Below are 55,505 nucleotides of genomic sequence, written 5' to 3'. Positions count from 1 at the left end.
GGGCGCGATGCCAGTGACATTCTGGGTGGGATTGACGCAAAGAAACTGCGGTCCTCGATGACGTTGTTTGCATCCGTGCCCGGAGCTCCGTCAGAGTTTCAGACTGTTCTTGATGCCTTTTATGATGGGCAACCCTGTGAGCGGACCCGGCAAATCCTGCAAATGTCGTGACTGCAGGGTCCAGTTGGGTCACCCTTGCACAAGAACGCCCATTCTCTTTACGCATAGGCAAATTGTGAAGGGGACAAAGATGCTGCAGGACATCGCCAACGGCATTCAGCAAGGCTTGGATGGCAAAAGCTTTGAGGGCTCGCTGAAATTCGATTGTGGCGAGGATGGGGTCATCGTTCTGGCCGATAATCGGGCCAGCACACAGGATCGCGACACCGATTGCACCATCCGCATTTCGCAGGACAACCTGACCAAATTACTGACGGGCAAGCTGAACCCGATGACCGGCGTAGCATTAGGCAAGCTCAAGATTTCGGGCAATATGGGTGTAGCGATGAAGTTGGGACAACTGCTAGGTTAAGACGATAAACTCGTCTCACCACCCCGTGACAAACCATGTCAGCGGATTGCACCAACGCATAAGTCAGGGCAGCCTTATCCCGAAAAGGAGACCTGCCATGACCCGCATCGCCTATCTCGATTTTTTCAAACCTACGCTTCAGTTCACGCTGATCGCTCTTGTCGCCCTGCTGCGTGCCGCCCCGGCACCCGCCGCCGGGTTCGAAACCCTGACGGTTGCAGGGGGCTGTTTCTGGTGCGTCGAATCCGATTTCGAATCCGTTCCGGGCGTGACTGGCGCCGTGTCGGGTTTCACCGGTGGCAGTACCGCCAATCCAACCTATGATCAGGTCACCAAAGGCGGAACCGGCCATTACGAGGCGGTTCAGATCACCTTTGACCCGGCCCGCGTTTCCCGTGAAACCCTGCTGAGTATGTTCTTCCGTTCGGTCGACCCAACGGATGCGGGCGGTCAGTTCTGTGACCGGGGTGACAGCTACCGCACGGCCATTTTCGTCTCTAACGCTGGGGAAAAAGCCCTAGCTCAGCAAGCCAAGACAAGTGCCCAGAACGCTCTGGGGCAACAGATCGTGACGCCAATCCTGCAGCAAGGGGCATTCTACCCGGCTGAGGCCTATCATCAGGATTACTATAAGGGGAACAAGCTGGTCCTGACCCGCTTTGGCCCCAAACGCCAGCACAGCGCGTACAAAGCCTATCGCAAAGCCTGCGGCCGTGATGACCGGGTCAAGCAGCTTTGGGGCAGTGACGCACCGTTCGCGGGGTCTTAATCGAGCCGCGCTTCGCGCACCTCTTTGAGATCGGGAATAACATCAGCTGTGCCGTGCCGCGTGACCATCAAGGCCGCGGCACGGTTTGCTTGTGAAATCACCTGTGCCATTGGCATCCCGCGATCCATTCCTGCCAGAACATAGCCGGTGAAAGTATCCCCTGCGCCAGTGGTATCCACGGCCTTTACCTTGTGCGCCGGAAAATCCGTAGCGGCGCCGCGATGGTAATACCGCGCTCCTTTTGACCCCAAAGTGACGATCACATGCTCGACCTCAAGGTCGGTAACGGATTGCCCGGTTGCCTGCTGTAGTTGTTCAGCCTCGATCTCATTCAGGATCAGAAAATCCAGATACGGCAACACGGCCTGAACCGCGTCAGCCTGGAACGGTGCGGCGGCATAGCAGACAGTCAGCCCCAGATCGCGCCCCATCTTTGCGGCTTCGACCTGTAGGTTGGTTTCGTTCTGCATCACCAGCACATCACCTTGCAGGGCCGAGGACAGCGCTTGCCCCAACTGACCCTGAGTGATCGCGTGGTTTGAACCGGGGAACAGAATGATGTTGTTCTCACCCTGTGCGTCCACCGCAATGATGGCATGACCGGTCGGAACCTCGACTCCAGTGATATGGCGCGTGTCCACGCCATATTCGGTCAGACGATCCAGCGCCCAGCGCCCATCCGGCCCCACGGCCCCGATATGCGCCACTTGCGCCCCGGCCCGTGCGGCCGCCACAGACATATTTGCCCCTTTGCCACCCAGATACCGATCCAGCCGATTGGCTGAAAGCGTCTCTCCCGGTCCGGGCAGGTGCGGCACGTCATAAATCATGTCCGCGTTGATCGAGCCGAGGTTCCAGATCGTCATGGCTTAAGCAATATCGCACGAGGCCAGGATGGCCATGTTCAGAATATCATTCGCCGTCGACCCGGTCGAACAGATCTGGATCGGCTTGTCGACACCAGACAGAATCGGGCCAATCACCGTGGACCCGCCCATTTCCTGCATCAGCTTGGTCGAGATCGACGCCGAATGCCGAGCGGGAACGATCAGGATATTCGCCGGGCCGGTCAGGCGCTGGAACGGATAGCCTGCCTGCTGATCCTCGTTCAGGGCAACGTCCACGGTCATCTCGCCCTCGTATTCGAAATCCACTTTGCGCTTATCCAGCACGACAGGCGCGCGGTGCATCTTTTCGGCCCGTTCCGACACCGGATACCCAAAGGTCGAGAAACTGACGAAGGCCACGCGCGGCTCAAGCCCCATATGACGGGCCACTGCGGCCGAGCGTTCGGCGATATTGGCCAGGTCATTCTCGTCCGGCCATTCATGCACCAGCGTATCACCGATCAGCACGATCCGCCCCTTGTGCAGCAGCGCGGTCACACCTACCGCACCATGCGCTTTGTCCGCGTCGAACACGTGATTGATCCGGTCCAGCACATGCGCCGATTTGCGCGTGGCCCCGGTTACCAGGCCATCACCGTGCCCATGCGCCAGCATCAGGGATGAGAACACATGCCGGTCACGTGCCGCCAGGCGGTAAATATCCTTGCTATCAAAACCTTTGCGCTGCAGGCGCTTGTACAGGAAATCGGTATAGGTCTCGAGATGCGTGGTGTTGGCGGCATTCACCACCTCCAACTCGCGCACGGCATCGCCCAGCCCGGCCTCTTCCAGCTTTTGTTTTACGTCATCGGGGCGACCGACAACCAGGGCCTTGCCGAATCCAGACCGCTGATAGGTCACAGCAGCGCGCAGTACACGTGGATCGTCACCTTCGGCGAAGATCATGCGGCTTTGCGCTTGGCGCGCACGGGCGTTCAGACCGCGCAGGATGCTGGCGGTCGGGTCCATGCGGGATTTGAGGCTCAGCTCATAGGCGTCCATGTCGATAATCGGACGCCGCGCTGCGCCGGTATCCATGCCCGCCTTGGCCACGGCAGGTGGGATACGATGGATCAGTCGGGGATCAAACGGTGTCGGGATGATATAATCGCGACCGAAGGTCAGCGATTTGCCATAAGCCATCGCAACCTCATCCGGCACATCCTCGCGCGCCAGACGGGCCAGCGCATGGGCGCAGGCAATCTTCATCTCGTCATTGATGGCACGGGCGTGAATGTCCAGCGCACCCCGGAACAGATAGGGGAAGCCCAGCACGTTGTTGACCTGGTTCGGATAATCGCTGCGTCCGGTGGCGACGATGGCATCCACACGCACCTCATGCGCTTCTTCCGGCGTGATTTCAGGGTCGGGGTTGGCCATGGCGAAAATCACCGGGTTGTCGGCCATGCTGGCGACCATGTCCTGCGTGACCGCACCTTTGACCGACACGCCCAAGAACACATCCGCGCCGTTCATGGCATCTTCCAACGAGCGCAGTTCAGTGGTGACCGCATGGGCCGATTTCCACTGGTTCATACCCTCGGTCCGGCCTTGGTAGATCACGCCTTTGGTGTCACAGACGATGCAGTTTTCATGCCGCGCGCCCATCGCCTTGAGCAGTTCGATGCAGGCGATCCCAGCGGCACCCGCACCGTTCAGAACAATCCTCACATCCTCGATCTTCTTGCCCGAGATATGCAGCGCGTTCAGCAGACCTGCCGCGCAGATCACCGCTGTGCCGTGTTGATCATCGTGAAAGACGGGAATGTCCATCTCTTCCTTCAGGCGCTGTTCGATGATGAAACACTCGGGCGCCTTGATGTCTTCCAAATTGATGCCGCCAAAGGTCGGCCCCATCAGCTTCACCGCGCGGCAGAATTCATCTGGGTCTTCAGTGTCCAACTCGATATCGATCGAGTTCACATCGGCAAACCGTTTGAACAGGACCGATTTCCCCTCCATCACCGGTTTTGAGCCCAACGCGCCCAGATTTCCAAGACCCAGAACCGCCGTGCCGTTCGAGATTACCGCGACCAGATTGCCCTTGTTGGTATAGTCATAGGCCGTTTCGGGGTTTTCCGCGATTGCTTCACATGGAACAGCGACACCGGGACTGTAGGCCAGCGACAGATCACGCTGGGTTGTCATGGGAACGGTCGCTTGCACCTCCCATTTGCCGGGGGTGGGGTCCAGGTGAAAGGCCAGGGCTTCTTCGTCGGTAATTTTCGCTTTGGGCATCTGATATGTCGTTTCTTTGCATCTGTTGGGCTGTCGCCTCATAGCGCAGGAAAACGCGCGCCTCAACGAGAATGAGTTTTCGGCTTTTACAGAAGATGCGGGATTTGTAAGGTCGCGTCCGGAACACGCCAAAAGGGGTCAGCCTTGTCCACAGTCACGCCGATGATGGCACAATATCTCGAAATCAAAGAGGCCCATGCCGATGCCCTGCTGTTCTACCGTATGGGCGATTTCTACGAGATGTTCTTCGAGGATGCCGTCAACGCAGCCGAGGCGTTGGATATCGCCCTGACCAAACGCGGCAAACATAACGGCACCGACATCCCGATGTGCGGTGTTCCTGTTCATTCCGCCGAAGGCTATTTGCTGACCCTGATCCGCAAAGGCTTTCGCGTGGCCGTCTGTGAGCAGATGGAAAGCCCGGCCGAGGCGAAGAAAAGAGGCTCTAAATCGGTGGTAAAGCGCGATGTCGTGCGTCTGGTGACACCCGGCACATTGACCGAAGATGCCCTTTTGGAAGCCCGCCGCCACAACTTTCTGGCCGCCTATACCGAAGTGCGGGATGAGGCCGCCTTGGCCTGGGCTGATATCTCTACCGGGGCGTTTCACGTAATGCCTTTGACAACCGTGCGGCTGAGCCCCGAACTGGCACGGCTTGCCCCGTCCGAGCTGATCGTTGCCGACGGATCGGAACAGGCTTTGCAGGAACCAGTCCGTGATTTGGGAATTTCGCTAACCCCCATCGGCCGCGCCAGTTTTGACAGCACGGCCGCCGAAAAACGTATTTGCGGATTGTTCCACGTGGGCGCTTTGGATGCGTTTGGAAATTTCGGTCGGGCCGAGGTTTCGGCAATGGGTGCCTTGATCGACTATCTTGAGATCACGCAAAAGGGCAAACTGCCCCTGCTGCAGACCCCCTTGAAGGAATCAGAGGATCGCGTTGTCCAGATCGACGCCGCCACACGCCGCAATCTGGAGCTGACCCGTTCCTTGTCGGGTGGTCGCGCCGGATCCCTATTGTCGGTGGTCGATCGCACCGTCACTCCGGGCGGGGCAAGGTTGCTGGAACAGCGCCTGTCCAGCCCCTCGCGCAATCTGGACGTGATCCATGCCCGGTTGGATGCTGTGAGTTTTGCAGCTGAGGACAGCTTGACCGCCTCAGACCTGCGCGATGCCCTGCGTAAAACCCCTGATCTGGACCGCGCCCTGTCGCGCCTGTCGCTAGAACGGGGTGGCCCGCGTGATCTGGCCGCCATCCGCAACGGAATGACGCAGGCAGCTGCTATTGCAGGTATCTGTGACACACAGGATTTGCCGGTTCTGCTGGCCACCGCAGTGCAGAACTTGATCGGGTTTGACGATCTTTTGACCTTGTTGGATGAGGCCCTTGTGGCAGAACCGCCCCTGCTGGCCCGAGACGGCGGTTTCATCGCTCCGGGTTTTGACACGGAACTGGATGAGGCCCGTAAGCTGCGCGACGAAGGCCGATCCGTCATTGCGGGATTTCAACAGAAATACGCAGAACACACCGGCATTGCTTCGCTGAAGATCAAGCATAACAACGTGCTGGGTTATTTTATCGAAACCACGGCCACCCATGCCGAAAAAATGCTGAACCCGCCGTTTTCTGAGACCTATATCCACCGCCAGACCACTGCCAATCAGGTGCGCTTTACGACCGTCGAACTGTCCGAGATCGAAACCCGCATCCTGAACGCCGGTAATTTGGCATTGGAAATAGAAAAGAGGCTCTATCAAAGGCTTTCTGACGAGATTCTGGACCGCGCCGCGCGTCTCAACCAAGCCGCCCGGGGGCTCGCCGAGCTGGATTTGACCACCGCATTGGCCGATCTGGCGCGCGGAGAAAATTGGTGCCGTCCCCAGGTCGACACATCGCGCGCCTTCCACGTGCAGGGTGGACGTCATCCGGTTGTGGAACACGCGCTGCACCAACAAAGCGGCGATGCCTTCATTGCCAATGATTGCGATCTCAGCGCGGATCAGGGCGCGGCTATCTGGCTGCTGACCGGTCCCAACATGGCAGGTAAATCGACCTTCCTGCGTCAGAACGCCTTGATTGCCCTGCTGGCCCAGATGGGCAGTTATGTTCCCGCTGAACAGGCGCATATCGGTGTGGTCAGCCAATTGTTCAGCCGCGTCGGCGCATCCGACGATCTGGCCCGAGGCCGTTCGACCTTTATGGTGGAAATGGTCGAGACGGCCGCCATCCTGAATCAGGCCGACGACCGCGCCCTGGTGATTCTCGATGAAATTGGCCGTGGCACGGCCACCTATGACGGCCTGTCCATCGCCTGGGCCACGCTGGAACATCTGCACGCCGCCAACCAATGCCGCGCGCTGTTCGCCACCCACTACCACGAACTCACCGCCCTGGCCGGCAAGTTGGAGGGTGTCGACAACGCTACCGTGGCAGTCAAAGAATGGGAAGGTGAGGTTATTTTCCTGCACGAAGTCCACAAGGGGGCTGCCGACCGCTCCTATGGGGTGCAAGTCGCGCAGCTTGCCGGTCTGCCCGCATCGGTGGTGGATCGAGCCCGCGTCGTACTGGACCAGTTGGAAAAAACCGAACGCGAAGGCGGCAAGCAAAAGGCGCTGATCGACGATCTGCCGCTATTTTCCGCCGCTCCGCCACCCCCACCACCTGCACCCAAGGCATCGCCGGTCACGGATATGCTGGACGACGTGCTGCCTGATGAGCTGACCCCGCGCGAGGCGCTGGACCTGATTTATAAACTGAAAGAGGCGGACAGATCCTGACCGCCTCAAAAAAAATTCGGTTTTAAAGCCGCTTAGCTTGCAGGTGTCGACGACACACCCACCTGCGCCGGTCGCAGCAGACGATCATGCAGCATGAAGCCTTCGGCCGAGACCTGAATGATATCACCTGCCTTGGTTCCGGGAACCGGTGCTTCAAACATCGCCTCGTGTACGTTTGGATCAAATCGATCACCAACTTCGGGCGTGATCACTTCGATCCCGTGCTTTTGGAACACATCCTTCAGCGCCCGCATGGTCAGCTCGATCCCTTCCAGCAGACCGGCGGCCACTTCTTTTTGCTCATCGGTCGCAGCTTCGAGTGCGCGCTTCATGTTGTCGTAGACCGGCAGCATATCACGCGCCAGTTTCGAGCCACCGTATTGCTCGGCATCGCGCCGCGCTTTGTCGCCACGCTTACGGGCGTTTTCGGCATCTGCCAGCGCACGCATGAACTTATCTTTGTAATCGTCGCGCTCTGCGCGCAACTCATCCAGCTCTAGCGCTTCGTCGCTGAACTCGGCGATTTCTTCGGCCAGCTCTTCAGCTTCAGCCATTGCGATATTGTCCAGAAAATCTTCGTCCTTGGGCTCTGCCATCTCTTACCCTCTAGCTCCGGTCGGATATCAGCTTGCCGACCAGTTGCGCCGTATAATCCACGATCGGTACGATCCGTCCATAATTCAAACGCGTGGGCCCGATGACCCCGACCGCGCCGATTATCTTTCGATCAGCGTTCATATATGGAGACACCACCAAAGAGGAACCCGAAAGTGAGAAAAGTTTGTTCTCAGAGCCGATAAAAATGCGCACACCCTCGCCTTCTTCGGTCAATTCAAGGAATTCCGCGATGTCTCGTTTGCGTTCCAGATCATCAAACAGGGAGCGGATTCGGTCCAGCTCCTCAACTTCACCCGGTTCACCCAGCAGATTCGCCCGCCCGCGCACAATCAGACGGGCCGAGTCGCCTCCATCCCCGTCCCAAGCCGCCATGCCGCTTTCGACCATTTCCCGTGCCAGCACGTCAATCTCTTGTTTACGCGCGTCAATCTGCGCCTGCATCTGACGGCGCACTTCGCCAAGCGTGCGGCCTTCGATCAGTGCGTTTAGAAAATTCGCCGCTTCGCGCATCGAACTGGGTGTCTGCCCCGGTGGCGGTGTAAACAGGCGGTTTTCAACGTGCCCGTCAGCAAAAACCAACACCACTAATGCACGGTCATGAGCTAACGAAACAAATTCGATATGCTTGATCTCGGATTCTTGCTTGGGAGTCAAAACTAAGGAGGCACCATGTGTCACGTGTGACAAGGCCGAACCCACGCGATCCAGCATCCCGCCCACATCGCCTGCGTTAGACCCTAATGTTTCGTCCAGCTTCTGCCGATCAGCGGCGCCCAGATCGCCAACCTCAAGCAAACCATCGACAAACATACGCAAGCCTTGCTGCGTCGGAATGCGCCCCGCACTGACATGGGGGCTGTCGAGCAAGCCCAGAAACTCCAGATCCTGCATGACGTTGCGCACGGTGGCGGCGCTGACTTTTTCCGACAATGTGCGGGTCAGAGTGCGGCTGCCAACAGGCTCACCGCTGTCCAAATAGCTTTCGACGATCAGCCGGAACACCTCACGTGACCGGTCGTTCATCTCGTTCAGAATTTTGCTCGCTTCGCTCATCAGCGGTCCCCTGCTGGGCCGTCATTAAATCGCAGGCATATGAAAGGTCAATCGGGGTTGCATCGTAAGCCATGAGGGCGTTATCCCCAACCCAGCAAACAAAGGATTTTCCATGCGACCCTCAGGACGAGATTTAAGCGAAATGCGCGCCGTTTCAATCGAAACGGAGTTCACCAAACATGCCGAAGGTTCCTGCCTGATCAAAATGGGTGACACCCATGTACTGTGCACCGCCACGATCGAGGATCGCGTACCCCCCTTCATCAAAGGCTCGGGCCTGGGCTGGGTTACGGCTGAATACGGTATGCTGCCCCGCGCCACTAACACTCGGATGCGGCGCGAGGCGGCGTCGGGCAAGCAAGGTGGGCGCACCGTTGAAATCCAGCGCCTGATCGGTCGTGCCCTGCGCGCCGGTGTGGACCGGGTAGCCCTGGGCGAGCGTCAGATCACTGTGGACTGTGATGTGATCCAAGCCGATGGGGGCACTCGTTGTGCTTCGATCACTGGTGGTTGGGTTGCACTGCGGCTGGCGGTGAACAAACTGATGAAGGCCGGGGACGTAATCTCGGATCCGTTGATAGACCCTGTTGCAGCGGTTTCTTGCGGTATTTATGCCGGCCAGCCCGTACTGGATCTGGACTACCCAGAGGACAGCGAAGCAGGCGTGGATGGCAATTTCATCATGACCGGTTCGGGCAAATTGATCGAAGTGCAAATGAGCGCCGAGGGTTCCGTCTTTAGCCGCGCGCAGATGGATCAGCTGATGGATCTGGCCGAAAAAGGTGTGGCCGAGCTGGCCGCAGCCCAGAAAGCCGCAACCGCATGACCCGCAAGTTCGACAGCAACAGGCTGCTGGTGGCCACGCACAACAAGGGAAAGCTTGAGGAGATGAAACATCTCCTTGAACCCTTCGGCGTGACCGTTGTTGGCGCGGCTGAGATGGACCTGCCCGAACCGGATGAAACTGAGGACACGTTCGTCGGCAATGCCCGGATCAAGGCCCATGCTGCCGCCCAAGCCACTGGCATGCCTGCCCTGTCGGACGATTCCGGGATTACCATTGATGCGCTGGATGGCGCTCCGGGTGTTTACACCGCTGATTGGGCCGAAACCGGTGATGGTCGCGATTTCCTGATGGCCATGACCCGCGCCCACGATAAGCTAGAGGCTAAAGGCGCCGCCCATCCCCGCACGGCGCAGTTCCGATGCACTCTGGTACTGGCCTGGCCCGATGGGCATGACGAGGTATTCGAAGGCATCGCCCCTGGTCAACTGGTCTGGCCCATCCGTGGCAAGGACGGGTTCGGCTATGATCCAATGTTTGTCCCTGACGGGTACGACATTACCTTTGCCGAGATGGATCGCTGGGAAAAGAACAAGATCAGCCATCGCGGCCGCGCTGTGGAAATGTTCGTGAAGGGCTGCTTTGGCGGATGATTGGCGCAACGGGGGCTTCGGCCTGTACGTGCATTGGCCTTTTTGCGAGGCCAAGTGCCCTTATTGCGACTTCAATAGCCATGTTTCACGTAATATCGATCAAAAACAATGGCTTAATGCATATTTGGATGAGCTGCGCCGCACGGCTGCCGAAACACCAGGCCGGGTTTTAAACACGATCTTTTTCGGCGGCGGCACGCCGTCGTTAATGGACCCAGACACTGTCGCCGCTGTGATCGATCAGGCCCGGGCCCTCTGGCATCCGGCCAATGACATGGAAATCACGCTTGAGGCCAATCCGGGCTCGGTCGAGGCTGGCCGTTTTGCCGCATATCGGGACGCCGGGGTGAACCGCATCTCGATGGGGGTTCAGGCGCTTAATGACGAAGATTTGCGTCGATTGGGTCGCATTCACACTGTGGCTGAGGCACGTTCTGCCTTTGATATTGCCAGAAATTGCTTTGATAGGGTCAGTTTTGACCTGATCTACGCCCGCCAACACCAAACCCCCGAAGACTGGCGAGCCGAACTGACCGAAGCCCTTTCGATGGCTGTCGACCACCTGTCGCTGTACCAGCTGACCATCGAGAACGGAACCGCCTTTGGGGATCGCTATGCCGTTGGTAAACTGCGTGGCCTACCCGAAGATGACAGCGCTGCCGACATGTATTTGGAAACACAGGACATCTGCGAGGCACATGGCCTGCTGACCTACGAGATTTCCAACCACGCACGCCCCAGCGCTGAATCACAGCACAACCTGATCTATTGGCGCTATGGCGACTATGTCGGCATCGGGCCTGGTGCCCATGGGCGCGTCACCTTGAATGGTCAAAAACTGGCTACAGAAACCTACCTGTCCCCAAACGCTTGGCTAACTGCCGTCGGAAAAGGCAGCGGAGAAAAAGAACGCTCGCCCCTATCAGCGCAAGAACAGGCCAAGGAATACCTTATGATGGGGTTAAGAGTTGTAGAGGGTCTAGATATTGACAGGTATAATTCCCTGGCAGATCACCCGTTGCCGCAGGACAAATTGGCCGATCTAACAGAATTTGGGATGATCAAACAGACAAATGGCCAATTGATTGCCACCAAAGATGGGCGCGCCGTTTTGAATGCGGTGATCCGGGAACTTTTGGGGTAAATGATGCAATATCTTTGGGCCGCCCTGGGTTTGATTTGCGTTGGCTTCGCGGTGGTCGGCATCGTTCTGCCCTTATTGCCTACTGTTCCTTTTTTGCTGCTGGCCGCGTTTTTCTTTGCACGGTCGTCCTCTCGCCTGCACAATTGGCTGATTACACATCGCACTTTCGGCCCGTTGATCGTTGACTGGCAAACGTCCGGCGCTATCCGACCCGGGGCAAAAAAGGCGGCCACCATTTCGGTTGCCGCCGTGTTCGGGCTATCGGTTCTGTTGTCCCTGCCGTCTCATGTCCTGATCATTCAGGCCGTGGTTTTGGGCGCGGTGATGCTGTTTATCTGGACCCGGCCTAACGGCTAAGCTTGGCGCACAGATCGTCCAACTGATCCAGGTTTTCATAGGTCAGCACCACTTGCCCGGTTTCTGTTCCAGCCTTGTGATTGATCGCAACTTTCATCGCCAGAATTGCCGACAGGTCTTTTTCCAAGGCTCGCGTATCAGCGTCTTTACCCGCATCCAGGTTCCGGGAACGCGGGGCAGCTTTCGCCGGATCTGCCTGTTGTTTTTTCACCAGCGCTTCGGTTGCGCGAACCGAAAGCCCATCCCGTACTACGATTTTCGCCAGTTCTGATGGGTTTTCGGCCGTTATCAACGCTCGTGCGTGCCCAGCAGACAGCTTACCTTCGATGACCAGCGTCTGAACGTCCAAGGGCAACGACAGCAAGCGCAATAGGTTCGCAATATGACTGCGGCTTTTCCCCAAGGCTTCGGCCAACTTCTCTTGAGTATGCCCGAAACGGTCCATCAACTGCTTATAGCCAGCAGCTTCTTCGACCGCATTCAGGTCAGCCCGCTGTATGTTTTCGATAATGGCGACTTCCAACACCTCTGTGTCGTCAAACTCACGCACAATAACCGGAATATCATGCAACTGCGCCATCTGAGCAGCGCGCCAACGCCGTTCCCCGGCTACGATTTCATATCCACCATTGCTGATTTCCCTCACAATCAGCGGTTGAATAATGCCCTTTTCTTTGACCGAGGCTGCCAGTTCATCCAATTGATCCGCTGAGAATGTACGGCGCGGCTGGTTTGGGTTGGCCTGCAGCTTTTCAATCGGAACTTTCATGTCCGGACGACGCGGTTCTGTAGTCACCAGACCTTCGGCTTCCTGCGTTACATCTGCCATCAGGGCAGATAGTCCCCGGCCCAAACCTCTGGGTTTTGATTTTTTGACGGCCACTGCGCCCTCCTCACTGCCGCTCAGGCAGCGGCATTTTTGTTCTTGTGAATGACTTCACGCGCCAAATGTCGATATGCCATCGCACCCAACGATCCCGAGTCATACTGCAAGACCGGCAAGGCGTATGACGGCGCCTCACTGACCCGCACATTTCTGGGTATCTTGGTTTTAAATACCATCTCACCCAGATTGTCACGTGCATCCTTTTCAACCTGGCGGGACAAGTTGTTGCGGTTGTCATACATGGTCAACACAACACCTTCGATTCTCAGGTCCGGATTCGCAGTTTGCCGAACCTCTCGGATCGTCAACATCAACTGCGAAAGCCCCTCCAGTGCAAAGAATTCACTTTGCAGGGGAACCAGAACGGAATGGGCAGCTACCATCGCATTCACAGTCAGCAAGTTCAGAGATGGTGGGCAGTCGATCAGCACAAAATCAAGCTCAAACTGGTCGATCGAGGTCTGACGCAGGGCGTCATGCAACAAATAGCTGCGTTTTTCATTGGAAATCAGTTCGATATCCGCCGAGCTTAGATCAACGGTTGCCGGTATTACCAGCAACCCGCCAATTTCTGTCTCTTGTACCACAGCTTCAAGCGGTGCATCGTCCAGGATCAAATCGTATGTGGTCCAATCCCTGTCCTCAACACCCAAACCGGTTGACGCGTTCCCCTGCGGATCCAGATCCACCACAAGAACCCTGCTTCCTGCTTCTGCCAAACCGGCCGCAAGGTTGATCGCAGTTGTTGTTTTTCCCACCCCACCCTTTTGATTGGCGACCGCAATTATCCGGGGCCCTGAGGGACGAGACAGATCAACCACGCGATACTCCTTTTATCCTTAGAATAACAGCTTGGGGCTCAGTTAAACTTGTAATCGGCTCGCAATCGAAATTCCATTCCTTGCGCGCGTCATTCAGCTCTTTTTTCCAGCTTGCGCCTTTCGGCAACAGCGCCGTACCGGACTCTTTTAAATGCCTGTCACAAAAGGACAATAACGTGGGCAGATCCGCAAGGGCGCGGGCAGACAAAACATCGGCGTTCAACGGATCCACGGATTCTATCCTTTTTGAAACAATAGAACAGTTTGCCCCGCATTCCCGTGCAACGCTACGCAGAAAGGCAGATTTACGCTGATCGCTTTCTACAAATGTAAATCGCACCTCTGGCGCTTCCTCTATAGCCATGATCGCGCAAACCATGCCAGGGAAACCACCGCCGCTGCCCAAATCTACCCAATTATGGAACACATCCGAACACCGGTATACCTGCACTGAATCCAGAATATGCCGTGACCAGATGTCATTCAGGCTGTTGCGCGATACCAGATTTATCTTGGGATTCCAGCGCCGAACCAGTTCTACATAGGTTTCAAGACGGCTAAATGTTTCACGTGAAACATCTAAACCTTTAAATACCTCATAGCTCATGCCTTTCGGACCTTTTGCTCTCGCCTCAACTTGGCCAGCAGTAAGGTTAAAGCGGCGGGCGTCACGCCCTCTACCCGCCCGGCCTGAGCAATATTAATCGGCTTTGCCTCAGACAGTTTTTGCTTCATCTCAGAGGATAGGCCTTCCAACGCCGAATAATCGAAATCGCGCGGTATTTCATAGGATTCATCGCGTTTCATGGCTTCAACATCTTTTTTCTGGCGCGCAATATAGTTCGCATAAAGCGCATCCCGTTCGACCTGGCTTCGGATATCTTCCTCAATATCTTGCAAACCCGCCTCAAGCGGAATCAGATCATTGAACGTAACATCAGGAAAAGCCAGCAAAGCCATGCCATCTCGGCGATTTCCGTCCTGATTGACATTGATTCCAACTGCACGGACTTCCTTTGGTGTATAAGTCCGGTCTGTCAGTATTGACTTAGCAGCTGTAAGTTTCTCTATCTTTTCATGAAATCTTTCAGCCCGCGTATCACCAACACATCCAAGGTCAATTCCAAGAGGTGTTAATCGCTGATCAGCGTTATCAGCCCGAAGAGACAACCTGAACTCTGCCCGAGAGGTGAACATCCGATAAGGTTCTGCAACCCCTCGCGTAGTCAAGTCATCGATCATAACGCCTATATAGCTGTCAGCACGCGTGAAATGAACGGGTTCCCGATCCAGGACAGCAAGTGCTGCATTCAGACCAGCGACAAGCCCTTGTGCTGCTGCTTCTTCATATCCTGTTGTCCCGTTAATTTGTCCGGCAAGATATAGCCCCGGGGCATCAGGCAAGGACAAGGACGACGTCAGAACACGGGGATCAATATAGTCATATTCAATTGCATAGCCCGGTTGCAGGATCTCCGCCTTTTCCAGACCTTTGATCGACCGCACATAATCATGCTGGACGTCCTGCGGAAGCGAAGTTGAGATCCCGTTTGGATAGATCGTGTGATCATGGATCCCTTCAGGCTCAAGGAAAATCTGATGGGATTCTTTCTCGGCAAACCGAACAATCTTATCCTCAATCGAAGGGCAATATCTGGGCCCGACCCCATCAATATGACCGCCATACATTGCCGACCGTGACAGATTTTTTTCAATTATCTCATGTGTACGCGCATTCGTATGCGTTATTCCGCACGAGATTTGGGGTGCGACAGCTGACTCAGATAAAAACGAGAATAGCGTCGGATCTTCGTCTCCATCCTGCCGCTCTAGATCTGACCAATCAATGGTTCGACCGTCCAACCGGGGTGGTGTACCTGTTTTCAATCGCCCCATTGGAAGGTTTAAGCTGTCCAATCGCTCTGCCAGTTTGACAGAAGGTCGGTCCCCCATTCGCCCGCCGGGTCGGGAAACGTCTCCGATATGAATCACACCACGCAGAAAGGTCCCGGATGTAAGTATCACGGCCGAGGCATGAATCTCGGACCCATCTGCCAATTGTATTCCGACGATACGAGGTCCAACTGTCAGAAAATCTGTGACCTCCCCGACCACCACGGATAAATGCTCTTGCGCCTGTGTCACTTTCTGCATGGCATCACGATACAGTGCCCGGTCTGCCTGAGTCCTTGGGCCCTGCACAGCTGGGCCTTTGCGGCGATTCAGCAATCTAAATTGAATACCGGCCTGGTCCGCAACGCGGCCCATGACACCATCCATCGCGTCGATTTCGCGAACCAGGTGGCCTTTCCCCAAACCCCCAATGGCAGGATTGCAGGACATCACTCCAATATCGGACGCAGACAGCGTCACCAATGCCGTCTCAACCCCCACGCGTGCAGCGGCATGGGCGGCCTCGGTTCCGGCATGTCCGGCGCCAATCACAACAACATCGAACTTTGAATGTTTCACGTGAAACACTCCTTACTTACCCAGGCAGAAACTGGAGAATATCTCATCCAAAAGGTCTTCGACCCCTATTCTGCCGACCAATGTTTCAAGGGCGCGGATAGCCGTCCGCAACTCTTCTGCCGCGATATCATACAGGTCCGGGCCTGATTCCAGAACTGTCATCGCCGCGACCAAAGCTGCCTTGGATTCATTCAGTGCGACTCGGTGGCGTTCACGGGTTGCAATACCATGGCTTGTGGATCTCTCACCCAATACACACGATATATGGGAAATTAACTGATCAATTCCATGACCGGTTTTCCCGGAAATCCCGCCCTTATCATCCCCGCGCAGGTCAGATTTCGGAAAAAGCTGAATGTCACCTTCGACCATGGGAACACCAAGGTCTGACGGGTCTTCGGTCAGAAATACCCGCAAATCAGCCGCGTCCGCACGTTTACGGGCCAGATTAATTCCAAGGTTTTCAACGTGATCTTCGGTTTCGCGCAACCCTGCGGTGTCCAGCAAAGTCACAGGCAAACCACCGAGATCCATGCGAACTTCAATAACGTCACGAGTTGTGCCGGCATATTCCGACGTGATCGCGGCCTCTCGACCCGCCAACGCATTCAGCAAGGTGGACTTGCCTGCATTTGGAAGGCCAACAATGGCAACTTCGAACCCGGTCCGGATACGTTCGGCAATTTTTACACCGTCCGCTTCGCGTTGCAGGTCTTGCATGACGCCGGTCACCAATGTGCAGACCTCAGGTGTCACGTCGGTTGGAACCTCTTCATCGGCGAAATCTAGCACGGCTTCCAGCAGAGACGCCGCCCGGATCAGGTCACGGCGCCAGCGTTCGGCCAAGCCACCCAGCTCTCCCGCTAAAATGGTCTGGGCCTGTTTACGCTGCGCCTCGGTTTCGGCATCGATCAGATCGGCCAGACCTTCGACCTGCGTCAGGTCCATCTTGCCGTTTTCCAATGCACGGCGCGTAAATTCCCCGGGTTCTGCAAGCCGCAACCCAACCGTATCGGACAAATTTTGCATTACCGCATTAACCGAAGCCGTGCTGCCGTGTATCTGCAACTCTGCGACGTCTTCACCGGTAAAGCTGGCCGGGGCCTGGAAGGTCAGAACTAACCCATCATCCAAGCGTGACCCATCAGCTGCACACAAAGACCGAACCCGCATACCGCGGGACGGTAGCGGGCTGCCGGTCAGGTCGGCTGCGGCTGAATGCGCCAAAGGGCCCGAGAGGCGGATGACCGCCACCCCTGCTTTACCCTGGGCGCTGGCCAAGGCGAATATCGTATCCATTCGAAGGCCTCGCGTCGGTTAAGACCTGTATCAGGTATTCATCGAGTCGAAGAACTCACCGTTGGTCTTGGTCTGCTTCAACTTAGACAACAGGAACTCGATCGCATCAGTGGTGCCCATCGGGTTCAAGATACGGCGCAGAACAAAGGTCTTGGCCAGATCACCTTTGTCGACCAGCAGGTCCTCTTTCCGGGTGCCGGATTTGAGGATGTCGATCGCCGGGAACACGCGCTTGTCTGCGATCTTACGATCCAGAACGATTTCCGAGTTACCCGTGCCTTTGAATTCTTCAAAGATCACTTCGTCCATCCGGCTGCCGGTATCGATCAGCGCGGTGGCGATGATGGTCAGCGATCCGCCCTCTTCGATATTCCGCGCAGCACCAAAGAAGCGCTTGGGCCGTTGCAGAGCGTTTGCATCCACACCACCGGTCAGAACTTTACCGGATGAGGGGACCACAGTGTTAAACGCTCTACCAAGTCTTGTGATCGAATCTAGAAGAATAACAACATCTCGTTTATGCTCGACCAAACGCTTGGCTTTTTCGATCACCATCTCGGATACGGCGACGTGGCGTGTTGCAGGTTCATCAAAGGTCGAGGACACAACCTCACCCTTTACCGAGCGCTGCATGTCGGTCACCTCTTCGGGGCGTTCATCGATCAGCAGAACGATCAAATAGCACTCCGGGTGGTTCTGTTCGATCGAATGCGCGATGTTTTGCAAGATCACCGTCTTACCAGTCCGCGGCGGCGCCACGATCAAAGACCGCTGTCCTTTACCGATAGGTGAGACCAGATCAATCACCCGGGCCGACTTATCTTTGATGGTGGGATCTTCGATCTCCATCTTCAGACGTTCATCGGGATACAAAGGCGTCAAGTTGTCGAACAGGATCTTGTGTTTGGCTTTTTCAGGCTCTTCAAAGTTGATCTTGGTGACTTTGATCAGCGCGAAGTACCGCTCGTTCTCATCCGGTGCCTTGATATCACCTTCGACCGTATCCCCGGTGCGCAGCGAATGCTGACGGATCATATCCGGTGAAACGTAGATGTCATCTGGGCCCGGCAGATAGTTCGCTTCGGGTGAACGTAGAAAACCAAAGCCGTCCTGCAGCACTTCAAGCACGCCATCACCGCCAACGGTCCAGCCTTCATCAGCGCGTTCACGCAGAATCTGGAACATCATCTCGCCCTTGCGCATGGTCGAGGCGTTTTCGATTTCCAGCTCTTCGGCCATCGCCAGAAGGTCTTTGGGGCTTTTGGCCTTAAGGTCAGCCAGATTCAGGGTGTCAGTTGTCATGATATATACCTTCGCCGCAGGCATCGCGGCACGAAGTGGAATTTCAGTACGGAAGATACGCCGCCCGGACGGGCGTGTTAATCTCTACATAAGCGCGGCTGACTGCGGAGTCAAACAGGCCCTCAGAATTTCAAAATGACCGCCAGAACGATGGCAACCATCAAAATGGTGGGAACCTCATTCATCATGCGGTACTGGCGCCCAGTGAGCGTATTTCGGCCCTCTAAGAAGTCTTTGCGCCGCGCCATCAGCCAGTGATGGAACCAGGTCATGCCGATCACGGCAGAACCTTTAATCCAGGGCCATGCAAAATCCCAACCGACAATGCCTGGTGTGAACACCATGATCAGGCCACACACCCACGCCACAATCATTGCCGGGCGCATAATCACGCGCAGCAGCTTTTCTTCCATTTCAAAGAAAATGGTTTCAGCACCATCGACGGCTTGCGCCTTTTCTACGTGATAGACGAACAGTCTGGGCAAATAGAATAAACCGGCCATCCACGAGATCACGGCCATGATATGTAAAGACTTCACCCACGGGTAAATCGTGAAAAGAAGATCGGTCATCCTGGCTCCGGGCGTTGCTCGGAACTCTCCCTAATAAAAAAATAAGAAAAGAAAAAGGAAGATGGTTTTGTAGGGTGAACAAAATTCGTGGATTAATATTTTACACATGTGTTTTCCCCAGGTGGACATTTTTACGCGTCAAAGCGATGATTCTGTTAATAGTGAAAATAATATAATTAACTCAATGAGTTAAGTTGTATCTGCAAAAGATGCTCTGGGGATAAGTTTCTGAGTATATGTGGAGTTCCCGCTTATCCCGTCATTCCGACTTATCCTTGTCCCGGATGGACAGCGTTCGAGCGACTCAGGGAAGATCTGCGCGAATATCCCGGGGTTGCGTGTCAATCGGAAAACCATACAAACCATTCAAGAACGCTCAACGATTTGCACACGGGGTTGTCCACATGTCTGTCCCCATCATCCTGGCCTCAGGCTCATCCATACGTGCGCAGCTACTGGAAAACGCAGGCGTGCCGTTTTCCGTTCAGGTCGCGCGCGTGGATGAGGATACCATGAAACGCGCGTTGCTGGCTGAGGAAGCATCCCCTCGGGACATCGCCGATGCACTGGCTGAGATGAAGGCGCGCAAGGTCAGCGACAAAAAACCAGGTGCGATGGTTCTGGGGTGCGATCAGGTGTTGGATTTCGACGGGAAGCTGTTGTCGAAACCGGAAACGCCCCAGGAGGCGCTGGCGCAGCTCAAGGCGATGCGGGGCAAGCGGCACATGCTGTTGTCGGCGGCGGTGATCTATCTGGATGGCGAGCCGATCTGGCGCCATGTCGGGCAGGTGCGTTTGCGCATGCGGATGAGTTCGGACGCGTACCTGCGCGACTATATCGACCGCAATTGGGACAGTATCCGGCACGCGGTGGGGGCTTATAAGCTGGAAGAAGAAGGCGTGCGCCTGTTCGCCACCATTGACGGCGACTATTTTAATGTCTTGGGTATGCCCCTGTTGGAACTGCTCAATTTTCTGGCCGTCAAAGGGGTGATCGACCAATGACACATAACCGAGTACCGCTGGCCGGAGTAATCGGACACCCGATTGCGCATTCCAAGTCGCCCCAACTGCATGGCCATTGGTTAAAGAAATATGGGCTGGCCGGGCATTACATCCCCGTAGACGTAGCGCCCGAGGATCTTGAGACGGTTTTGCGCACCCTGCCGAAGGCGGGGTTTGTCGGGGCGAATGTGACCGTGCCCCACAAAGAAGCGGCGTTGCGTATCGCCGATCACGTATCGGAACGCGCATCGGTCATCGGGGCGGCAAATACCTTGGTGTTTCAAGATGATGGCACAATCCACGCGGACAACACCGATGGCTATGGGTTTATGCAGAGCCTGCGCAGCGGCGCGCCGGATTGGGTTCCGTCGGATGGCCCGGCGGTGGTGTTTGGTGCGGGTGGCGCAGCACGGGCGGTGTTGCAGGGTTTGTTGGACGCGGGCGTGCCCCAGATCATGCTGACCAACCGCACGCGCGTCCGGGCGGATCAGTTGAAAGATGAATTTGGCGACCGCATCACCGTTGTGGATTGGTTACAGGCCGGCAATGTCATTGAAGAAGCTGAACTGGTGGTCAACACGACCTCATTGGGCATGCAGGGACAACCGGAACTGAGGGTGCCCTTGGATGGGTTGCAAGCGGGTGCGGTTGTGACTGATTTGGTCTATGCACCTTTGCAAACGCATCTTCTGAAATCGGCTGAGGAAGCAGGCTGTACCACGGTCGATGGTCTGGGCATGTTGCTGCATCAGGCGGTGCCCGGTTTTGAACGCTGGTTCGGCACCCGCCCCGAGGTGACCGATGACCTGCGCGCGGCGGTTTTGGGATGAGTTTCGCGCTTGGTTTAACCGGTTCGATCGGGATGGGCAAAAGCACCACGGCGCAGATGTTCGTCGAAGAAGGCTGTGCGCTGTGGGATGCGGATGCAGCCGTACATAGACTCTATTCAAGGGAAGGAGCGGCCGTCGCGCCGATGCGCGCTGCTTTTCCAGATGCCATCATCGATGGGTCTGTCAGTCGTGACGCCCTGAAACAAGTCATCGCGCAGCACCCAGCCGCGCTGAAACAGATTGAGGCCATCGTACATCCGCTTGTTGCCGCAGATCGCGCTATTTTTCGGGAATACGCGACCGCGGATATTCTGGTGTTCGACATCCCCCTGTTGTTTGAAACCGGTGGTGATGCAGCGATGGATGCGGTGGCCTGTGTCTCGATCCCGGCGGACGAACAAAAGCGTCGCGTGATGGCGCGCGGTACGATGACTGATGCACAGTTTGAACAGATCCGCGCCAAGCAAATGCCGAATGACGAAAAATGCGCGCGGTCAAATTATGTGATCGTGACCGATACTCTGGACCACGCCCGCGCGCAGGTGCAGGATGTGGTCAGGCAAATACGGGCGGGGATAGCAGATGCGTGAGATTGTACTCGATACCGAAACCACGGGGTTTGATCCCGAAAGCGGCGACCGGATTGTTGAGATCGGCGCGGTCGAGCTATGGAACCACGTGGCCACGGGCGAGACCTATCACGTCTATATCAATCCTGAACGATCCATGCCCGAAGAGGCGTTTGGCGTGCATGGGATCGGCCCCGACCTGCTGGAAAACCCGCGCCCGCCGGAAAAGGGTGAGGTCACGCTGAAGGATAAGCCGGTCTTTGCCAAGGTTGGTCAGGGGTTTGTTGATTTCATCCAGGATTCGAAACTGGTGATCCACAACGCATCCTTCGATATGAAATTCCTGAATGCGGAGCTAAAATGGATGGGTTTGCCGTCGATTCCGATGGATCAGGCGCTGGATACATTGGCAATTGCGCGCAAACGGTTTCCGGGCTCACCTGCGTCACTGGATGCGCTGTGCCGTCGGTTCAATATCGACAACACGAACCGGGTGCTACACGGGGCGTTGCTCGACTCGGAAATTCTGGCCGAGGTCTATCTGGAACTGATCGGGGGGCGGCAGCCGGACTTCGGCTTGACCGCGACTGCTTCCTCGGCCGCAGGCGGTCAGGACGATTGGCGCCCAGCGGCGCGTCCGACACCATTGGCATCAAAGATCACCGACGAAGAACGCGCGGCGCATAAAGCATTTGTAGAGAAATTGGGCAAAAACGCCTTGTGGACCCGCGCCTGAGGTGAAACACGGCGCGGGTCAAATCGATTAGGCGTTCGCCTTCTGCGCTTCTGCTTGACGACGCAATAGTTCGTTGCGGTACAGCGCGACAAAATCGATATTGTCCAGATTGACCGGCGGATAGCCACCGTCACGGGTGATATCGCTGACGATGCGGCGCAGGAACGGGAACAACATGCGCGGGCATTCGATCATCAGGAACGGATGCAACTGGTCCTCGGCCACGCCTTCGATGTGGAACAGGCCGCAATAGTCGATTTCGCACAGGAACAGAACGTCTTCCAGTCCTTTGGCTTTCGACTTGAGGTTCAGTTTGACTGCAACTTCGTACTGATGTTCCGTCGCGCGCTTTTTTGCATCCAGATTCACCTGAACGGCGATTTCGGGCTGAACGTCACCGGACACACCTTTTTGTGCCATCACGTTTTCAAAGGACAAATCGCGGATGAATTGCCCCAGCACTCGCATTTGTACCTGGGGGGCGGCTTGGGCTGCCGTGTTTTCTGCAGCGTTTTCTTCGGCCATGGATCTACTCCAAAAATGAAATTCGACACTGCTTAGCAAGTTGGGCGCGGCACCTCAATGCAGGTCACGGTCCTTCAACCCATTTCGATGGTTTCGAAGGGTCCTGACGGGGCCGAACTTCGGTGAATTCGCCGTCAATCACGTCATCTTGCTCGAATGGTGCAGGACCAGACCGGAACTGTGCCCCATTGCCCATCTGGAACTGGGTGATCGTCACCTTCGATTTCAGGTATCGGAACACGGCCACGCGAATGCCCGGAACAAGCAGGGCAAAACCGACCGCATCGGTGAAAAAACCAGGCGTCAGCAACAGAACGCCGGACAACAGGATCATCGCCCCATGGGCCAGGGGTTCTGTCGGATCGTCCAACTCGGCAAAGGATCGCTGCAGGTTCGCCAGCGCCATGCGACCTTGTGTCCTGACCAACGCAGTGCCCAGAACAGCGGTCAGCACCACTATTGCAAGGGTTGGCCAAAGGCCGATCAGACCACCCACCTGAATGAACAGGGCAATCTCGATGATCGGAACCAATAAAAATGCCAAGAACAGGTACATATGCGTTATCCTTTACCAGTGGTCGGGCAGTGGACTTGCCACGAACTGTCACCTACATAGTGGCATGAGGCCGCGTATACAAAGTCGCGGTCTGAAAAGAGGATGAAATGAACGAACCGATGATCCAGTTGCTGGTCCTGGCCGGAATAGCCGTTTTCCTGATCCTGCGCCTGAAAAGCGTGCTGGGTACGCGTGAAGGTTTTGAGAAACCTCCTGTTCAGGAACAACCCGACGGGCACAGTGCCCGCCGCGGGTTTGAGGTGATTGAAGGTGGTCCTGATTACGACATCACAGACCATGTTGCCGAAGACAGCGAACAGGCACAAACGCTTGCTGCGATGAAGCGGATCGAGCCCAGCTTTTCCGTCACCGAATTCGTGCAGGGCGCGCGCGGTGCCTATGAGATGATCGTCATGGGTTTCGAAAAGGGTAATCTGGACGAAATCCAACCCTTCCTGTCCGAAGAGGTGTTCGACACGTTCGTGTCCGTCGTGGCCGCCCGTGAAGATCAAGGCCTGACCATCGAGGCCGAGTTTATCGGCGTGCGTGAAACCACATTGGCCGACGTGAAATTCGACAAAGATACCAATCAGGCCGAGATCACCATGAAATTCGTGGGTGAGCTGACCTCGGTTGTGCGTGATCGCGGCGGCGATATCATCGAAGGTAACCCGAACACCGTCAAACGCCAAAAGGACAGCTGGACCTTTGCCCGTGTCATGGGCGCGGACGATCCGAACTGGCTGCTTGTCGCCACGGACGCATGATTGCCGCACTCCGGTCGCTTTTACTGGTGGGTGCGATGACCACCGCTAGCGCCGCCGGAGCTGAGGCGACGCGCTCGATCCTGTCGTTTGATGACCTTGAGGGCTGGGCCGCTGACGATCACGGGGCGGCCCTTTCGGTATTTCTGAATACGTGCGGCGATCTGAATGATCCGGATTGGCGTGCCCTTTGCGCTGTGGCCCGAACCTATGAAGGGGATGCAGCGCAGGCGTTTTTCGAGCTTTTCTTCCGTCCGGTTTTGGTTGAAGACGGTAAAGATGCGCTGTTCACCGGCTATTTTGAGCCCGAACTGGATGGATCGCGCAGCCGGACCGACCGGTTCAAATACCCTATCTACAAAATGCCACCCGAAGCACGCGCCGAAGGGCCTTGGCTGAGCCGCCGGGACATCCTTACCGGGGATGCTATGACTGGCCGGGGGCTTGAGATCGCCTGGGTTGATGACCCGGTCGAGCTGTTCTTTTTGCAGATCCAAGGCTCGGGCCGTATTCGTCTGCCCGATGGTGGTGGCTTACGCGTGGGCTATGGCGGCGCGAACGGGCATCCGTATCGGTCGATCGGGGCCGAATTGATCCGCCGCGGTGCGTTAGGCGCGCATGAGGTGAGCGCGCAGATGATCCGCGCCTGGGTGCGCAAAAACCCCGAGGCCGGGTCTGAACTGTTACTTCACAACCCTTCCTACGTGTTCTTTCGTGAAGTCACCCGCGTTGCGCCCGAACTTGGCCCGCTGGGAGCGATGAACCGATCTGTCACCACTATGCGCAGCATTGCCGCGGATCCTGAATATACGCCGCTGGGGTCTCCGGTCTGGGTGGAAAAAGACGGCAAGGACCCGATGCGCCGATTGATGATCGCGCAAGATACGGGTGCTGCCATCAAGGGTGCTCAGCGGGCGGATATCTTCTTTGGCACCGGTGATGCCGCTGGGCAGGCAGCAGGGCGTCTGAAAGATCCGGGCCGCATGGTGATCCTGTTGCCGATCCAACGCGCCTATGCCCTGATCCCGGATGAGTTCTGATGACCCGGCGCAAACTGACCGAAGAAGAGATCGAGCTGTGGCGCAAAGTCACCAAACAGGCTGAACGTCTGCATCCTGAGCTGCCGCAATCGGTTCATCCCACCACCCTGCCCAAACCGAAACCAACCAAAACACCAAAGATGCGGCTGGACGGGTTCGAGATCGGCCAGACCGCGCCCGCCAAAGTGGCGCGTCATGCATTGAAGCCCTCGGTCACTGACAGCCTGCGCGCCAGCCCGGTGCAGATGGACACCAAGGCTTTTGGACGGATGAAGCGCGGCAAGCTGAAACCCGAAGGTCGGATTGATCTGCACGGTATGCGGATCGACACGGCGCATCCGGCGCTAGTGCGGTTTGTGTTGACGGCGCAGGCACAGGGCAAGCGGCTGGTGCTGGTGATTACGGGCAAGGGTAAGGACCGTGACGAACCCGGCCCCATTCCGACCCCACGCGGCGTACTGCGTAATCAGGTGCCACACTGGCTGTCGATCCCACCGCTGGCGCAGGCTGTGTTACAGGTAACACCCGCCCATATCAGCCACGGCGGCGACGGGGCCTATTACGTGTATCTGCGCCGGGGTCGTTAAAACGCGGTTTTCGCGCGGTGAATGCCGGTCCAGACCAAACTGCTGACTACAACAAAGAACGCAGCGATCCACATAAACTGAGTACCAAGCGTGACGTTGTAGTCGATCAGCACCCCAGTTAGAGCTGGACCAATGGCCGAACCCAGCACCATGACCGCGGTCGTCAGTGCCTTGATCGCGCCAATATGGCGAGTGCCGTAAAACTCGGCCCAAAAGGCGCTAGGCAATGTGTTGTTCGCACCGACCGTCAGAGCCAGAAAGATCAGGCCGATCAGGGCGCCGGTTATGGTATTGGTGACCGAGAGAATAGCAAAGCCCACACCGATCGGCAGCTGGTAATACGGCATGATCCGCGCGGTGCCCCATTTATCCAGCGCCCAACCAGCGGCAAACATCGACAGGATCGAAACGCCGGTGAATACAGGGAACAGCGCCACCAGTTGAATATGCGGCCAGTCCCTGACCTGCGCCAGATGGACCTGATGAAAGAAAAACGCGGTGATGAAGGCAGATGGTGCAAGGATCGCGGGAACCATGAACCAAAACAGCGAATTGCGCAGCGCCTCGCTCCGGGTCCAGTGATGATCCTGCATGCCAGTGGCAATGTGATCCCCTGACAGGCTTTGCGGCGTGCGCTCCAGACGCAGCAGACGCATCAGAACCGGGATACCCAATACCGTCACACCTGCGGCCACCACCCACAACAATCGCCAGTCGAGAAACACCATCGCGGCGACAAAAATCACCGGCAACAGCGCCTCTCCGACCGCGTATCCCAGCGAGGCGATCGACAGCGCCTTGCCACGTGTCGCGGTGAACCAGCGCGCCATGGCCACTTGCGCCAGATGGGTGCTCATCCCCTGCCCGAAAAGGCGCAACAGAAAGATCACGATAGGCAGAAGGAACAGTCTATTGTTCAACGCCATCGACAGCGCCGCAAGCGTCAAACCAGCCAGCACCAACGGCCCCAGAACCCGAACACGAAAGATATCGGTCAACCCGCCGGCCCAGATCATCACGACAGCCGCAACGGTGGTACCCAGAGAATAAAGCCCTCCCCAGGCCCCGTGACTCAGCCCATACGCTGCACGGATTTCACCGGCAAAGACCGAGATGAAAAAGGTCTGCCCAAAGCTGGACAAAAACGTCAGCAGAACCCCGGCGCTCAACCAAGAGGCATTTTGAAAAAGAAAATGACGCAATTTAACCCGTGTCACGGGTTGGACACCTGCGCCTGTCCCGTTTCCGTCAACACGATCCCGGTCGCGCCTGTGGGGTTGCGTTCGCTGGGGGGCACCAGAATGTCGATAGCCGGACGCTCGTCAGGGCCAAATGTATTGTTGACCCGCCGGATCGAGTTGAGGATCGCCAGCAAAGCCGGAGATGTAGCAGCAACGAAATGCGAAGATTCGGCATCGCTGTTGAATGCGGTCGTGTCGATCACGTTGATAGGAAAGTCCTCAAGCGTTTTGATCGAACTGATATTGCCCAGCCGTTCGCCCTCATCCGTGCCTCGCAGACGGGCTGAAATGTTCAGGATTTTGTCCTTTTGCGAGACCATGACAATGAACGGGTCGGGTGGATTGTCGATCCTGTCCATCTGCGAACGGAACAAATCCACGTCCAGATCAGGAGAGATCAGAACCACACCTTCGATATTTCTTTTGGCCCAACCCGGTTCCTGCAATTCGGTTTGTCGCATCATCTCCATCGTCAGGGCACTGCCCATGGAATGCGCCACAAGCAGAACCCGGTTTACGCCCATCGATTTCAATTCACGAATGGTCTGTTCCAAACCGTCGCGGGCAAAAAGCATGCTGTCCAGATCGTAAGCGTATCCATATCCCGTCGCACGGCTGGGCCAGGAATACACCAGGATCGATCCGGGCAGACCAATGTCATGCGACAGCTGCGCCGCGCGAAAGATGGTTTCGGTTTGGGTCGAGTTATAGCCATGCACAAAGATCGTCACTTCGTCCTGCCCACGCAGATGGTGCCGCAGTCCCTGAGGCCCGTTCAATTCGGTCACATCAGCCAGAACGAACTCTTTTTGCGGGTTGGGATTTGCATAAGAGAACTTCAGGGTTCCCGGCGTGTGTGTTGGCGGTATGGACACGGTGGTTTCCAGAAACTGCAGTTTTTCACTGCGCCTGAAACCAAATGATCCGTCTGCTTCGCGGGCCCTGGTCGTGCTGGCAAATACGGTTTTCGTCGTTCCTATGGACGCAGCCGACGGCACAATTTCAGAGACCGTCCTGTCAACACAGGCGCTCAGAGACAAAGACATAAATAGAAAAATCAGGTAGCGCATCAAACAGGGTCCTAACGGCCTTTTGCGCTAAGCTATCGAATTCTTGCCCCACGTCCAGCGACATGGGGCAGGATCAGCGGCAATTTCCGGCTGAAGACGTTACAGAACGTAACGGCTCAGATCCGTCGACTTGGTCAATTCGCCCAAGTTTTCGCTGACAAAATCGGCGTTGACGGTGATCTCGGACCCGGCCTTGTCAGGTGCGGTGAACGAAAGCTCCTCGAACACCCGCTCCATCACTGTGTACAGCCGCCGCGCGCCGATATTTTCGACGCTTTGGTTCACATCCGCTGCGATCTTGGCCAGGGCGGCGATGCCGTCCTCGGTAAAACTGACAGTGACCTCTTCAGTGCCCATCAATGCGGTGTATTGGCGGGTCAGGGCGTTGTCGGTCTCGGTCAGGATGCGAACGAAATCCTCTTCGGTGAGGGCGCGCAATTCTACGCGGATCGGCAGTCGGCCCTGCAATTCGGGCAGCAAGTCCGACGGTTTGGCAATGTGGAACGCACCCGAGGCGATGAACAGGATATGGTCGGTTTTCACCGCACCATGCTTGGTTGACACGGTGGTGCCCTCAATCAAAGGCAGCAGGTCGCGCTGCACCCCTTCGCGGCTGACATCGCCACCGCGGGCGTCGGACCGCGCACAGACCTTGTCGATCTCATCCAGGAACACGATGCCGTTCTGTTCCACCGATTCCAGCGCCACCCGGTTGACGGTTTCATCATCCAGTAGCTTGTCGGCCTCTTCCCCGATCAGCGCATCATAGCTTTCGGCAACGGTCAGACGTTTCTTGACGGTCCGCCCGCCAAACGCTTTGCCGAAGATATCACCCAGATTCATCATCCCCATCTGGCCGCCAGGCTGGCCGGGAATGTCAAACATCGGCATTGGGTTCGAGGTGTCGGACAGTTCCAGCTCGATCACCGTATCGTCCAGTTCGCCGGCTTTCAGTTTCTTGCGGAACATCTCGCGCGTGCCTTCGCGGGCATCGGTGCCGGCGATGGCTTCGATTACGCGGTCTTCGGCGGCCTGATGAGCCTTGGCCTTGACGTCTTCGCGCATGTATTCGCGGGTCTGGATGATGGCGGCATCCGCCAGATCGCGCACGATCTGTTCCACGTCGCGCCCGACATAGCCAACCTCGGTAAACTTGGTGGCCTCGACCTTGATAAAGGGCGCGCGGGCCAGTTTTGCCAGACGGCGGCTGATCTCGGTCTTGCCGACACCGGTGGGGCCAATCATCAGGATGTTCTTGGGATAGACTTCATCCCGGATGTCATCGGTTAGTTGCTTGCGCCGCCAGCGGTTGCGCAGCGCCACGGCCACGGCGCGCTTGGCGTCTTTCTGCCCGATGATAAAGCGGTCCAGTTCCGAGACGATCTCGCGCGGGGTCAGGTCGGTCACAGGGGCAGTCCTTTCGGTCGGCATGGCTAGTCTTGGGCTTAGGTAATCACCGCAATCGCGAAAACAACCAAGCCCTTTTCATTGGCAGCGTTGGTTAGCAATGGCCCATCCGGTTTGCAAACGCTTTCCATAGGTGAAACGCGCGCCCTCTGTTACAGTGATTTCAAGGTGTTGACGGTCAGGAGTGTGAAAGTGACGAAAATTGCCAAGATCACCTTGCTGTTCGTGGTGTTTGTGGACCTGATCGGGCAAGGACTGGTGTTTCCCATCATCAACTCGCTGATCATGGAGACGAAATCGGGATTCCTGCCCGAGAGTACGCCCGATGGTCGCCGCCATCTGTATTACGGGCTGGTAATTGGTTGTTTCTTTTTGTCGTGGTTTCTGGGTGTGGTCTATGTATCCAAGGTCTCGGATTCCATCGGGCGTAAGAATGCGCTGCTGGTCTGTCTGAGCGGGGCACTGGTAGGGTATGCGTTGACCATTGCGGCGCTGTATATGAACAGCTTGCTGTTGCTGATCATAGGCCGTTCGATCACCGGGTTCACCGCAGGGAACCAGCCCATCGCGCAGGCGGCGATGATTGACGGCAGTACCGACGCGGCGGATCGCGACCGCAACATGGGTTACATCATAACCGGTGTCAGCTTTGGCCTTGTCGGCGGTCCAATCATTGGCGCGGTTCTGTCCGATGCCAACCTGCTGGGCAGCTTTGCTACGCTGAAAACCCCGTTCTATGGCGCATTTATTCTGGTGTTGATCGCCATCTTCCTTGTGCTGACCTTTTTCAAGGACACCCGGACCGAGCGTACGGCTTTTGTGTTCCGCCCGCGGGACGTGACCGACAGCCTGATTGCTGTGCGAGAACACCCGATGGTTCTGAAAATCCTGCCAGTCTATGCGCTGTTCATGATCGCCAATGTCACCTTCTATGTCTTCGTTGATAATTTCCTGACCAGCGCCTGGGGATACGGAGTCATTGGCGGTAGCATGGCGATGGTGGTGATCGGTTTTGCGCTGGCGTTCTCAAGCACCTTCCTGGTGAAGCCTGCGCAAGAGAGGTTCAGCAAGCACCAGATCATCTACACTTCGCTGGTGGTGATGGTGATTTGCGGGTTCGGTTTTGCCTTCAGCCCCAGCGGTGTGCTGAGTTACGTGCCGGTCTTCTTCTTCTATTTCTTTTTCGGCGTCTCATACCCAACTCTGTTGGGGCTGTTTTCTTCGGCCGTTGCCGAGACCGATCAGGGTTGGGTCATGGGTGTGACCACCGCTGTCTTCTGTCTGGCGGGCGGTGTCATGTCTCTGATCGGCGGCGGATTGATGAGCTTTGATATCCGCCTGCCCTATTACATCGTCATCGCGACGGCCTTGATGGGGCTGGTCGGCATGCACCTGCGCTGGAAAGGAAAAGAGATCAAGGCGCTGTTAGCCTGAGATCGTCTCGACCGTCAGGTTGCCGTTGGTATAGACGCAGATATCGGCAGCAATTGCCATTGCCTCGCGCGCCACGTCCTCGGCGGGTTTGTCGCTGTCCATCATGGCGCGGGCTGCGGCGAGGGCAAAGTTCCCACCCGAGCCGATGGCGGCCACGTTGTGTTCGGGCTCCAGCACATCCCCTGCCCCGGTGATCACCAGCAGGTCCTTGCCGTCGGTGACGATCAGCATCGCCTCAAGCTTTTGCAGATACTTATCTGTGCGCCAATCCTTGGCCAGTTCGACCGAGGCGCGCGCCAGCTGGCCGGGTGTGGCCTCAAGCTTGGCTTCCAGACGCTCCAGCAGGGTGAAGGCATCGGCGGTTGACCCGGCGAAACCGGCGACAACCTCGAACCCGCCGGGCGACAGGCGGCGCACCTTGCGTGCTGTTCCCTTGATCACGGTTTGGCCCAGGCTGACCTGTCCGTCACCGGCAATCACCACCTGACCGCCCTTTTTGACGCCAATGATGGTTGTGCCGTGCCATCCGGGAAAATCGCTATCCGCCATAAAAGCCTCCGTTTTCAACTGCCGTCCTATATGGGCCGGACCTGTCCGCAGCGCAACAGGTCACGAACTGCCTAAAAGATATGCAGGAATCGCAATGCGGGGTTACCGGACTAGCAATTGTGAGTCTCAGCCTGACGTCCTACATGAGCCTCACAACCGACAACGGGTCGGCTGTTTCACATATAAGGACTGCGCAAATGGCAACCATCGCTAAAACCCATGCGCCGCTCGGAGCAGCTACCATTCTGCACGTAGTGGACGCGTTCTACGGAACCTATGACAAAGCAATCGCGTGGAATGAATCCCGCAAGACACGCAAGGCCCTGTCGGAGCTGAGCGACGCACAGCTGGAAGATATCGGCCTGTGCCGCGCGGACATCAGAAACGTCTGATCCGCGCCCAGTGCAAAAAGAATGCAAGCCGCTCGTCCGAGCGGCTTTTTCTTTGTCAGGACAGTTTGTATTGGCCGGATAGGTCGGGCAGGAAAGCCTCGATCGCGGCGGTTGCCACCACATGTCTCGTGCCAGCCTCAATATCTTCGATATCCAACCCACCTTTGACAGCCCGCACCTCGGCCCGTCCGCGGGGAAGATCGGCGGCAACAAGATCGCAATTCACCTGGTCAGGGTCCTGTACCCCAATCGTGACGCAAACGCGCATGTCGGTATGATCCACACCCAGCTTTGAGAACAGCGTGATCGACGAATGATGCAGTGCATCCTGCACCGCCCGGCGTGCGGCCTTGGTGTAATCCTGCCCATACAGGTCGTTGCCGGTACCCATTTCCAGAATGATACGTTTTTCGGTCATGTCACGGGCTCCATATCGAAAGAAACGATGATGGCCGCATTGGCAATGACTGTCCGACCTTCGGTATGCGGCTTTTCAATATCCAACCCACCTTGAGTGATGGTGATATTGGGCTGTCCATAAGGGAAAATGGCAGTCAATGCGCCTCGATCCACCTTTTCGGGCTGCTGAACCCCAATTTCGGCGTCGATGATCATCGCCTCTTTCGGAAAATCGAACAGCTCGGCCATGTTGACCGAATTGTGCCATAGTGCATCTTTGATCGCCCGCAGCGCGGCCTCGGTATAATCCTCGCGGCGCAAAGACGTCCCCATGCCGAACTCCACAAGTACCCGTGTTTTTGCCATCTGATCCTCCCGGCAATAAAAAAGGCGCCCGGTTCAAGGCGCCTTTGATGACTTGCTGATCACGTTGGATCAGATGGATTCGTCGATCCAGCTTTGCAGTGCCGCCTTCGGCGCCGCGCCTGCGCGGTTCGAGACGACCTGACCGTCCTTGAAGATGAACAGGGCCGGAATACCGCGCACGCCCATGGCGGCGGCGGCGTTCGGGTTGCTGTCTACGTCAACCTTGGCGATTTTCACCTTGTCGCCGTATTCAGCGGCCAGCTCTTCCAGGGCGGGGCCGATCTGCTTACAAGGGCCACACCATTCGGCCCAGAAATCGACAACAACGGGGATGTCGGAATTCTTAACCTCGGCGTCAAAGGTATCGTCGGTCACGGCTACGGTCGACATATTCTGTCTCCTGAATGGGGTAAACTCGGGAACAGAACGTAGGGTCGGCACCGCCCAAGGTCAAGATATCTGGGTGCGGGTCAATGCATCCGTCACAAGATCGTGTGGCAACCACATCAGATCGGCTGTACGCGTCCACAGGATCGCCGTGCGAACTTGTCGACCCGGATAGATCTGCGCCAACGCTTGGGCATAGGCCCCCATCTGTCGCAACAGACCTTCGGGGCAAGCTGATGCGCTTTCAGGAACCGTGGTATTTGATTTGAAATCAATCACCTGCACATCCGCCTCGGTCACGATCAGACGGTCGATCACTCCATGCATGCGCCGCCCGTTCAGATCGGCGGTCACCGGGACCTCGGCCAGTGTGTTTTTGGCGAACACGAATTTCAGATGGTCAGCCGCCAGAACGGCCTGCGCCTCATCCAACAGTTCCTGCCGGTCAGGTTGTTGCATATCAGGTAGAACCCGGGCGCAAAGCTGCGGCCAATTCTCTGGCGCAACGGATGGTAAGTGTTCCAACAACAAGTGTAGGCGCGTGCCACGCAGTTTGGCGGCCTCCTCATCGTGGCCGGTATCTCCGGGTAACGCTTTGGCCCCACCTAAATCAGACGGGCTGAGCGTCTCGGGCGCCTGTTCTGGCACGGACGCTGGGGAAAGGAACTGGTTGGGCAGCGGAGTCGCGGCAATCTCAGGCTCCACATGTTCGACAAGAGGTAACGCGTCCCAATCTGCATGTGACAGACGCAGGGTTTCCGAGCCAGGGACCTGTGCGGCCCCTGCCCGTGCCATCGCAGCCTCGACCATCTGGTACCAACTGGTTCCGTCTTTGCCGACATCCCCGGCGGCGCCGACGATTAGCCACTTTTCGGCCCGCGTTAGAGCCACATATAGCAGTCGAAGCCGTTCATTTTCTTCCCGCGTCCGTGCCTCGGCTCGTGCCTGGGCGATCAAGGCTGGCGAGGCATCCGCGGGTACTTTCCACAGCGGTGTGCCCTCACCCACCATGATCTCGGCATCACGCGGGGCTTGTCGCTTGCCGGTATCCGGCAGGATCACGATCGGGGCCTCAAGCCCTTTGGAGCCATGCACCGTCATCACGCGGATCATGTTGCCGACACCGCTCATCTGCCGCTTGATTTCCAGATCGTCGGTCTGCATCCAGACCAGAAACCCGGTCAAACTGGGAATATCGGTGCGCTCATAAGCCAGTGCCTGTGACAGCAGTGCGTTGATACCATCCTCGGCCTCGGCCCCCAATCGGCCCAGTAGTTTCCGCCGCCCGTCATGCCGGGTCAGAATGCGTTCGATCAGGTCATAAGGGCGCAGAAAGTCGATCTGGCCGCGCAGATCGTTGAGGATGCCTAGCGTTTCGGGAAACTCCTCGGCCCGTTGTCGCAAAGCGGCCCACAGAAACTGTTCCTGCCGCCGATGCGCCAGGTCGAACAATTGTTGTTCACCCCACCCGAACAAAGGCGATTTCAACACTGTGGCCAGTGACAGGCTGTCCTCGGGCGTGGCCAGAAAGCTCAACAGCGCCGCCAGATCCTTGACCGCTAGTTCCGCGCCCACTTTCAAACGGTCGGCCCCGGCAATGGGTAGGCCTTCGGCCTTGCAGGCGCGGATGATCTCGGCAAACAGGTCTGAACGGCGTTGGACGAGGATCAGAAAATCCCCCGGTTGCACCTTGCGCCGAACGAAAGTGCCGGGCCGGTCACCATCCTCGGGGATCGTCTCGCCGGTGTCGATCATGGTCTTGATCGAGCGGGCTACCTGTTCGGCCAGAATGACCGTGTGGTGCCGCGCGCCGGGTCGATCCACCGGATCGGTCCAGTCGCCATCATCATCATCGTCGACCTTTTCAACCACCGGCCACAAATCAACGCGGCCCGGCAAATCGGCCTTAAATGCGCGGTGCAGGCTATCCTTGTGAAACCCAGCCTCGGCACGGTTTTCGAACAGGATATCGACCAGAGACAGGATCGCACTAGAGGATCGGAATGAGTATTCTAGTGTCGAATCCCACAATTTAGAGCCTGATTCTTCCAATCTGCGCCCAAATTCCTGTTGCATCCGGTCAAAGGCCTGCGGGTCGGCGCCCTGAAAGGAATAGATCGACTGTTTCTTGTCGCCGACCACGAAAATAGTCCGCTCGACCCCGGATCGGGCCCCTTCCCCGCTGGTGAATTCCTGAGCCAGCTTTTCAACAACATCCCATTGATCTGGGCTGGTATCCTGCGCCTCATCCACCAGAATGTGGTCGATACCGCCATCAAGGCGGTACAGCACCCATTCCGCCACGGCCGGATCGTTAAGCACCTGCCGTGCGCGCAGGATTAGGTCGTCGAAATCCAGCCAGCCGCGCAACAGCTTGCGGCGTTCGTATTCTGGCAAAAAGGCAGCAGCAAAACGGTGCAGAACATGTGTTTTGCGTGCCGCGACCAGCGCCAGCCGGTGTTCGCGTGCGGCCTCGATCCGAAGCATGAGGGCTTCCAGCTGAGGCATATGACCAGCCAACACGCCTTCCCGCAGGGCTTTGGTGGGGAAACTGTTGATCTTGGCGGTAAAAGGTTCTTTGGCCGATTTGCCCGTCAGAAACACGCCCTCCAACAGCGGCAAGCTGTTGATGCGCGCCTCGGTAAACGCCGCCAGTTTGGCCGCAGCCTTGGCATTGTTGCCGCCACTTTCGGTCAGTGCAGGCAGGATCGCGCGGATCAAGTCGACCTCACCACCCAGAAACACGCGGGCCAGCAGGGCGTTTTCGTCGAACCCGTCGGGCAGATCGAAACGTTGCAGCAGATCAGGCCACTCTATTGGCTGAGAGAAGAGGTTGCGTTTATGCGTGACGGCGGCGGTTAGATTGTCAAAGCCGGTATCTGTGACGAAACGGGCGACGTCCTCAATCAGTGCGGCCTGCGGACCATCGGCAAAATCTTCGACGATCTCTTCGCGCAATAGCGCTGCGGCCCGGTCCTCCATCTCGGAAAACTGAGGACTAACCCCGGCCTCCAAAGGAAATCGCCGCAATAGCGAAGCGCAGAATGAGTGGATCGTTTGGATTTTTAGTCCACCCGGCGTTTCGATGGCGCGGGCAAACAGGGTGCGGGCCTGCGCCAGCCTGTCAGGGTCGATCACGCCCGGCACGCCTAGATCGGTCAGCTGCGCCAGCAAGCTGTCATCCTCCAGCATCGCCCATTCACCCAACCGTTTGAACAACCGGTTCTGCATCTCGCTGGCGGCGGCTTTGGTGTATGTCAGGCAGAGGATATGTTGCGGCTGCACGCCACCCAGCAGCAACCGTGCCACCCGGTCGGTCAGAACCCGCGTCTTGCCCGACCCCGCATTGGCCGCCAACCAGGTCGAGGCATCTGGGCGCGCCGCCTGCACCTGCCGCTCGGTTGCATCATTGCGGGCGTTCATTTCAGCACCTCGGGTGTGGTTTTGTCAGTGCGGTCCCATTCGCCGAACCGGGCGAGGTGGTCATAGTCGCCAACATCCGTGTCCTTGTGCAGCATCCGGCGCGCGGTGAAGCCTTGATCAGGCTCTAAATAGGCAGATACCAGCTCTTTCAGCTCGGTCAGAACCTTGTCAGGCGGCTCCTTGGCCAATGGGGCCGCGACCTCTTTGTAAGTACCGCCCATGCCGATGAATACAGCCTCGGCAACCGGTAACGGATCGATGCCTTCGATGGCGCCTTGCTCGGCCATGGCGGCCTCGATCAGCAATTGTTTGTCGAACTTGGCTTGCTGGCTTTCGGTCGGAGGCGTGCCGGTCTTGTAATCCACGATCCGCAGCGCGCCACGTCTGTTGTGATCGATTCGGTCGGCTCGTCCTGCGATGGTGAAATCCAGTGGCGATAGCACCAGCTTCATCGCGGCCTCAAACGCCACTGGCCCGCCATCGCCACGTCGGGCGGTTTCAGCGGTAAGGAAGTCATCGGCAATCCGCTCAAGCCGTGCCAGCCACAGTTTGCGGGCGGTCGGCCACGCGACATGCTGGTCCAACAGCGTCTCAGCGCGTTTCAGGAAATTCTCGCGTGTCAGCAAAGCGCTGTCCAAAACACTGTCCTTGACGAAATGTTCAAGGATTTCGTGGATGACGATCCCGCGCAGCAAAGCGTCTGGTGCCTGGACCATGGGGTCCAGTGGCCGCAAGCGCAGCACATGTTTGGCGTAGATCGCATAGGGATCGCGGATCAGGCGTTTGATTTCGGTCACGCTCAGACGGCGTGGGCGTGCGGCGACCGGCGGGCGCGGCGATGGACGCGCGGCCGGTTCGATCTTCGGCGCGACCTCAAGCTGTTCCGACCAACGCAGCCATTGCTTGCCACGAGCGCGCATTGAAGCCAGCGCTTCGGGACCACCCTGCCCCGGCAAGCCCTGCAACAGGTTCGTCATCCGGTTCAGCCAGCGCGATGGCACGGTTTCGGCGTCATCGGATCGGGTTGCGCGGGTCAACCAGACCTCGGGCGCTCCGACGGCTTGTTGGAAATCATGCGCTGACAGGCCAATGCGGCGTTCGGGCAGCAACAGCCCCGCCTTGTCGCGCATCTGTCGGTTCAGCCAAGGGTCAGGTGCTGCGGCCTCGGGCCAGCTGCCTTCATTTAGGCCGCCCAGAATCAACAGATCAGCGCCCTGAACCCGGGCCTCAAGCGTTCCCCAGATCATGATATGCGGATGTGGCGCGTCCCGGTCGCGAACCTCTTCCCCCGCCAGCAGCGCGCCCAGCAGGTCGGCGAAATCATGGGCCGTCATCGGGCCGCCATGTTCGGCCTCGTCCTCAAGCGCGGTCAGAATTGACAACGCCTTTTGGCCCGCATTCTTGTCCCACAGCGTTCCGGCGTCGCCTTCACTACCGGCCGATATTGCCTCGGCGAGATTGCGCAGGCGGGTCACCCATTCGGATAGAGGTAATTCACCCGTCACTTGCTGGTCGCAGAACTGCGCCACCAGCCATTGCATCCACTGCTCTGGCACCTCTTTGCGGATGGCAAAAGCGGCCTGGCTGGCGCTGTCGGGGAACGGAGGGCCGTGTCGCCGCAAATCCAGTTCCAGATCACGGGTATGCAGCAGATGCGCACCGCGATCGCCGCCATCGTGGCAAAGCGGATGTTTCAGCAGGGTCAGCAGCGCCTCGCCCTCGAGCCTCCGGGCGAACAGCCCAGCCACATGGCGCAGAAACCGGCCCGGAGCCGATAGTTGCAATGGCAGACCCGCACTGTCATCCGGCAGGATGTTCCACCGATCCAATGCGGCGCTGACCTGACGAGTCAGCATCCGATCAGGCGTGATCAACGCGGCGGTCTGGCCGGTTTCTGCCGCTTCACGCAGACGCAGGGCAATGGCCAATGCCTCGGCGCGGGGGGATTGCGCCTCAACCAGGGTGAGGTCCTTGGTGGCGCCATCCAGATCGGTCAATCTGGGGCCTTCGGACATCCAGGCATCGGTGATCGGTGCGGGTCGTAAGGCAAGTGAGATTAGACGGTTACGGGCAGGGGACGGGGTAGGGTTACCGGTCCAGTGCCCTATCTGGTCAGGCTGCATTTCAAGCCGGGTCATCAGTTTTCGGAACCGGTATTGCGGGTGATCTTCTGAGGCTAGCGCATCGTCCAATCCCTGCCAGACATGGTCAGGCTGATCGAAATCGTAACCAGGCAGGATCAACGCCCCTTGCGGCAGGCGGGCGACGGCCTCCATCAGCATCAATGTGGTGCCACGCGAGCCGGTAGAGCCCGCAAGGATTACCGGATGCTGCGGAGGGGCCACCTGCCAGCGATCAATCAGATTTTCCACCACACGCCGTTGCCGCGCCTGCGCGTCCAGCGCATCAGGGCCAGAGTCAATGAAATGGTCGGCAATCCCGATAAAAGCCTGGGCCCGTGCCCAGTGACCAGACATGTCGCTGACATCCAGCTGCCGGATCGCGTCTGGCGAAACACCTTCGCCCTGCATTTCGTCAATCAGCGCCGCCAGACTGTCGGACAGATCGAACAATGAGGATCGCGCAGCGAGATCAGGCTGTTGCTCCAAGAGCTTGGCAATCAGCTGCGTCAGCTCCAGCCTGCGTCGCAATGCGGGGATGGCGGGCGGGATTTGCGCCAGATCGACGCTTTCGCCCAGATCGGTCACCAGCGACAGGCGCGGCAGCAGGCAGGCCGGGCCCTGATCGAACAGATCGCGTACGCGCCGGGCCATACGGCGCGTGTTGACCACCAATTGGACCCGGGCCAGCGCCTCGGGCGGTTGGTCATTGGCGCGTTGACGCAGGCCATCCACCAGAGCCTTTGGAAAATCTGCGCCCGGAGGCACGGCAAAGACACGGGGCGCAGCGCTGGGTTCAAACATCGGCAATTAGCCCCTCGGCCAGGGCGATCCCCTCGGGGCGGCCCACGTCGCACCAGCGACCGTGGTAGGTGGCCGCGAACAGACGGCCCTGTTTGTGCATCTGATCCCACAGCAAGTTCAGCGAAAATGCTTGTTCAGATATGGCTGCCAGCCCTTCGGTCTTAATGATCTGCGCCCCGCCATAGACTAATCCGGGGCCACGGGTGATCCGGCCCTCGGCATCTGCCGTGAAATCGCCCGGTCCGGCATGCCCGATGGTCTGGGCGATGGGAACACACATAAGCAGCGCATCCATTCGGTTGGGGTCCCACGCTTTGCGCAAAAGGGTCAGAGGGTTCGGCCCAGACCAGATTGCATCCGTATTCAAGGTAAATACCGGATCCAGCCCCAGTAGGGGCAGAGCAGCACGCAGCCCACCGCCTGTTTCCAGAATTTCCGGCTCTTCCAAAGAGGTCAGCACGCCCTTGGGGGTCAGATGCGCTGCAAGCTGGTCGGGCAAATAATGCAGGTTAGCAACCACTCGATCAGCGGGCAGATCGTCCGTCAAATCCAGCGCGTGATCGATCAGCGGGCGGCCTGCGACCTCGATCAGGGGTTTGGGCCGGTCTTTGGTCAAAGTGCCCATACGGGTGCCAAACCCGGCGGCAAACAACATCACGGCGTCGGGGTGTCGGGTCATGTCTGTCTGAGCCTGTCCAGGTTTTCCGGGGTTGGGGCGGGCAGGGCGCCGCGCAGAAGATCAGCAACAGAGACTAGCGCAGGATGGTCCAGATCGCGCATCAGATGCGCCCATGTGGCCGGGATCAGATCGATGTATTGCGGTTTTCCATAGTCCACCGCTAATCGGGCGAACACGCCCAGAATGCGCAGGTTTCGCTGCGCGCCTAACACGGCGTAGGCAGTGCGAAAGTCATGATCCTTTTCGCCGGTTGCGGCGATGTATCGGTTTACCATCCGCATCTCGGTCCCCGGTGCCACATCACGGCGCACATCTTGCAACATCGACACGAGGTCATAGGCCGGGTGGCCCAGCATCGCGGTCTGGAAATCCAGCAATCCCACCCGCTTGACCCCGTCACGGTCCGGCAACCAGATCATGTTTTCCGCGTGATAGTCACGTTGGATCACCACTTTGCGGCCCGAGGTTTCTTGGTGCAAAATATCCGCAAAGCGGTTTTCAAACCGTATCCGAGCGTCTGCATCATGTTCCCCCAATACCGCTTGGGCGTATTTGGTGAAGGACAACGCAGCCAATTCGGTCATCATCGTCGGATCATAAGACGGCAGTGACAGGGTAGGTGCCTTGTGCAACTCGATCAGAACGTCGGTTGCAGCCTCATACAGCTCGCGCTCCATCCGAGGGTTTTGCCTGAGGACGCGGGCGAACAGATCATCGCCCAGATCCTCCAGCAACAGAAAGCCGAATTCTGTGTCCTCGGCATAGATTTCGGGTGCGCTAAGCCCGATTTCCCGCAGATAGTTAGCCATGCGGACAAAAGCCTCAACCGGTTCGGCCTTGCCCGGAGGTGAGTCCATGAAAACAGCCGTGCGGCCAGTATCGGGATCGGTCAAACGTTCGTACCGGCGGTTCGAGGCATCCCCGGCCAGCGGTGCGCGCGTGGCGTTGGACCATGGTGTTTGTGCAATCAGCGCCTCGGCCAGCACAGCCCGGTTCGTCATGCGGCACTCTCCAGTATTTGGGGCCATTTCGGATCGGACCACGAAAGGGTCAGATATCGCAAACCCGTCGTGTTAGGGTCTGTTTTCAAATGCAAGGTCAGGGCGGTGGCAGGGGTCAGCGGACCCAGCTTGTCCGGCCATTCAATCAGGCAAATGGCAGTTTCAAAAGCGTCGGACAGCCCCAGTTCTTCGATCTCTTCCAAGGCGCTTAGCCGGTACAGATCGCAGTGCCAGATCTCGCCAGGTAGGGTGTCATAGGCTTGTACCAGCGTGAAGGTGGGCGAAGGCACGTCCTCGGGCACAGACATCAGTGATTGGATCAGGCTGCGCGCAAAATGGGTCTTACCGCTGCCGATCTCACCCTCAAGCAACAAGATGTCGCCAGGGCGCAATTTTGCACCCAGCCGTGCGGCCAGATCGGCGGTTTCTTCGGGCGAATTCAGGGTGATCGAACGGGCGTGCAACGTCATGGCGCCACAATGACCTTACGCCCGGGCGGCTGCAACCCGGTTCAGGCGCTGATTTGACGGATCGGCAGGGTTGACGGCGCATCCTCGACCGAGAACCGCACAATCGTTGCGCCGTTCTGCATGGGACTGACCGTACAGGACAGTTGGGTGCCGTTCCGCAGCTTTAGGTCGTTGGACCATTCAACACGGTTGTCGCGCATTTCCACAAAATCGCGAATCTCGCCGAGGATCGGTGAGGCAACGCATTGTTCCTGCCAGCCACGCGTCACATCCAGCACGGAATCCGGTTCGAACCCGGCCTCACCAGAATCCCCCCACAATTGTTGATAGGCGCGGTTGGTAAAAGCCAGTGTTCCGTCATCACCAAACACCGCGATGGCATCGGCCAACTTATCCAGAACCGATTGCATCAGATCCATTTCCGAGCGGAAGCGCCGGGTCAGGGTAATCTCGGCCGTGATATCTTCGAACAGAAAAGCCACGGCGCCGTCGGGATGGGGCCGCCCGCTGACCGAATATACTGACCCCGAGGGCAGCGACCAGGTTTCCTGGTAATTCCCGTCCTCGGCCGCTTCGAGCAGGTCGTTCATCTGGTTGCGCCACCCGCGATAATTCTTGGGTTCCGGCATCATGTGTTGATCCCGCAGTCGGTCAAAAAAGCTGGACAGACTGGGGCGGCAACTGAGGAAATCCGGGGGCAGGGTGGTCAAATCGATCAGCGCCGGGTTGAACAAGGCCAGTTGTCGGTTGCGGTCAAATATGGCCAGCCCGATAGACAATTGAGCAAAGGTTTTCGTCATGGTCTGGACGAACTTGCGCTGAGCGGTCTCTGCGGCGACGATGGCATTGATATCGACGGCATAGCACAGGTGCCCCTCGGGGTGATCCACCAGAGTGAGATCGAACCACAGCTTGTTGCCGCTGCCTTCGGACGAAATTGAGATGCGGCTTTTTGCCCCCAACCGTGCGTCTTCATCAGTGCCGGGGAACATCGGTGCGGTCAAATCAGTATCCTGACCGCGGACCTTGCGCACAAGTAAGACATAGGCGGCATTGCACCAGCGCACGTTACCTTGATGATCCAGCAGCCAAACCGGATAGGGGGCCTGTTCCATCGCCAGCCGGATCGGGTCTTGGGGGTCGCGCTGCACCGGGTCGGGGCGGTCGGTACTGTCGCGCAGTTGCACCCGCACGATCCCGTCGATCCATTCACACAGGACATCGCGTTCGATGGTGCAGTCGATGGCAGGAATGATCAGGGTACCTTCGCGTCGAATACGGTCTGGTGTTTCCGGAAAGGTCGGAAAGTCCCGTTGCAGCAGGCGGCGCAGATCAGGCCAGTCGCGGACTGCCTGAAACCCTTCCAGAGCAATATCGGAATGGCTGATAAGGCGGTCCTCATCGAACAGAAACACTGCATCGAACAGCGACGCGGGTGAGGACAGACCGAAACTATCGCCCCGCTGCCGACGACGGGGCAAAAGCCATTGCACCGCCAGGCTAGCGGATACCAGGCTGATAGCGGCCAGAATGATCCAGTCGACCATGCTCTCCTCGGTACTGATATCACGAGAAGGAACTATGCGCGTTAATGGTTAACGGGGTCTTAACTCAGACCTGGATACGCTGGTTCGCACCCGACGGGACAGGCGTGTCGCCGGTTTGCGCGTCGATCAGATTTCGCGGCCAGGAAACCTGTACGATTGCGCCCCGCCGGTCTTTTTTGTCGCTCAGGTTCTGATAGGGATCTGACCCGTTGGCGAATTGAAGCTCTGCCCCGCTGCGTTCCAGCAGGGTTTTGGCAATGAATAACCCCAGCCCCATGCCTTCATACTCCGGGCGGGTCCGCTGATCGGATTCGGCTCGGCGGCGGCGCATGAAGGGATCACCGATACGGCCAATCATCTGCGAAGGGTACCCGCGCCCGTCATCCATGATATTGATGGTGATCTGATCGGAGGTCCATTCGGCCTCGACCCAGACATTGGCGCGGGCGAAATCCACCGCATTCTGGATCAGGTTGCGCAATCCGTGAATGATCTCGGGCTTGCGCAGGATCGAGGGTTGCTGCACATCACCGTCCCCGGCAGGCCCTTCGTCAAAATGCACCGTCTTGCCGCGATGAATATGCGGTTCGGCGGCTTCATGCACCACGGTGGACAGAGGAGCCTGCCGCAGATGCAGATCATCTTTGCCGGCACGGCCCATATCGCGCAGGATATCGCGGCAGCGATTGGCCTGTTCGCGGATCAGCGCGGCATCGTCTTTCAGGTCGGGGCGGTCATCCAGCTCTTCGATCAGCTCGGAACTGGTCAGCTTGATCGTGGCCAATGGCGTTCCCAGCTCATGCGCGGCGGCGGCGACCACACCGCCCAGATCGGTCAGCTTCTGTTCGCGCGCAAGGGCCATGTGGGTGGCTGCAAGCGCTTCGGACATGGATCGGACCTCGGAACTGACGCGGTGTGAGTAGGCGCCAATGAACACGATTGCGATCACGATCGCGGCCCAGTTTCCGAATAACAACATGTCGGGGATCAGCAACGCCTCGCCCTGCTCCGTGCGCAGCGGCAGATGAAACTCAGCCAGCAAGGATGCCACAACAATCGCAACACCCCCCACGATCAGGGTTGAACGCGTACTCATTACGTTTGCCGAAATGGTCACCGGCCCCAGCAGAAGCAACGCAAACGGGTTGTTCAGACCACCGGTCAGATACAGCAGAATGGCCAGTTGCAGCAGATCGAACAGAACCATCAGGAAGTTCTCGAACTCGGTCAGGCGCTTGTTTTGCGGGAACAGAAGAATGGCCGTCATGTTGCCCATGACCGAAACACCAATGGCCAGATAACACAGGGCCAGTTCCAGCTGCACGTGATAATATCGCTGTGCCACGGTGATGGCCGTGAACTGGCCAATGATGGCCACCCAGCGCAATAGGATCAGCGTGCGTAGCCGAATCCAGTTGCTGCCTTCCTGACCGGTCCACGAAGTGATGTTGGAATTTGCCATCGGTCTATTATGTCCTGTTGCATCGGCTGTTCATCTTGATAGGTGTCCCGGCGAAAACGATCAACAACCCCTCTCATTTCAGGATTGATGTCATGACCCGCCTTTATGCCATCCTCGCAACCGTAGTTCTGGCCGTTGGCCTGGGCGCCATGTGGCTGCTGACGCTGGGGGGCCGGTCGGACGATCAGTTCGCGCAATGCCGTTCCGGCCAGATCGCCGGTGGCTCAGCCGCGATTGGCGGCCCGTTCGAGCTGATCAACGGCAAGGGTGAGACCGTTACCGACAAAGATGTGATCACCGAGCCGACACTGGTTTATTTCGGCTATACCTTCTGCCCCGATGTCTGCCCTTTCGATATGTCGCGCAATGCCGAGGCCGTGGATATTCTGGCCGAGCGTGGCCAGTCTGTGACGCCGCTGTTCATCTCGATCGACCCGGATCGCGACACACCCGAAGTGATGGCTGATTATGCGTTCAATCTGGGCGGCAAAACCATCGCTCTGACCGGCACGCCCGAGCAGGTCAAGGCCGCCAGCCAAACCTACAAGACCTATTACAAGGCTCATGACAAAAGCGACGAATTCTATCTGGTCGACCATTCCACCTTTACTTACCTGATGACGCCCGAGCATGGATTCCTGGAATTCTTCAACCGCGACGACACGGCGGAGCAGATGGCCGACAAGGTCGGGTGCTTCCTGGATCAGATGTAGGGCGCACAGTCGATTTGACCTTTGAAATGGCGCTGCTATTACTCATGTTTAAGCCAAAGACGTAAAATTACGGAAAGAACAGAATATGGCGGACAGCTCTGACCTGGATATCGGCCCCGATAAATCCCTGCTTTTGGTGGATGATGATGAGCCGTTTCTGAGACGTCTGGCCAAAGCCATGGAGAAGCGCGGGTTCGAAGTTGAGACCGCAGGTTCCGTCGCCGCAGGCCGCGCCATTTCTACAGCCCGCCCCCCTGCATATGCCGTTGTCGACCTGCGGCTTGAGGATGGCAACGGTCTGGATGTGGTCGAAGTTTTGCGCGAAAAACGCCCCGACAGCCGGGTTGTGGTTCTGACCGGATATGGCGCGATTGCCACCGCCGTGGCCGCCGTCAAGATCGGCGCGACCGACTACCTGTCAAAACCCGCCGATGCCACCGACATCACCAATGCGCTGCTGGCCAAAGGTGACGAACTGCCGCCACCGCCGGAAAACCCCATGAGCGCGGACCGCGTGCGCTGGGAGCATATCCAGCGGGTGTATGAGCTGTGCGACCGGAATGTCTCCGAGACCGCCCGTCGCCTGAACATGCACCGCCGAACGTTGCAGCGAATTTTGGCGAAGCGCAGTCCGAGGTAGGCTACAGACTCAGTTCGAATGGTGTTGCAGCTATTGGCGAAAACCGCGCCTGAAACTTGGGTGCAACGTCTAGGCGCTTTGGTTTTTGGCGTCTGTTCCCTCGGAGCTCTGATCGTTGTGGGATCCATTGTTTTTCAAACTTGGAATGGACCATGGACTATGACCGGCTTAACGGCGAGTGTCTTTGGACTAGCAACTTGTTCTCTTTTGACCTTCTTCGGCATCGCCCATGCTTTGTCGGCACTTTTCCCCAAACTTATTGGGGCCAAGCAAACCCGTTCATCTCTGGAGCCCTTTGATACCGGTGAGATGAATGCGGAGAAATTGAGGTTTCTATATCAACTTATCGGCTGGTTGACTCTGATCGGTCTGTCTGTGATCGGATTTTTGTACATTTCCTATTGATTGGACCAATTGATCCGAGAACACGCCATCCTTTGTTAAATCTTCTGGATCAGATTCTCATGCCGCGCCATATACGCCTCGCGTGCCTCAACCGGCGGGCGTAACGTAATCGTCAATCCTTCCATCACCGACTTATCCGGACGACCAAAGAACTTCGTCGCCTCGGCCTCGGAAAACCCCGCGATTTGCGTTGCCTCCATCCAGGCGCTGATCTTGTCGGCTTTCTTGATCTGCCGTTTCACCGTTTTCGGCACTGCAGCAGGCAACCCGAACCGAATGTGGATCGCGGCCGCCAGACGATCATCCAAAGCGCCGTAATCGGGGCCAACGGCGGATTTGACCGGCGAGATCATATCTCCGATCACATATTCCGGCGCATCATGTAACAAAGCCGCGAGGCGCCATTTCACCGGTGCTTTGGGCGCAATCCGGCCAAAAAGCTCTTCGACCAGCAGGGAATGCTCGGCCACGGAATAGGCGAAATCACCCGCCGTTTGGCCGTTCCAACGGGCCACAAAGGCCAATCCGTGGGCGATATCTTCGATTTCGATGTCCACGGGGGTCGGATCCAGCAGATCCAGCCTGCGCCCCGACAGCATTCTTTGCCACGCTCGTGCTTGTGTTGCCATTATGCCATGCCCTGTGAAGTCGCTCACGTAAGTTTTGGGTTTTTGTGTTATGATGTACCTGTCGAGATCACCAGCTGCCAACTTTTTCTTGACCAGACGTGCTTTGAATTGGCGCGTGGTGATACCGACATCTGTGCTGAGGGGGGTGCATGCTCCTCCTGGTGTGCCCCTCTCGGAACGTAACTCGTATCGAAGGGAGCTACTATGTTTAAGCGACTGTTTGGAATTACCCTGGCCTTTGGAATGGCCGCCACTGCCCCCCCTGCATTTGCCCAAGGTTGTGCGCAACGCGAGCATGTGATCGCCAAGCTGCAAGACAGCTATTCAGAAGAGCTGGTCTTTGGTGGATTGCAGAAAACGCGTGGTGCGCAGGCGGTTATGGAGGTTTGGACCTCGAAGGAAACCGGAAGCTACACGGTTCTGGTGACCCAAGCGAACGGCATTAGTTGTATTGTCGCCGTTGGCACCGATTTTTTTGAAGCGATCCCGAAGATTACACTAAAGGGTGAGCCCAGCTGATTTTTGCTGCCAAATAATCTGTTTTCGGCCATCTGCGTTGCTACCTGCCCCAAGGGATGCTAGGGGGCAGCCCGGACCTGCTTACCGGAATGGAGTATATGATGGCCGGGGACTATATCGTCAAAGACATTGCGCTGGCCGGGTTTGGCCGCAAAGAGCTGGACATCGCCGAAACCGAGATGCCGGGCCTGATGGCCCTGCGCGCGGAATACGGTGACGCAAAGCCCCTTAAAGGTGCGCGGATCGTCGGCTCGCTGCACATGACCATCCAGACGGCTGTTCTGATCGAAACATTGGTGGCGTTGGGCGCGGATGTGCGCTGGGCGTCGTGCAACATCTTCTCAACCCAGGATCACGCGGCGGCAGCCATTGCCGAGGCTGGTATTCCGGTCTTTGCGATCAAAGGCCAGACGTTGGAAGAGCATTGGGATTATCTGGACAAATCCTTCCTGTTCGAAGACGGCCCGAACATGATTCTGGATGATGGCGGCGACGCAACGCTGTATATCCTGCTGGGCGCACGTGCCGAAGCCGGCGAAGACATCATCCCCGTTCCGGGCTCGGAAGAGGAAGAAGTCATTAAGGCCCAGATCGCCAAGCGAATGGCGGCAAGCCCTGGCTGGTTCACCAAGATGCGTGATCAGATCCAGGGCGTGTCCGAGGAAACCACCACCGGTGTGAACCGCCTGTATCAGCTGGTGAAAGACGGCCACCTGCCGTTCCCGGCGATCAACGTGAACGACAGTGTCACCAAGTCGAAATTCGACAACAAATACGGTTGTAAGGAATCGCTGGTCGACGGCATCCGTCGTGCCACCGACACGATGATGGCCGGTAAAGTTGCTGTCGTTTGTGGTTATGGTGACGTGGGCAAAGGCTCGGCCGCCTCGCTGCGCGGCGCGGGTGCCCGTGTGAAAGTGACCGAAGTTGACCCGATCTGCGCCCTGCAGGCGGCGATGGACGGGTTCGAAGTCACTCTGCTGGAAGACGAAGTCGCATCGGCCGATATCTTCATCACCACCACCGGCAACAAGGACGTGATCCGCATCGAGCATATGCGCGAGATGAAGGACATGGCCATCGTCGGCAACATCGGTCACTTCGACAACGAAATTCAGGTGGCAAGCCTGAAGAACCACAAATGGACCAACATCAAGGAACAGGTGGACATGATCGAGATGCCGTCGGGCAATCGTCTGATCCTGCTGTCCGAAGGCCGTTTGCTGAACCTCGGCAACGCCACCGGTCACCCGTCATTCGTGATGTCAGCTTCTTTCACCAACCAGGTTCTGGCGCAGATCGAGCTGTTCACGAAGGGTGATGAGTACAACAACGACGTCTACATCCTGCCCAAGCACCTGGATGAGAAGGTCGCGCGCCTGCATCTGGATCGCATCGGTGTGAAGCTGACCCAAATGGACAGTGAACAGGCGGCTTATATCGGCGTGAAACCCGAAGGCCCCTATAAGCCCGAGCATTACCGCTATTGATTGCGGAACGGGGATGACCAAACGCACAAGACGCCGCCGGATTTTGTATCTGGCGGCGTCTTTGTTTTTTACACTCGTTGCCTTGCTGATCGTCGTGGGCGGCGGCGGGTGGTGGGTGTTGTCGCATCCGCAAACTCCGGTGCCGCCACATTGGAACCCACTGCGGGACTTGACCGTGACAGCACCGGTTACGCCGGTCACCGCGTATCAGCTGCGCCGCGCCTTGGGGGACGAGGCACAGTGCCGGGCCGCCCTGTCCGCAGCCGAAGTGGTTTTTGAGCCGATGGACGAGCTGGTGGTGGATCGGAACTGTGGCATTGCCGGTCGGGGTCTGCTGTCTGGTTTGACCACCGCACGGATCGAGGCGGTCGAAACCAGCTGCACCACAACATTGCGGCTGGCCTTATGGGAACATCACGTGGTGCAGCCCGCCGCGCGCGAGATCTTGGGCACCGACGTGCGCGCCTTACGCCACGTGGGCAGCTACAATTGCCGCCGGATGCGCACTGCGCAGGGGCAGGACAGCGGCTGGAGCAGCCACGCCACCGCGGACGCGATTGATATAATCGGTCTGCAACTGGGGGATGGCCGATCCCTGATCCTGCTGACAGATTGGGACACGCCCGGACCCGAGGCCGCTTTTTTGCATCGGATTGGACGTGGTGCTTGTGACTGGTTCCGGGTTGTTTTAGGGCCAGATTACAATCGCTTGCACGCCGACCATTTCCACCTGCAGGGTCCGGGTTGGGGCTTTTGCCGCTAGGCTAGCCGGGCCGCTTTGCGCCCTTATCGGCATTAGGGGGAGAAATCCCTTAATTTTTTCCTTTCGGAAAAATATCCGTCGCGGCTAACCTTAATGAAGACGGTAAGGGTGCCGTTTCATTGTAACTTAGGGAGATTGGGACATGGGAAAACGCGACGAGCTGATCGCAAAATACGCAGATGATCTGAAAAACAAATGCGGAATGGACCCTGATATGGACCTGCTGACCAAGGTCACAATCGGATGTGGTCCGGCGATCTATGACGCCGACGCGTCGACCGTGGCTGCCACGCAGGAAGGTGAGATCGAGACGGTCAAGAACAACTTTCTGATCAAGAAGCTGGGCCTGTCAGACGGGCCAGAGTTGACGGGCGCAATCAACACTGCGCTTGAAACCTATGGCATGTCTGAGCGTAACAAATACCGCGCCGTTGTCTATTACATGCTGACCAAGCATTTCGGCAAAGAGTCGGTCTACGGCTGATCCCTTGATGCCCGTCAGGCCACTGGCGGGCGTTTTCAATTTTAAGCACTTGGTGTTTGTGCTGACCACCAGAACTCTACTAATATCTAAGAGTGACCAGTACGGTCAGAGCCAAAGATTTCCAGACGCGTGTGGTGAGTAGGGAGCACGCGGGGGTAGGGAAGGTTCTGCATCGTCGGAACCTTCCCGCATTTTTATTGGAACTCTTCAATAATTCGGGCAACAAACCGTTCCACTGAATCTGGCCCTCGATTTGGTTGGCGTTTTCTTCCACCTCCCTTACCGGCCAGATAAACCTCAATATGACCCGGTCGCGTTTTTGGACCGGACTTCGTAAAGTCCCGAGAGATACCGCCAAGCAAACTTGCTGTCAGTTCCGCAATTTGCGCGTCCTTGGGGTGATAGAATCGGACCTGAGTCGCCTTCACGGCATAATTTACCCGCGCCGTTGCAATCACGTCAGTCTGGTCCGAGGTCAAAATCTCAAGCACGGCGATGCTGGTTTCGTTCGACACGCCAACGGGTACAAAAAGAGATACCCCTGTTTCAGCCGGCTGGTCATGATTAGGCAGGCTGTCATGCTTTTCGGGGATCACGAGAACCGATCTCGGTGCGGTGGCTCGGGCGATCACGAGGTCAGGTACGGTTGTTAGCGGAGCCACCGGTTCGTAAGAGCCTTGTATCACTGGTGGCAATAGAGTCTCACCCCAGGCAGGCGCATAGTCCATTGGAAAATGTGAGTTGCCCCCTACTGAACCTGGCTCCGTAGTTGCAGTGGAGGTCTTGTGCGTCACTTTGGCAAACCGCGAAACCGGTTTTGCGGTGTCTGATCCCAAGCTGGACAGGGTCGTATCACCGTCATTTGGATCGCCTGCCGCCGGATTTGCGTTTGTGTCGATTTCTGCTGTTGTATCAATAGATAAGCTGGTTTGAACCACTGCGTCGGGGTTTCGCCATCCTGCGAAAACGCTTGTTGCGGCCCAATGCAGGGTAGCGCCACAGAACATTGCACCAAAAACGATCGGATACATGCGATTGACGCGCTGTTTTCGGGGCGGTTGTATTGGGTGTTTCGACTGAGAACTTTTGAACACAACCTGCTCAAGTTTGAATTCACCGGGTTCTGCGGGGCTGTCTTCCTGCGGCGCTTCAATATCGATTTCCGGTGACATTTCCAGGTGACTTGATTGCTGCACATCGGCCAGCGCAGCGGCGCGCTGCTTTCGCGCAATCTCAAGGCGCGCTTCCCAGCATTTTGAACTCAGCTCAGCAGCAATGTCTTCGTTCTTCCCACCGCTGCCTTCAACGTCAGACATGGGTTCTTGCTTTCGAATTGATCAACCAAAGATCGAGCAACACCAAAAGACAGACGACCACTGAAACTGCGGCCGCCATTGCCCCCACATGGTGCAGCCCAAAAAATATACCATTTTATTGGTGGTTTGAGAAGGTTTGCACCCTTAGACGTTGATTCCGTCAATCCGGTTGGGTGGCCCCCAGCGCACAGATGGTTGCCCATTCCTCATCAGTCACAGGTTGAACGGACAGGCGCGAGTTTTTCACCAGCACCATCTCGTCCAAACGTTCATCTGCCTTGATCTGCTCTAAAGTGACAGCTGTGGTGAACGGGCGTACAGCCTTGATATCCACACATTCCCAGCGTTCATCATCTGTAGTGCTGTCGGGGTGGGCCTCGGCGCAGACCTCGACAATGCCGACAATCGCCTTGTCCTTTTGCGAGTGGTAGAAAAACCCGCGGTCACCGATTGCCATCTGACGCATGAAATTGCGCGCCTGATAATTGCGCACGCCGTCCCACTCTTCGCCCGCATCCCCTTTGGCAACCTGCTGATCCCAGCTCCAGGTTGAGGGTTCGGATTTGAACAGCCAATATGCCATCAGCCGACGACCTTCTTCCATACGATCAGATCAACGGATTGAAACAGCCCTGCTTTGGCATAGGGATCGTTGTCTGCCCATGTTTGCGCAGCAGCCATGTCCTCGACCTCAAGAATGATCAACGAGCCGATCATCGCGTCGCCGTCCAGCAGGGGGCCTGCCTGTGCAACAACGCCAGTTTCCTCGATATAGGCCAGGTGGTTGGCGCGATTGTCCAGCCGGGTTTGCAGGGCGCCGTCCTTGTCCTTGGCGATCAGGGCAATGAGCATATTATTCCTCCTTGAGGGGTCGGTTAAGCAGAGTTTGAATGGCTTGGGGCACACTATAGGTGCCGTGGCTCAGGTCGGCCACCGTGGCGCTGATGGGCATGTCCAGCCCCTCAGCCGTGGCAATGTCCGCCATGGCGCGCGCGGTTGCGACGCCTTCGACCGTTGTTTGGCTGTCGAAAGGGCGATTTTGACCCAAACACAGGCCAAAACGATAATTTCGGGACAATTCGGATGAGCAGGTCAGCACCAGATCGCCTAATCCGGACAGGCCCATCAAGGTATCGGGACGCGCGCCGCGCATCAAAGCGAACCGCTGCATCTCGGCAAAGCCACGGGTCATCAGGGCAGCGCGGGCACTGTCGCCCAGCCCGGCCCCAATGGCAGCGCCGCAGCCGATGGCCATGACGTTTTTCAAGGCTCCGCCCAATTCCGCGCCGATCACGTCGGTGGTGCGATAAAGGCGCAGGTTCGCAGTGGTCAGTTCGGTCTGCAGCGTTTCACTCAGATCACCATCCGCGCAGGCCAGCGTCAGCGCCGTGGGCAGCCCACGCGCGATGTCATCGGCAAAGCTGGGCCCGGTCAGCAGGGCCGGGCGCGCATCCGGGATGGTCTGGCGGATCACCGAGATTGGACCAAGGCCCGAGGACAGTTCGATCCCCTTACAGCAGGCAACCAGCGTCTTACCGGCCAAAACCGGGGCATGTTCCGTCAGAGCTGCACGCAATTTCTGCATAGGCACCGCCAGCAGCAAGACATCAGCGGTCACGGCGTCCTGCATGTCGGCTGTCACCAACACTTCGTTCGGCAGGGCCACTTTTGGCAGGCGCGCTGCGTTTTGGCGGCTGTCTTGCATTTGGTTGGCTTGCTCGGTGTTGCGCGACCACAGCGTCACCGACCCATTCCCGGCCAGCGAAATCGCCAAAGCGGTGCCAAATGCCCCAGATCCAAGGACAGCGACGCTCATGCCTTGGCTCCTTTCTTGCCGCTGCCCAGCATGGCGGGACTGGTCTGATCCAACGGCCAGCGGGGCCGGGCGGTCAGGTCCAATCCATCCCGGGCACCGGTACGAAACCGCTCCATCCCGGCATAGGCAATCATGGCGGCGTTATCGGTGCATAGGTTCAGCGGCGGGGCCGTGAATTGCGTGTCTTTTTCTGTGCAAACAGTCTCTAATGCGGCACGAATGGCCGAATTTGCTGCTACGCCACCTGCAACCGCGATCACCGGCTCTGCAGGGTTTTCCTCCAAATACAGATCCATCGCCCGGCGCGTTTTTTCGGCCAATGTGTCGACAATGGCCTGCTGAAACCCAGCGCAGAGATCTGCGCGGTCCTGTCGGGTCAACCCACCCTTTTCGGCAACGATCTGGTCTCGCATCCGCATCAGCGCGGTCTTGAGCCCCGAGAACGATAGATCACATCCTGGCCGGTCCAACAGTGGGCGTGGAAAGCGGAATCGCTTGGGATCGCCCGACCGGGCTTCGACCTCGACCGAGGGGCCGCCGGGTTGCGGCAAGCCCAGCAGGCGGGCGGTTTTGTCGAACGCTTCGCCGGGGGCATCGTCGATGGTGCCGCCCAGACGGGTGAATTTTTCCGGTCCGTGGGCAATCAGGTACTGACAATGCCCCCCCGAGACCAGCAGCATCAGATAAGGAAAAGCGATCCCATCCGTCAGACGCGGTGTCAGGGCATGCCCGGCCAGATGGTTCACCCCGACCAATGGCAGGCCAGATGCTGCACTCAGCCCCTTGGCACACATGACGCCCGACATGACGCCGCCGATCAGACCCGGCCCGGCGGTGACCGCGATGGCGTCCATATCGGCCAGGGTCAGCCCTGCGGACTGTAACGCCTGCACCACGCAGACATCCAGTTTTTCGGCATGCGCGCGGGCGGCAATTTCGGGCACTACGCCGCCAAAAGCGCTGTGCAATTCGGTCTGGCCATGCACGATAGAAGACAGAACCTCGGCCTCTGCACCATCGGTTTGGCGCACGACGGCGGCGGCCGTGTCATCACAGCTGCTTTCCAACCCGAGGATGGTAAGTGTTTGCACCATTGGCCTGATCCGTTACACCATGACTGCCAAGCGGGGTATCACCCTGCGCGGATGCAAACAATCCCAAGGCGGAAGGCGCCGACCGTTGTATTTGTTGATGACCCGCCCTCGCGCCGCCTCAGAACGGTTTGTCGCGCAGCTGCCGGCCCGCACCAGATCCCGGGTCAAGGTCATCTATTCCCCGCTACTCGAAATCAACCCCTTGCCGATCAATGTCGACACCAGTGGTGTGCGGGGATTGATTTTCACCTCGGCCAATGGGGTGAATGCTGCCGTATCCTTGGGCTTGTCTCGGGACATGCCCGCCTTTTGCGTCGGCCCTGCCACTACCAGTACGGCCCAAACTGCTGGTTGGAACGCGCAGATGGTTGGCGCAGCGGCCGAAGAACTGGTGGCCTATCTGCTGAAACATCGGCCCGACAGCCCGCTTTTGCATTTGCGTGGAGAACACAGCCGGGGCAATGTCGCCACCCGCCTGACTGAGTCGGGACTGACCGTGCGCGAACAGGCCGTCTATCAGCAGCGCCTGTTACCGCTGACACCCGAGGCCGCAGCCGCCACCGATGGCAAAGAGCCGGTCATCGCACCGTTATTTTCGCCCCGGACGGCGCGACAATTTGCCGATATCTGGGCTGGTTCAGCGCCCCTGTGGCTTGCCGCAATCAGCGAAGCGACTGCGGAACCCCTTTATTTTTTGGACTATGCGCATCTAAGGGTCGCCAAAGCGCCAACCCCCAAGAAAATGCGGAAAGCGGTTAAAAAACTTGTGAAACATGCGATGCGGGTTGAGGGTAGCGATACCACCGATTAACTTAGAGTGGCCTGTTATTCATATGATTTTGGATTCGATAAGGGGAATGTTGCGGTGGCTCGTAAGAAGAAAACCGATCAAAAGCCAGTGGAAGACCCCAAGTCGGACGAAGCGGTCGAATCCACAATTGCTGAGGAACAAGCTACTGTTGACGCGGCCGAGCCGGTAGAAGAGGGCTTTTCCGAAGCCGAAGCCGAAGCCGAAGCCGAAGCCGAAGCCGAAGCCGAAGCCGAAGCCGAAGCCGAAGCCGAAGCCGAAGCCGAAGCCGAAGCCGAAGCCGAAGCCGAAGCCGAAGCCG

The 55,505-nt window shown here is 57.6% G+C and carries 58 protein-coding genes and 1 pseudogene (1 of these 59 running past the window's edge); 26 read left to right on the top strand and 33 right to left on the bottom strand.

Annotation, left to right across the window (positions count from 1 at the left end; genetic code table 11):
• From ACR0AJ_RS11755 to msrA, 3 genes are all read left to right on the top strand, one after another.
• On the top strand, positions 1-171 hold the 3' portion of the coding sequence (locus tag ACR0AJ_RS11755; RefSeq protein ID WP_170506395.1) for a DUF1810 domain-containing protein. 270 nt of this gene lie to the left of the window's left edge; only the last 171 of its 441 coding nucleotides appear in the window; the start codon falls outside the window, past its left edge; the stop codon is at positions 169-171.
• Positions 172-250: 79 nt separating this feature from the next.
• On the top strand, positions 251-532 hold the full coding sequence (locus tag ACR0AJ_RS11750; RefSeq protein WP_170349566.1) for an SCP2 sterol-binding domain-containing protein: 282 nt from the start codon (positions 251-253) through the stop codon (positions 530-532).
• Between the two features lie 97 nt (positions 533-629).
• Entirely contained in the window at positions 630-1,301 is a 672-nt protein-coding gene (gene msrA, locus ACR0AJ_RS11745; RefSeq protein WP_170506398.1) for a peptide-methionine (S)-S-oxide reductase MsrA, read from the top strand.
• On the opposite strand, the gene ACR0AJ_RS11740 is transcribed toward msrA, so the two are convergent.
• Positions 1,298-2,167: a ribokinase gene (locus ACR0AJ_RS11740; RefSeq protein ID WP_170506400.1), complete on the bottom strand. Its 870-nt coding sequence runs from the start codon at positions 2,165-2,167 to the stop codon at positions 1,298-1,300. The two genes, msrA and ACR0AJ_RS11740, sit on opposite strands and share 4 nt — an antisense overlap.
• A gap of 3 nt (positions 2,168-2,170) precedes the next feature.
• Positions 2,171-4,426, bottom strand: a complete 2,256-nt coding sequence (locus ACR0AJ_RS11735) for an NADP-dependent malic enzyme (RefSeq protein ID WP_170349563.1) — start codon at positions 4,424-4,426, stop codon at positions 2,171-2,173.
• 162 nt (positions 4,427-4,588) lie between these two features.
• Between ACR0AJ_RS11735 and mutS the strand changes: the two genes are divergently transcribed.
• Positions 4,589-7,204: a DNA mismatch repair protein MutS gene (mutS, locus tag ACR0AJ_RS11730; protein ID WP_480741051.1), complete on the top strand. Its 2,616-nt coding sequence runs from the start codon at positions 4,589-4,591 to the stop codon at positions 7,202-7,204.
• 32 nt (positions 7,205-7,236) lie between these two features.
• Here mutS and ACR0AJ_RS11725 read toward each other — a convergent pair whose 3' ends face one another.
• Complete coding sequence (locus ACR0AJ_RS11725; protein ID WP_058283329.1) at positions 7,237-7,800, bottom strand: nucleotide exchange factor GrpE; 564 nt, start codon at positions 7,798-7,800, stop codon at positions 7,237-7,239.
• A 10-nt stretch (positions 7,801-7,810) separates the two neighbouring features.
• A complete protein-coding gene (hrcA, locus tag ACR0AJ_RS11720) occupies positions 7,811-8,875 on the bottom strand; it encodes a heat-inducible transcriptional repressor HrcA (protein ID WP_170361045.1) in 1,065 nt (354 codons plus the stop codon).
• A gap of 112 nt (positions 8,876-8,987) precedes the next feature.
• On the opposite strand from hrcA, the gene rph reads away from it, so the two are divergent.
• From rph to ACR0AJ_RS11700, 4 genes are read left to right on the top strand one after another with little or no spacing between them, the layout of a single operon-like run.
• Positions 8,988-9,701, top strand: coding sequence for a ribonuclease PH (rph, locus tag ACR0AJ_RS11715; protein ID WP_170349560.1), 714 nt, complete (start codon positions 8,988-8,990; stop codon positions 9,699-9,701).
• A complete protein-coding gene (gene rdgB, locus ACR0AJ_RS11710; RefSeq protein ID WP_480647532.1) occupies positions 9,698-10,312 on the top strand; it encodes an RdgB/HAM1 family non-canonical purine NTP pyrophosphatase in 615 nt (204 codons plus the stop codon). Before rph ends, rdgB begins: the two co-directional genes overlap by 4 nt.
• The gene (gene hemW, locus ACR0AJ_RS11705) at positions 10,302-11,456 is read left to right on the top strand and encodes a radical SAM family heme chaperone HemW (RefSeq protein ID WP_480740884.1); all 1,155 of its coding nucleotides are present in this window, start codon (positions 10,302-10,304) and stop codon (positions 11,454-11,456) included. The genes rdgB and hemW overlap by 11 nt, the downstream gene beginning before the upstream one ends.
• Before the next feature lie 3 nt (positions 11,457-11,459).
• Positions 11,460-11,813 carry a YbaN family protein gene (locus tag ACR0AJ_RS11700; RefSeq protein ID WP_480740883.1) on the top strand — a complete coding sequence of 118 codons (354 nt, stop codon included), beginning with the start codon at positions 11,460-11,462 and terminating at the stop codon, positions 11,811-11,813.
• Here ACR0AJ_RS11700 and ACR0AJ_RS11695 read toward each other — a convergent pair.
• From ACR0AJ_RS11695 to ACR0AJ_RS11665, 7 genes are all read right to left on the bottom strand, one after another.
• Complete coding sequence (locus ACR0AJ_RS11695) at positions 11,803-12,696, bottom strand: ParB/RepB/Spo0J family partition protein (protein WP_170361051.1); 894 nt, start codon at positions 12,694-12,696, stop codon at positions 11,803-11,805. The genes ACR0AJ_RS11700 and ACR0AJ_RS11695 overlap by 11 nt on opposite strands.
• 20 nt (positions 12,697-12,716) lie before the next feature.
• Complete coding sequence (locus tag ACR0AJ_RS11690) at positions 12,717-13,520, bottom strand: ParA family protein (RefSeq protein WP_170349556.1); 804 nt, start codon at positions 13,518-13,520, stop codon at positions 12,717-12,719.
• Positions 13,513-14,127 carry a 16S rRNA (guanine(527)-N(7))-methyltransferase RsmG gene (rsmG, locus tag ACR0AJ_RS11685; protein ID WP_480740881.1) on the bottom strand — a complete coding sequence of 205 codons (615 nt, stop codon included), beginning with the start codon at positions 14,125-14,127 and terminating at the stop codon, positions 13,513-13,515. Before rsmG ends, ACR0AJ_RS11690 begins: the two co-directional genes overlap by 8 nt.
• Positions 14,124-15,992 carry a tRNA uridine-5-carboxymethylaminomethyl(34) synthesis enzyme MnmG gene (gene mnmG, locus ACR0AJ_RS11680; protein ID WP_480740879.1) on the bottom strand — a complete coding sequence of 623 codons (1,869 nt, stop codon included), beginning with the start codon at positions 15,990-15,992 and terminating at the stop codon, positions 14,124-14,126. The genes rsmG and mnmG overlap by 4 nt, the downstream gene beginning before the upstream one ends.
• A 12-nt stretch (positions 15,993-16,004) precedes the next feature.
• Positions 16,005-17,291: a tRNA uridine-5-carboxymethylaminomethyl(34) synthesis GTPase MnmE gene (gene mnmE / locus ACR0AJ_RS11675; protein ID WP_480647527.1), complete on the bottom strand. Its 1,287-nt coding sequence runs from the start codon at positions 17,289-17,291 to the stop codon at positions 16,005-16,007.
• A 30-nt stretch (positions 17,292-17,321) separates the two neighbouring features.
• A complete protein-coding gene (rho, locus tag ACR0AJ_RS11670; protein WP_170349552.1) occupies positions 17,322-18,593 on the bottom strand; it encodes a transcription termination factor Rho in 1,272 nt (423 codons plus the stop codon).
• 122 nt (positions 18,594-18,715) lie between these two features.
• Positions 18,716-19,165, bottom strand: a complete 450-nt coding sequence (locus ACR0AJ_RS11665; RefSeq protein ID WP_170361059.1) for a CopD family protein — start codon at positions 19,163-19,165, stop codon at positions 18,716-18,718.
• Between the two features lie 404 nt (positions 19,166-19,569).
• Here ACR0AJ_RS11665 and ACR0AJ_RS11660 point away from each other — a divergent pair, with 404 nt between their 5' ends.
• Genes ACR0AJ_RS11660 through dnaQ form a run of 4 tightly spaced genes read left to right on the top strand, consistent with a single transcriptional unit; the run spans position 19,570 to position 22,304 of the window.
• Positions 19,570-20,169 (top strand): Maf family protein, encoded by a 600-nt coding sequence (locus ACR0AJ_RS11660; RefSeq protein WP_480647524.1) that lies wholly within the window; start codon positions 19,570-19,572, stop codon positions 20,167-20,169.
• A complete protein-coding gene (locus tag ACR0AJ_RS11655; protein WP_480740877.1) occupies positions 20,166-20,999 on the top strand; it encodes a shikimate dehydrogenase in 834 nt (277 codons plus the stop codon). Before ACR0AJ_RS11660 ends, ACR0AJ_RS11655 begins: the two co-directional genes overlap by 4 nt.
• The gene (gene coaE / locus ACR0AJ_RS11650) at positions 20,996-21,589 is read left to right on the top strand and encodes a dephospho-CoA kinase (protein WP_480647521.1); all 594 of its coding nucleotides are present in this window, start codon (positions 20,996-20,998) and stop codon (positions 21,587-21,589) included. Before ACR0AJ_RS11655 ends, coaE begins: the two co-directional genes overlap by 4 nt.
• Entirely contained in the window at positions 21,582-22,304 is a 723-nt protein-coding gene (dnaQ, locus tag ACR0AJ_RS11645; protein ID WP_480647519.1) for a DNA polymerase III subunit epsilon, read from the top strand. The genes coaE and dnaQ overlap by 8 nt, the downstream gene beginning before the upstream one ends.
• A 27-nt stretch (positions 22,305-22,331) precedes the next feature.
• Here the strand turns inward: dnaQ and secB are convergent, their stop codons facing one another.
• Together secB and ACR0AJ_RS11635 are read right to left on the bottom strand one after the other, a co-directional pair.
• Positions 22,332-22,829 carry a protein-export chaperone SecB gene (gene secB, locus ACR0AJ_RS11640; protein WP_170349546.1) on the bottom strand — a complete coding sequence of 166 codons (498 nt, stop codon included), beginning with the start codon at positions 22,827-22,829 and terminating at the stop codon, positions 22,332-22,334.
• 64 nt (positions 22,830-22,893) lie between these two features.
• Complete coding sequence (locus ACR0AJ_RS11635) at positions 22,894-23,385, bottom strand: FxsA family protein (protein ID WP_170349545.1); 492 nt, start codon at positions 23,383-23,385, stop codon at positions 22,894-22,896.
• Between the two features lie 107 nt (positions 23,386-23,492).
• Between ACR0AJ_RS11635 and ACR0AJ_RS11630 the strand changes: the two genes are divergently transcribed.
• From ACR0AJ_RS11630 to ACR0AJ_RS11620, 3 genes are read left to right on the top strand one after another with little or no spacing between them, the layout of a single operon-like run.
• Positions 23,493-24,152, top strand: a complete 660-nt coding sequence (locus ACR0AJ_RS11630) for a Tim44/TimA family putative adaptor protein (protein ID WP_170349544.1) — start codon at positions 23,493-23,495, stop codon at positions 24,150-24,152.
• Positions 24,149-25,189: a murein transglycosylase A gene (gene mltA / locus ACR0AJ_RS11625; RefSeq protein WP_170411143.1), complete on the top strand. Its 1,041-nt coding sequence runs from the start codon at positions 24,149-24,151 to the stop codon at positions 25,187-25,189. Before ACR0AJ_RS11630 ends, mltA begins: the two co-directional genes overlap by 4 nt.
• Positions 25,189-25,776 carry a Smr/MutS family protein gene (locus tag ACR0AJ_RS11620; RefSeq protein WP_170349542.1) on the top strand — a complete coding sequence of 196 codons (588 nt, stop codon included), beginning with the start codon at positions 25,189-25,191 and terminating at the stop codon, positions 25,774-25,776. Before mltA ends, ACR0AJ_RS11620 begins: the two co-directional genes overlap by 1 nt.
• Here ACR0AJ_RS11620 and ACR0AJ_RS11615 read toward each other — a convergent pair.
• The 3 genes from ACR0AJ_RS11615 to hslU all read right to left on the bottom strand — a co-directional run bounded on the left by ACR0AJ_RS11615 (position 25,773) and on the right by hslU (position 29,494).
• Positions 25,773-26,993, bottom strand: a complete 1,221-nt coding sequence (locus ACR0AJ_RS11615; protein WP_480740875.1) for an MFS transporter — start codon at positions 26,991-26,993, stop codon at positions 25,773-25,775. The genes ACR0AJ_RS11620 and ACR0AJ_RS11615 overlap by 4 nt on opposite strands.
• The gene (locus tag ACR0AJ_RS11610) at positions 26,990-28,087 is read right to left on the bottom strand and encodes an alpha/beta hydrolase (protein WP_170349540.1); all 1,098 of its coding nucleotides are present in this window, start codon (positions 28,085-28,087) and stop codon (positions 26,990-26,992) included. Before ACR0AJ_RS11610 ends, ACR0AJ_RS11615 begins: the two co-directional genes overlap by 4 nt.
• 99 nt (positions 28,088-28,186) lie before the next feature.
• Positions 28,187-29,494, bottom strand: coding sequence for an ATP-dependent protease ATPase subunit HslU (gene hslU, locus ACR0AJ_RS11605; RefSeq protein WP_170349539.1), 1,308 nt, complete (start codon positions 29,492-29,494; stop codon positions 28,187-28,189).
• 192 nt (positions 29,495-29,686) lie between these two features.
• Between hslU and ACR0AJ_RS11600 the strand changes: the two genes are divergently transcribed.
• Positions 29,687-30,928, top strand: a complete 1,242-nt coding sequence (locus tag ACR0AJ_RS11600) for an MFS transporter (protein WP_170349538.1) — start codon at positions 29,687-29,689, stop codon at positions 30,926-30,928.
• Here ACR0AJ_RS11600 and hslV read toward each other — a convergent pair.
• Positions 30,920-31,477 carry an ATP-dependent protease subunit HslV gene (hslV, locus tag ACR0AJ_RS11595; RefSeq protein ID WP_058283350.1) on the bottom strand — a complete coding sequence of 186 codons (558 nt, stop codon included), beginning with the start codon at positions 31,475-31,477 and terminating at the stop codon, positions 30,920-30,922. The two genes, ACR0AJ_RS11600 and hslV, sit on opposite strands and share 9 nt — an antisense overlap.
• 197 nt (positions 31,478-31,674) lie before the next feature.
• Here hslV and ACR0AJ_RS11590 point away from each other — a divergent pair, with 197 nt between their 5' ends.
• On the top strand, positions 31,675-31,869 hold the full coding sequence (locus ACR0AJ_RS11590; RefSeq protein ID WP_170349537.1) for a DUF1127 domain-containing protein: 195 nt from the start codon (positions 31,675-31,677) through the stop codon (positions 31,867-31,869).
• Positions 31,870-31,924: 55 nt separating this feature from the next.
• Here ACR0AJ_RS11590 and ACR0AJ_RS11585 read toward each other — a convergent pair whose 3' ends face one another.
• The 10 genes from ACR0AJ_RS11585 to regB form a co-directional block, all read right to left on the bottom strand.
• Positions 31,925-32,287: a Lin0512 family protein gene (locus ACR0AJ_RS11585; protein WP_170349536.1), complete on the bottom strand. Its 363-nt coding sequence runs from the start codon at positions 32,285-32,287 to the stop codon at positions 31,925-31,927.
• Complete coding sequence (locus tag ACR0AJ_RS11580; protein WP_170349535.1) at positions 32,284-32,634, bottom strand: Lin0512 family protein; 351 nt, start codon at positions 32,632-32,634, stop codon at positions 32,284-32,286. Before ACR0AJ_RS11580 ends, ACR0AJ_RS11585 begins: the two co-directional genes overlap by 4 nt.
• A gap of 69 nt (positions 32,635-32,703) precedes the next feature.
• On the bottom strand, positions 32,704-33,075 hold the full coding sequence (gene trxA, locus ACR0AJ_RS11575) for a thioredoxin (protein WP_226689009.1): 372 nt from the start codon (positions 33,073-33,075) through the stop codon (positions 32,704-32,706).
• Between the two features lie 9 nt (positions 33,076-33,084).
• Complete coding sequence (addA, locus tag ACR0AJ_RS11570; RefSeq protein ID WP_480740872.1) at positions 33,085-36,444, bottom strand: double-strand break repair helicase AddA; 3,360 nt, start codon at positions 36,442-36,444, stop codon at positions 33,085-33,087.
• Positions 36,441-39,368, bottom strand: coding sequence for a double-strand break repair protein AddB (addB, locus tag ACR0AJ_RS11565; protein ID WP_480740871.1), 2,928 nt, complete (start codon positions 39,366-39,368; stop codon positions 36,441-36,443). Before addB ends, addA begins: the two co-directional genes overlap by 4 nt.
• Complete coding sequence (locus tag ACR0AJ_RS11560) at positions 39,361-40,047, bottom strand: nucleotidyltransferase family protein (RefSeq protein ID WP_170361087.1); 687 nt, start codon at positions 40,045-40,047, stop codon at positions 39,361-39,363. The genes addB and ACR0AJ_RS11560 overlap by 8 nt, the downstream gene beginning before the upstream one ends.
• Positions 40,044-41,048: an aminoglycoside phosphotransferase family protein gene (locus tag ACR0AJ_RS11555; RefSeq protein WP_170349531.1), complete on the bottom strand. Its 1,005-nt coding sequence runs from the start codon at positions 41,046-41,048 to the stop codon at positions 40,044-40,046. The genes ACR0AJ_RS11560 and ACR0AJ_RS11555 overlap by 4 nt, the downstream gene beginning before the upstream one ends.
• A complete protein-coding gene (gene tsaE / locus ACR0AJ_RS11550; protein WP_170349530.1) occupies positions 41,045-41,518 on the bottom strand; it encodes a tRNA (adenosine(37)-N6)-threonylcarbamoyltransferase complex ATPase subunit type 1 TsaE in 474 nt (157 codons plus the stop codon). Before tsaE ends, ACR0AJ_RS11555 begins: the two co-directional genes overlap by 4 nt.
• Positions 41,519-41,559: 41 nt before the next feature.
• Positions 41,560-43,065, bottom strand: coding sequence for a PAS-domain containing protein (locus ACR0AJ_RS11545; RefSeq protein ID WP_170349529.1), 1,506 nt, complete (start codon positions 43,063-43,065; stop codon positions 41,560-41,562).
• 64 nt (positions 43,066-43,129) lie between these two features.
• A complete protein-coding gene (gene regB, locus ACR0AJ_RS11540) occupies positions 43,130-44,527 on the bottom strand; it encodes a sensor histidine kinase RegB (RefSeq protein WP_480740870.1) in 1,398 nt (465 codons plus the stop codon).
• Between the two features lie 92 nt (positions 44,528-44,619).
• Between regB and ACR0AJ_RS11535 the strand changes: the two genes are divergently transcribed.
• The 3 genes from ACR0AJ_RS11535 to ACR0AJ_RS11525 all read left to right on the top strand — a co-directional run bounded on the left by ACR0AJ_RS11535 (position 44,620) and on the right by ACR0AJ_RS11525 (position 46,285).
• Positions 44,620-45,240: an SCO family protein gene (locus ACR0AJ_RS11535; RefSeq protein ID WP_170376586.1), complete on the top strand. Its 621-nt coding sequence runs from the start codon at positions 44,620-44,622 to the stop codon at positions 45,238-45,240.
• Positions 45,241-45,325: 85 nt separating this feature from the next.
• Positions 45,326-45,880, top strand: coding sequence for an ActR/PrrA/RegA family redox response regulator transcription factor (locus ACR0AJ_RS11530; protein WP_142637470.1), 555 nt, complete (start codon positions 45,326-45,328; stop codon positions 45,878-45,880).
• Positions 45,881-45,898: 18 nt separating this feature from the next.
• The gene (locus tag ACR0AJ_RS11525) at positions 45,899-46,285 is read left to right on the top strand and encodes a hypothetical protein (protein ID WP_170349526.1); all 387 of its coding nucleotides are present in this window, start codon (positions 45,899-45,901) and stop codon (positions 46,283-46,285) included.
• Between the two features lie 35 nt (positions 46,286-46,320).
• Here ACR0AJ_RS11525 and ACR0AJ_RS11520 read toward each other — a convergent pair whose 3' ends face one another.
• Positions 46,321-46,914 carry an HD domain-containing protein gene (locus tag ACR0AJ_RS11520; protein ID WP_170349525.1) on the bottom strand — a complete coding sequence of 198 codons (594 nt, stop codon included), beginning with the start codon at positions 46,912-46,914 and terminating at the stop codon, positions 46,321-46,323.
• Between the two features lie 204 nt (positions 46,915-47,118).
• On the opposite strand from ACR0AJ_RS11520, the gene ACR0AJ_RS11515 reads away from it, so the two are divergent.
• The 4 genes from ACR0AJ_RS11515 to ACR0AJ_RS11500 all read left to right on the top strand — a co-directional run bounded on the left by ACR0AJ_RS11515 (position 47,119) and on the right by ACR0AJ_RS11500 (position 50,170).
• Positions 47,119-47,433, top strand: coding sequence for a hypothetical protein (locus ACR0AJ_RS11515; RefSeq protein ID WP_170349524.1), 315 nt, complete (start codon positions 47,119-47,121; stop codon positions 47,431-47,433).
• A 101-nt stretch (positions 47,434-47,534) separates the two neighbouring features.
• Positions 47,535-48,923, top strand: coding sequence for an adenosylhomocysteinase (gene ahcY, locus ACR0AJ_RS11510; RefSeq protein ID WP_170361099.1), 1,389 nt, complete (start codon positions 47,535-47,537; stop codon positions 48,921-48,923).
• A gap of 13 nt (positions 48,924-48,936) precedes the next feature.
• Positions 48,937-49,686 carry an extensin-like domain-containing protein gene (locus tag ACR0AJ_RS11505; RefSeq protein ID WP_480662968.1) on the top strand — a complete coding sequence of 250 codons (750 nt, stop codon included), beginning with the start codon at positions 48,937-48,939 and terminating at the stop codon, positions 49,684-49,686.
• 142 nt (positions 49,687-49,828) lie between these two features.
• Positions 49,829-50,170: a DUF2853 family protein gene (locus tag ACR0AJ_RS11500; protein WP_170349521.1), complete on the top strand. Its 342-nt coding sequence runs from the start codon at positions 49,829-49,831 to the stop codon at positions 50,168-50,170.
• A 194-nt stretch (positions 50,171-50,364) separates the two neighbouring features.
• Here ACR0AJ_RS11500 and ACR0AJ_RS11495 read toward each other — a convergent pair whose 3' ends face one another.
• From ACR0AJ_RS11495 to tsaD, 5 genes are all read right to left on the bottom strand, one after another.
• The gene (locus ACR0AJ_RS11495; RefSeq protein ID WP_170376597.1) at positions 50,365-51,486 is read right to left on the bottom strand and encodes a hypothetical protein; all 1,122 of its coding nucleotides are present in this window, start codon (positions 51,484-51,486) and stop codon (positions 50,365-50,367) included.
• Positions 51,487-51,646: 160 nt separating this feature from the next.
• The gene (locus ACR0AJ_RS11490; RefSeq protein ID WP_170349519.1) at positions 51,647-52,069 is read right to left on the bottom strand and encodes an EVE domain-containing protein; all 423 of its coding nucleotides are present in this window, start codon (positions 52,067-52,069) and stop codon (positions 51,647-51,649) included.
• Positions 52,069-52,338, bottom strand: a complete 270-nt coding sequence (locus tag ACR0AJ_RS11485; RefSeq protein ID WP_170349518.1) for a YciI family protein — start codon at positions 52,336-52,338, stop codon at positions 52,069-52,071. Before ACR0AJ_RS11485 ends, ACR0AJ_RS11490 begins: the two co-directional genes overlap by 1 nt.
• Before the next feature lies 1 nt (position 52,339).
• The gene (locus tag ACR0AJ_RS11480; protein WP_480647506.1) at positions 52,340-53,302 is read right to left on the bottom strand and encodes an NAD(P)H-dependent glycerol-3-phosphate dehydrogenase; all 963 of its coding nucleotides are present in this window, start codon (positions 53,300-53,302) and stop codon (positions 52,340-52,342) included.
• Positions 53,299-54,396, bottom strand: coding sequence for a tRNA (adenosine(37)-N6)-threonylcarbamoyltransferase complex transferase subunit TsaD (gene tsaD, locus ACR0AJ_RS11475; protein WP_480647504.1), 1,098 nt, complete (start codon positions 54,394-54,396; stop codon positions 53,299-53,301). The genes ACR0AJ_RS11480 and tsaD overlap by 4 nt, the downstream gene beginning before the upstream one ends.
• A 97-nt stretch (positions 54,397-54,493) precedes the next feature.
• On the opposite strand from tsaD, the gene ACR0AJ_RS11470 reads away from it, so the two are divergent.
• Positions 54,494-55,207, top strand: coding sequence for a uroporphyrinogen-III synthase (locus tag ACR0AJ_RS11470; protein WP_480662978.1), 714 nt, complete (start codon positions 54,494-54,496; stop codon positions 55,205-55,207).
• A 54-nt stretch (positions 55,208-55,261) separates the two neighbouring features.
• Positions 55,262-55,505 (top strand): annotated as a pseudogene (locus ACR0AJ_RS11465) (hypothetical protein); the annotation flags it as partial.

This window comes from Ruegeria sp. CJ9 (assembly GCF_056536625.1).
This window is presented reverse-complemented; position numbering and strand designations above follow the sequence as displayed.

Bases quoted from the DNA above. Each gene is read 5' to 3' on its own strand.
- ACR0AJ_RS11750 (WP_170349566.1), top strand. From the start codon at position 251: ATGCTGCAGGACATCGCCAACGGCATTCAGCAAGGCTTGGATGGCAAA.
- msrA (WP_170506398.1), top strand. From the start codon at position 630: ATGACCCGCATCGCCTATCTCGATTTTTTCAAACCTACGCTTCAGTTC.
- ACR0AJ_RS11740 (WP_170506400.1), bottom strand. From the start codon at position 2,167: ATGACGATCTGGAACCTCGGCTCGATCAACGCGGACATGATTTATGAC.
- ACR0AJ_RS11735 (WP_170349563.1), bottom strand. From the start codon at position 4,426: ATGCCCAAAGCGAAAATTACCGACGAAGAAGCCCTGGCCTTTCACCTG.
- mutS (WP_480741051.1), top strand. From the start codon at position 4,589: ATGATGGCACAATATCTCGAAATCAAAGAGGCCCATGCCGATGCCCTG.
- ACR0AJ_RS11725 (WP_058283329.1), bottom strand. From the start codon at position 7,800: ATGGCAGAGCCCAAGGACGAAGATTTTCTGGACAATATCGCAATGGCT.
- hrcA (WP_170361045.1), bottom strand. From the start codon at position 8,875: ATGAGCGAAGCGAGCAAAATTCTGAACGAGATGAACGACCGGTCACGT.
- rph (WP_170349560.1), top strand. From the start codon at position 8,988: ATGCGACCCTCAGGACGAGATTTAAGCGAAATGCGCGCCGTTTCAATC.
- rdgB (WP_480647532.1), top strand. From the start codon at position 9,698: ATGACCCGCAAGTTCGACAGCAACAGGCTGCTGGTGGCCACGCACAAC.
- ACR0AJ_RS11700 (WP_480740883.1), top strand. From the start codon at position 11,460: ATGCAATATCTTTGGGCCGCCCTGGGTTTGATTTGCGTTGGCTTCGCG.
- rsmG (WP_480740881.1), bottom strand. From the start codon at position 14,127: ATGAGCTATGAGGTATTTAAAGGTTTAGATGTTTCACGTGAAACATTT.
- mnmE (WP_480647527.1), bottom strand. From the start codon at position 17,291: ATGGATACGATATTCGCCTTGGCCAGCGCCCAGGGTAAAGCAGGGGTG.
- rho (WP_170349552.1), bottom strand. From the start codon at position 18,593: ATGACAACTGACACCCTGAATCTGGCTGACCTTAAGGCCAAAAGCCCC.
- ACR0AJ_RS11665 (WP_170361059.1), bottom strand. From the start codon at position 19,165: ATGACCGATCTTCTTTTCACGATTTACCCGTGGGTGAAGTCTTTACAT.
- ACR0AJ_RS11660 (WP_480647524.1), top strand. From the start codon at position 19,570: ATGTCTGTCCCCATCATCCTGGCCTCAGGCTCATCCATACGTGCGCAG.
- ACR0AJ_RS11655 (WP_480740877.1), top strand. From the start codon at position 20,166: ATGACACATAACCGAGTACCGCTGGCCGGAGTAATCGGACACCCGATT.
- coaE (WP_480647521.1), top strand. From the start codon at position 20,996: ATGAGTTTCGCGCTTGGTTTAACCGGTTCGATCGGGATGGGCAAAAGC.
- dnaQ (WP_480647519.1), top strand. From the start codon at position 21,582: ATGCGTGAGATTGTACTCGATACCGAAACCACGGGGTTTGATCCCGAA.
- secB (WP_170349546.1), bottom strand. From the start codon at position 22,829: ATGGCCGAAGAAAACGCTGCAGAAAACACGGCAGCCCAAGCCGCCCCC.
- ACR0AJ_RS11635 (WP_170349545.1), bottom strand. From the start codon at position 23,385: ATGTACCTGTTCTTGGCATTTTTATTGGTTCCGATCATCGAGATTGCC.
- ACR0AJ_RS11630 (WP_170349544.1), top strand. From the start codon at position 23,493: ATGAACGAACCGATGATCCAGTTGCTGGTCCTGGCCGGAATAGCCGTT.
- mltA (WP_170411143.1), top strand. From the start codon at position 24,149: ATGATTGCCGCACTCCGGTCGCTTTTACTGGTGGGTGCGATGACCACC.
- ACR0AJ_RS11620 (WP_170349542.1), top strand. From the start codon at position 25,189: ATGACCCGGCGCAAACTGACCGAAGAAGAGATCGAGCTGTGGCGCAAA.
- ACR0AJ_RS11610 (WP_170349540.1), bottom strand. From the start codon at position 28,087: ATGCGCTACCTGATTTTTCTATTTATGTCTTTGTCTCTGAGCGCCTGT.
- hslV (WP_058283350.1), bottom strand. From the start codon at position 31,477: ATGGCGGATAGCGATTTTCCCGGATGGCACGGCACAACCATCATTGGC.
- ACR0AJ_RS11590 (WP_170349537.1), top strand. From the start codon at position 31,675: ATGGCAACCATCGCTAAAACCCATGCGCCGCTCGGAGCAGCTACCATT.
- ACR0AJ_RS11585 (WP_170349536.1), bottom strand. From the start codon at position 32,287: ATGACCGAAAAACGTATCATTCTGGAAATGGGTACCGGCAACGACCTG.
- ACR0AJ_RS11580 (WP_170349535.1), bottom strand. From the start codon at position 32,634: ATGGCAAAAACACGGGTACTTGTGGAGTTCGGCATGGGGACGTCTTTG.
- addA (WP_480740872.1), bottom strand. From the start codon at position 36,444: ATGAACGCCCGCAATGATGCAACCGAGCGGCAGGTGCAGGCGGCGCGC.
- addB (WP_480740871.1), bottom strand. From the start codon at position 39,368: ATGTTTGAACCCAGCGCTGCGCCCCGTGTCTTTGCCGTGCCTCCGGGC.
- ACR0AJ_RS11560 (WP_170361087.1), bottom strand. From the start codon at position 40,047: ATGACCCGACACCCCGACGCCGTGATGTTGTTTGCCGCCGGGTTTGGC.
- ACR0AJ_RS11555 (WP_170349531.1), bottom strand. From the start codon at position 41,048: ATGACGAACCGGGCTGTGCTGGCCGAGGCGCTGATTGCACAAACACCA.
- tsaE (WP_170349530.1), bottom strand. From the start codon at position 41,518: ATGACGTTGCACGCCCGTTCGATCACCCTGAATTCGCCCGAAGAAACC.
- ACR0AJ_RS11545 (WP_170349529.1), bottom strand. From the start codon at position 43,065: ATGGTCGACTGGATCATTCTGGCCGCTATCAGCCTGGTATCCGCTAGC.
- regB (WP_480740870.1), bottom strand. From the start codon at position 44,527: ATGGCAAATTCCAACATCACTTCGTGGACCGGTCAGGAAGGCAGCAAC.
- ACR0AJ_RS11535 (WP_170376586.1), top strand. From the start codon at position 44,620: ATGACCCGCCTTTATGCCATCCTCGCAACCGTAGTTCTGGCCGTTGGC.
- ACR0AJ_RS11530 (WP_142637470.1), top strand. From the start codon at position 45,326: ATGGCGGACAGCTCTGACCTGGATATCGGCCCCGATAAATCCCTGCTT.
- ACR0AJ_RS11525 (WP_170349526.1), top strand. From the start codon at position 45,899: ATGGTGTTGCAGCTATTGGCGAAAACCGCGCCTGAAACTTGGGTGCAA.
- ACR0AJ_RS11520 (WP_170349525.1), bottom strand. From the start codon at position 46,914: ATGGCAACACAAGCACGAGCGTGGCAAAGAATGCTGTCGGGGCGCAGG.
- ACR0AJ_RS11515 (WP_170349524.1), top strand. From the start codon at position 47,119: ATGTTTAAGCGACTGTTTGGAATTACCCTGGCCTTTGGAATGGCCGCC.
- ahcY (WP_170361099.1), top strand. From the start codon at position 47,535: ATGGCCGGGGACTATATCGTCAAAGACATTGCGCTGGCCGGGTTTGGC.
- ACR0AJ_RS11505 (WP_480662968.1), top strand. From the start codon at position 48,937: ATGACCAAACGCACAAGACGCCGCCGGATTTTGTATCTGGCGGCGTCT.
- ACR0AJ_RS11500 (WP_170349521.1), top strand. From the start codon at position 49,829: ATGGGAAAACGCGACGAGCTGATCGCAAAATACGCAGATGATCTGAAA.
- ACR0AJ_RS11495 (WP_170376597.1), bottom strand. From the start codon at position 51,486: ATGTCTGACGTTGAAGGCAGCGGTGGGAAGAACGAAGACATTGCTGCT.
- ACR0AJ_RS11490 (WP_170349519.1), bottom strand. From the start codon at position 52,069: ATGGCATATTGGCTGTTCAAATCCGAACCCTCAACCTGGAGCTGGGAT.
- ACR0AJ_RS11485 (WP_170349518.1), bottom strand. From the start codon at position 52,338: ATGCTCATTGCCCTGATCGCCAAGGACAAGGACGGCGCCCTGCAAACC.
- ACR0AJ_RS11480 (WP_480647506.1), bottom strand. From the start codon at position 53,302: ATGAGCGTCGCTGTCCTTGGATCTGGGGCATTTGGCACCGCTTTGGCG.
- tsaD (WP_480647504.1), bottom strand. From the start codon at position 54,396: ATGGTGCAAACACTTACCATCCTCGGGTTGGAAAGCAGCTGTGATGAC.
- ACR0AJ_RS11470 (WP_480662978.1), top strand. From the start codon at position 54,494: ATGACCCGCCCTCGCGCCGCCTCAGAACGGTTTGTCGCGCAGCTGCCG.